Here is a 57,671-nt window from a genome sequence, read left to right as displayed (position 1 = left end):
TGAGCTTCGAGGAAATCGTCCGCGTCGCCCGTGTCGCCACCGGTGTGGGCGTGAGGAAATTGCGGCTCACCGGCGGCGAGCCGCTCCTGCGCCGCGGCATTGAGGATCTGGTCGCCATGCTGTCGACGCTCGATGGCATCGAGGAAATCGCCCTCACCACCAATGGCACTCTGCTCGCCCACCACGCCGAGGCGCTCGCCTTGGCTGGCTTGGCACGGGTCACGGTGAGCCTGGATGCGCTGGATCCTCTGGTCTTCGGGCACATGAACGGCGTGGGTGCCAGGGTCGAACGCGTGCTGGCCGGCATCGAAGCCGCGCGGACCTTCGGACTCGGCGTCAAGGTCAACAGCGTGATCCAGCGCGGCGTCAACGAGTCGGAAATCCTGCCCCTGGCCCGCTGGGCCCGTGAGCAGCAGCTGACCTTGCGCTTCATCGAGTTCATGGACGTGGGCGAAACCAACCACTGGAATTCCGCCCAGGTCATCGACGCCCAAGAAATCCTCTCCATCATCGGCCGCGAATTCCCACTGGATCCACTCCCGCCCACCCATGCGGGGGAAACCGCCCGCCGCTGGGGGTTTGCCGACCGCCGGGGCGAAATCGGAATCATCGCTTCGGTCAGCCAACCCTTCTGCCGCGGCTGCACGCGACTCCGCCTCTCGGCCGACGGCCAGCTTTTCACCTGCCTGTTCGCCAGCCACGGCCACGACCTGCGTCCACAACTCCGCGGGCGGGCGGACGACTCCGTGTTGCACTCAGCCCTGCTCGGCCTCTGGCAATCCCGCGACGACCGCTACTCCGAACAACGCGGCCAAGTCCACGCCCCGAAGGCTGAAATGAGCTATCTCGGCGGCTGACTCGGTGTTTCGGTGTTTCGGTGTTTCGGTGTTTCAGCTTTTCAGCATTTCAGCTTTTAAACCTCCTCCCCCAACGCCTCGCCCACCATCGCCGCGATGCCGGCGAAGGTCTCCTCGATGAGACTCATCGGCCGGTCTTTGTTCCAGAACACCGCCCACTCGCGCTCGATGGCCTCTTCGCCCACGACGATCGATTTCAAGCTTCCCTCCTCGATCTCCCGGCGCGCCACCCACGGAGCCACGATCCCGACGCCGATTCCGATCTTGGCCATTTCCTTGATCGCCTCGACGTCGCCCAGCGCTAGCGGCGTGCGCAGGCGGGCTCCCATCCTTTCGAAATGCTTTTCGACCAGGCCATAGGTCTTGGTCGCCTTGGCATAGATGATGAATTGCGTGTCTTCGATTTCCTCGATCGGCCGCTCGTCGGTATCGCTCCACGGATGCATCGGCGGCACCACGAAGATCATGCGATCGCTGAAAATCGCTCGCGAATCCACCTCGGGTTCGTCTTTTCCCCGCATCCCGATCACCACGTCGAGATCGTGCGCCAGCAGCAGCTCCTGCAGCGCCGCCGTGTCCCCGGCCTCGATCGAGGGCTCGCAACGCGGGAAGCAATCCCGGAACTCCCGAAGCACCGTGGGCAGCAGGAACTGGCAAAGCGAATGCGGCGCTCCGATGCGGATCCGGCTCTGGCCCCAGCGCTTCATGCCGTCGAGCTCCCGACCCGCCAGCTCCAGCTCGCCGAGAATCCGCCGGCAGCGGTTGAGGAACACCTCGCCTTCACCGGTTAGGCTCGTGCGCTTCCCCAGGCGCGTGAGAAGCTTGCAGCCCAGGCTGTCTTCCAAGGCCTTCATCGAGTGACTGATCGCCGACTGCGTAAGGTATAACTTCTTGGCAGCCAGCGTGAAGCTTCCTTCATCCGCGACGGCGACAAATGATCGAAGTTGGCGTAGATCGGGAAGCAGCTCGCTCATGAAGAGGACTCATGGAAATTTCTCCCGCTAAAAAGCATGGTGCATGCCAATGCCCGAAGAGTTGGCACCAATCAAGCTTTGTGAAATGACATGCCTTCCACCGAATCCCGAATGCCGATCCGCCTCGGCTTTGTGCCGCTGAATGACTGCGCTCCGGTCGCGGTCGCCAAGGAACTCGGGATTTTCGAAAAGTACGGCCTCAACGTCCGCCTTTCCCGCCAACCCGGCTGGGCGACCGTCCGCGACATGCTCCTTTACGGGGAACTCGATGCCGCCCAATCGATCGCCGGCCTCGCTTTCCACCTGGCCCTCGGCCTCAGCCGCCTGCGCCGTGATGTCGCCGTGCCGCTGATCCTCAGCGCCCATGGCAACGCCATCACGCTTTCGAACGACATCCCGCACGACATCGTCGGCCACGGCGAGGGCCTCGCCGGCTTCATCCAGCACCGCTGGAAAAAGAACCGCCCTCTCACCCTCGCCGCCGCCCACCGCTACTCCTCGCACCACATCCTCATGCAGTCGTGGCTCCACCGCCACGGTCTCAAGGCCGGCCGCGAGCTGGAGCTGGTGTTTCTCCCGCCGCCGCTGATGCCCGGCCACCTCGCCGCCGGCCACATCGACGGCTTCTGCGTCGGCGAGCCGTGGAACTCCGAGGCCATCCTCAATGGCCACGGCTGGAGCCCGGTGACTTCGGCCGACCTGGCCACGGGGCACCCGGAAAAGATCCTGCTCCTCGACGGCAACTTCGTCGGCGAGCGGCGCGACGACACCATCGCGCTCGGCGCCGCCCTGCTCCATTCCTGCCGACTGTGCCAGGATCCGGATTTCCTCGATGAAATGGTGAGCATCCTCGCCAAGCCCGCCTACACCGGGTGCTCGGAGAAGACGATCCGCAACAGTCTCGGCCCGAAGTTCAACTCCGGGCGCGGAACCATTGACGGCTCCAACCTTCACCTTTTCTTCGGCGGCGATCTCAACTGCCCCAGCGCCGACAAGGCCTCGTGGTTCCTCTCCGGCATGCGCAACACCGGCCTGCTGCCCGACAACATCACGGCCTCGTCCTTGACCCGCCTCTACCGTCAGGACCTTTTCCGCTCGGCGGAAAAGGCGCTGCTCCCGGCATGAACCGGGTGCATGGGTGACATGAGCATTCGGCTCACGGGATTCATCCAAACGGGCACCCGTGGCATGAGCCCCGCTTTCACGACGATGACCCCACCATCGTCATCATCATGCCTACCCGCACCATCATCCTCCTCACCGCCCTCGTCTCCGGCCCGCTCTGCGCGGAGCAGCTCGCCGTCGAAAAGGACGAGCTGAAACTCGGCTTCATCAAGCTGACCGACTGCGCCCCGATCGTCATCGCCAAGGAAAAAGGCTTCTTCGAAGACGAGGGACTCCAGGTCGAAGTCATCGCCCAGTCCAACTGGAAGGTCCTCCTCGACAACGTCATCACCGGCAACCTCGACGGCGCCCACATGCTCTCCGGCCAGCCGATCGCCGCCACCATCGGCATCGGCACCGAGGCCCACGTCGTGACCCCGTTCACCATGGACCTCAATGGCAACGGCATCACCGTTTCCAACTCGATCTGGGAGCAGATGCAGGAAAACGATCCGGAGCTCGACACCGACCAGCCCGAGCACCCGATCAGCGCCGATGCCCTGAAGCCGATCGCCGACGACCTCCTCGCCGAGGGCAAGAAGCTCCAGATGGGCATGGTTTTCCCGGTCTCCACCCACAACTACGAACTCCGCTACTGGCTCGCCGCCTCGGAAATCCACCCGGGCTATTATTCCAAGACCGACCTCGCCGGCCGCACTGATGCCGAGGTCGAACTCTCCGTCACCCCGCCGCCGCAGATGCCCGCCACCCTCGAGGCCGGCACCATTTCCGGCTACTGCGTCGGCGAGCCGTGGAACCAACAGTCCGTCGCCAAGGGCATCGGCGTCCCGGTCACCACCAACTACGACATCTGGAAAAACAACCCGGAGAAAGTCTTCGGCGTGACCAAGAAGTTCGCGGACGAAAACCCGAACACCCTCATCGCGCTGACCAAGGCCCTGATCCGCGCCGGCAAGTGGCTCGACGCCACCGAGGGCGACAAGCTCGTCAACCGCGAGGAAGCCTGCCGCATCCTCTCGCAGCCGAACTACGTCGGCGCCGACTTCGAGGTCATCAAGAACTCGATGACCGGCACCTTCATCTTCCAGAAGACCGATGTCCGCGACATGCCCGACTTCAATGTCTTCTTCAAACACGACTGCACCTACCCGTGGTATTCCGACGGCGTGTGGTTCCTCACCCAGATGCGCCGCTGGGGCCAGATCACCGAGCCCAAGCCCGCCTCCTGGTATGAGGAGATCGCGAAAAAAGTCTATCTCCCGGAAGTTTACATGAAAGCCGCCGAATCGCTCCTCGCCGAAGGAAATCTTGAGGAAAGCGAGATCACCAGGACCGAGGACGGCTACAAGCCCGCCACCACCGACTTCATCGACGGCAACGAGTTCGACGGCAAGAAGCCCATCGAATACCTCAACTCCTTCAAAATCGGCATCAAGGACGACCCGTCCCTCGCCACCAAGTGAATACGGAGAGCGAGTTTTCAACTCGCTCTTCCTCCCCCCACTTTTTCCTTTCTCCTTTTTCCTTTCGCCTCCGCGCACTCGGCACCCCATGAAATACAAGCTCCTCAAATTCATCGACACCGCCGGCCTGAGCTTCCTCTCACCGGTCGTCCGCCTCGTCACCGGCGAGGAACCGCAGAAGCAGGTCAAGGACATCGTCCGTTTCATCGTGGTGCCGGTGTTCGCCTTCCTCGCCTTCCTCTGGCTGTGGTCGATGATCGCCCCGAAGCACAAGACCAAGGCGGGAGAAGTCCCGACTCCGAGCGTCGTCTGGGACGCCGGAAAAGGCATCTGGCGCTTCCATGATCGCGAGACCGCCAAGGAAAACGGCTTCCTCCTCACCGGTCCCGCCCGCGAGGCGGAAATGAAGACCGCCACCGAACGCCTGGCCGAAGTCGAGAAGCTCGAAACCCTCGCCAAGGAACAGCTCACCTCCGCCCGCGAGTCATCGAAAGAGCGCTTCGATCTCTCCGTCGCCCCATCCAAGGACGCCTACGACGCCAAGCGCGCCGAATACCGCGACTTCCGCAAACAAAGCGCCGCCACGCTCAAAGCCGAAGCCGCCACGCTCGCCACCGCTCCCGCCGAGGCCCGGATGGCTTTCCTCGAAAAACTCCGCGCCAACGAAAAGGCCGAAGCCGCCCTCAAAGCCGAAGTCGATGCCCTCAAAACGAAATACACCGAGGCCCAGGAGCTCACCTTTCCCAAGGTGAAATCCGCCCTCCGCGCCGCCACCCTGCTCGGCGAGGAAAAGCAGTTCCTCACCAAATACATCGACATGCTCGGCGAAAATTCGCGCGAGGTGAAGCTCCACGCCGCCGAGGAAAAACTCGCCAAGACCCGCGACCAGTTCCTCACCGCCACTGAGGGCGACCTCTACAAGCTCGGCACCGGCATCCTCAAGAACGAGGAGTTCCTCGCCACCACCGCCACCTCGCAATACGCCAAGCCCTGGACCCTGCCCAAGCAGATCGTCCGCTCGTTGTTCTGCGTGTTCGCCGGTTTCCTCATCGCCTCCGCCATCGCCATCCCGATCGGCATCCTGTGCGGTCTGTCGCCGACCTTCATGGCCGCGATGACTCCCTTCATCGCCCTCTTCAAGCCGGTCTCGCCGCTCGTCTGGCTGCCCATCATCATGATCATCGTCGGCGGCTTCATGCCCGATCCCGAGAACCACTGGCTCGTCGCCGCCCTCGACAAGGTGCCGGTCATCCGGAACTACAGCATCGACCCGATGTTCATCTCCTCGGCCATCACCGTCGCCCTCTGCTCGCTTTGGGCCACCCTGGTCAACACCGCCCTCGGCGTCGGCTCGATCGACAAGGACCACATGAACGTCGCCCGCGTCCTGCGCCTCGGCTTCTGGTCGCGCCTCTTCAAGATCATCATCCCCACCGCCCTCCCCCTCATCTTCGCCGGCCTCCGCATCTCGCTCGGCGTCGGCTGGATGGTCCTCGTCGCCGCGGAAATCCTCTCCACCTCCGAGGGCATCGGGAAGTTCGTGAACGACATGTATACCAACGGCTCCTCGCAGTCCTTCGCCCAGATGTTCGTCGTGGTCTTCATCGTCGGCTTCATCGGCATGCTGCTCGACCGCATCATGGTCTTCCTCCAGCGCCTCGTCTCCTTCGACACCGCCCCCGCCCTCTAATCGGAGCGCTGGCTTCAGCCGGCGCGAAACTACCATGAATTCCGTACTTTTCCCCAAGCGCATGCCTTTCCTCGAACTCGACCATGTCTCCATCGGCTTCGGCCCGGCGAACACCCGCGTCGATGTCCTCAAGGACGTCAACCTGTCCGTCGCCGAAAACGAGTTCGTCGCCATCATCGGCTTCTCCGGCGCCGGTAAGTCGACGCTCGTTTCCCTCCTCGCCGGCCTCGAACTCCCGACCTCCGGTGAAGTCCGCATGGCCGGGGAAAAGATCACCCGCCCCGGACCGCGGCGCGGCGTGATGTTCCAGAGCTACTCCCTGCTCCCGTGGCTCACGGTTTACGGAAACATCCAGCTCGCCGTGAAGCAGGTGTTTCCCGAAAAATCAAAGTCCGAGATCAAGGAACACGTCGAGCGCTACATCGAGATGGTCCACCTCACCCCGGCCATCGACAAGCGCCCCCACGAGCTCTCCGGCGGCATGCGCCAGCGCGTTTCCCTCGCCCGCACGCTCTCCATGCAGCCCGAGGTCCTGCTCCTCGACGAACCGCTCTCCGCCCTCGACGCCCTCACCCGCTCCGTCCTCCAGGACGAGATCCTCGACATCTGGGGCAGGGAAAAGAAGACCGTCGTCCTGATCACCAACGACGTCGATGAAGCCATCCTCATGGCCGACTGCATCATCCCTCTCACCATGGGCCCCGAGGCCACCCTCGCCGAGGCTTTCCCCATCACCCTCGCCCGCCCCCGCGACCGCCGCACCCTCACCGACGACCCCGAATACCAGCGCCTCAAGGCCGACATCACCTCTTATCTCGTCGGCCTCAACAAGGAGGCCCGCCAGCTCCGCGGAAACAAGATCCTCACCATGCCCGACATCGCCCCCCGCGACTTCAAGGCCCCCAGCAAAATCCGCGGCCTCAAGTGGAAGAACACCGCCTGATCTTCCCCATCTTCAATCGACAATCTCCAATCTTCAATCGGATGCGCTCCGTCGAAATCTTCAATCTCGCCAAGTTCTACCCGAACCCCTACGGCGCACCATTCAAGGCCGTCGTCGATTTCAACCTGAACATCGAGCAGGGCGAGTTCGTCGGCCTCATCGGTCACTCGGGTTGCGGGAAATCCACCGTCCTCACCATGCTCGCCGGACTCAACGAGATCTCCGACGGCGGCATCGTCGTCAACGGCAAGGAAATCGACGGCGCCGGCCCCGACCGCGCCGTCGTCTTCCAGTCGCCCTGCCTCATGCCCTGGCTCACCGCCGCCGGCAACGTGATGCTCGGCGTGAAAAACGTCTATCCCCACGCCACCAAAAAGGAGCGCCAGCAGATCGTCGAATACGCGCTCTCGTCCGTCGGCCTCGCCGACTCGATGAACAAGTATCCCCGCGAAATGTCCGGCGGCATGCAGCAGCGCGTCGGCATTGCCCGCGCCATCGCCCTCAAGCCCAAGGTCCTGCTCCTCGACGAACCCTTCGGCCGCCTCGACTCGCTCACCCGCATGGAGCTCCAGGACGTGATGCTCGACATTCTGAACCGCGAAAAAATCACCACCGTCCTCGTGTCGCACGATGTCGATGAGGTGGTCTTCCTCTGCGACCGCGTCGTCATGATGACCAACGGCCCCGCCGCCACCATCGGCGAAGTTCTCAGCATCGACTTCGAGCGCCCCCGCGACCGAGCCACCATGCTCCACGACCCGCTCTACTTCCGCTGCCTCGACCACCTCGTCTCCTTCCTCACCGAGCGCGCCCACCTCCGCACCGAACCGCGGATCCACGACTCTAGCAGCCTCCTCACCTTCCTCGGCCGCAAACTCGAATCCGCCGAAGAGATCTCCCAGGCCGTCGCGTGAACCGTGGCGGCGGACTTCATCCGCCGTGCCCATCCCCTCACCATGAGCCGACCTCATGGCACCGGTGACGCACTTTCCCTCCCCCTCATCCTCCGGAGCCGCCCCATCGCATGCCACCTGCTTTTCCCAGCCCATGGTCAGCATCGACGAATCCGGTTTTTCCACCGAACAAACCACCTTCATCAAGGCCTTCGTCTCGGGCTTCTGCCAGGGCCGTGACAGCATACCCCACCTCGGTCAGGACAGCGACGGCCGCTTCACCCATGAAGTTGAAGAAACCGTCCACGGCACCCCCATCGACGACCTCTGCAAGGAAGAGCGGATCAAGCACACCAAGAACGGCCTCGACTGCTACGACGAGATCCTCGCCAACGCCCTCGACAACAAGTTTCCCGAAGCCGAGGACGTCTTCCGCTACAAGTTCCACGGCCTCTTTCACGTCGCGCCCGCGCAGGACAGCTTCATGCTCCGCTGCCGCATCGCCGGCGGCGCGCTGAGCACTTATCAGTTCCGCGGCCTCGCCGAAATTGCCCAGGACTGGGGCCCCGGCCGCGCCGACCTCACCACCCGCGCCAACGTTCAGATCCGCGAGATCGAGCCCAAGAACTGCCCCGCGGTTCTGATGAAGCTCGCCGACCTCGGCCTCACCTCGCAAGGCTCCGGCGCAGACAACGTCCGCAACGTCACCGCCACCCCGACCACCGGCTTCGACCCCACCGAGCTGATCGACGTGATGCCCTACGCCCGCGCGATGCATCACTACATCCTGAAGAACCGCGACCTCTACGGCCTGCCGCGGAAGTTCAACATTTCCTACGACTCCGGCGGCTGCGTCTCCGTCTGCGCCGACACCAACGACATCGGCTTCCAAGCCGTCCGCGTCACCCAGGACTCAATCGACAATCATCCATCGGAAATCAGCAATCTCCAGCCCGGCGTCTATTTCCGCATGCAACTCTGCGGCATCACCGGCCACCAGCAGTTCGCCACCGACTGCGGCGTGCTCCTCACCCCCGCCGAGACGATCCCCGTCGCCGCCGCCCTCATCCGCGTCTTCATCGAAAACGGCAACCGCACCAACCGCAACAAGGCCCGCCTCAAGTATCTCGTCGATGACTGGGGCTTCGAGAAGACACTCGAAGAGACCCAGAAAAAACTCACCTTCCCCCTCCGCCGCTTCCCTCTCGAACACTGCGAAGTCCCCAACCCCAAGGACAAGCAAGGCTACCTCGGCATCCACCCGCAGACCGACGGCAAGAACTACATCGGCATCTGCACGCCCGTCGGCCGCATGAGCGTCGCGCAAATGCACGCCCTCGCCGACATCGCCGATCAGTTCGGCCGCAGTGAGATCCGTCTAACCGTTTGGCAAAACCTCATCATCCCGGGCATCCCCGACGACAAGATTCAGGCCGCCATCACCGCCATCCAGGCCACCGGTCTCGATCATCGAAATCACAACCTCACCGGCGGCATCATCGCCTGCACCGGCAGCGCCGGCTGCAAGTACGCCGCCGCCGAGACCAAGGGCCAGGCTGTCGCGCTCGGCCAGCATCTGGCCAGCAAGATGATCCTCGACCTGCCCATCAACCTCCACCTCACCGGCTGCAAGCACTCCTGCGCCCAGCACTACATCGGCGACATCGGCATGGTGGGCAACCGCGTCAAGATCGACGACGGCTCCACCGTCGATGGCTACAACATCGTCCTCGGCGGCGGCTGCGACGACCAACAAGCCATCGCCCGCGAAGTCTGGAAGTCCGTCAAAGCGACCGACATCAACGCCCTGATCGAACAGCTCCTCTGCACCTACCTCGCCCAGCGCCAGGACGGCGAAACCTTCGCCCACTTCACCCGCCGCCTCACCATTGAGGAACTCCAGGGCCTCATCGACCAAACCAAGCTCGCCGCCGCCTGAAAAAAGGAGCACAGGCGTCCCGCCTGTGAACCCCAGCAGCCCGAAGTCTCCCACCGATCCCTGCCTTACCCCTTTGGTCACCACCCTCCAACCCTCCCCACCGGAAAAACCGCCGCTCCCCAAAGCGAGCGAACTCCGCACGCTCATCGACGACCTCATCTGAAAAAAGGAGCACAGGCGTCCCGCCTGTGAACCCCAGCAGCCCGAAAACTCCCACCAATCCCTGCCTTAACCCTTTGGTCACCACTCTCCAACCCTCCCCCCCGGAAAAACCGCCGCTCCCCAAAGCGAGCGAACTCCGCACGCTCATCGACGACCTCATCGCCGAGCAATCCACCCTGCAAACCCCCGTCGCCCGCTTCGCGGAAATCCACGACCGCCAGCCCGACCTCGCCGACCACTACCGCAACCTCATCCCTCTTTCGAAACCCGGCCCCGGCGAGCAGTACGCCTTCGAGGTCAGCCTCGACCGCTGCACCGGCTGCAAGGCCTGCGTTTCCGCCTGCCACAACCTCAACGGCCTCGACGACCACGAAGCCTGGCGCGACACCGGCACCCTCGTCGGGGGGAATGTCGCGCCAGGATGGCAGCAGACCGTCACCACCGCCTGCCACCACTGCGAGGACCCCGGCTGCCTCAACGGCTGCCCCGTCGGCGCCTACGAGAAAGACCGTAGCACCGGCATCGTCCGCCACCTCGACGACCAATGCATCGGCTGCTCCTACTGCATCCTCAAGTGCCCCTACGACGTCCCCAAGTATTCCAAGAAGCGCGGCATTGTTAGAAAGTGCGACATGTGCCACCAGCGCCTCGCCGAAGGCGAAGCTCCCGCCTGCGTCCAAGCCTGCCCCACCGAAGCCATCCGCATCGTGAAAGTAGCGAGTAGCAGGGAGCCGGTAGCAGGGGTTGCAAATGCAGATCTCCTCCATTTCTCACTCCACGCTCCCACCTCCGCGCTCCCCGCTCCCCACACCCTCCCCACCACCCGCTTCCTCGGCCGACAAGTCCCCGCCACCGCCCGCGCCGCCGACCGCGACCAGCTCGTCCCCCAGCACGCCCACTGGCCGCTCGTCTTCATGCTCGTCCTCACCCAAGCCGGCATCGGCCTCCTAGGGAGCACAGGCGTCCCGCCTGTGGACCCCGGCAGCGCTCTCCCCCTTGCATCCCACCTCCCCACCCTCCTCGGCGCCCTCCTCTTCAACCTCGGCATGGCCGCCGCGACCCTCCACCTCGGTCAGCCCCTCAAAGCCTGGCGTTTCTTCCTCGGGCTCCGCACCAGTTGGCTTTCCCGCGAAATCCTCGCCTTCTCCCTCTTCGCCCCCATCCCCCTCCTCCTCGCCGCCGCCCCCTACCTCCCCGACTTCCCCCTCAGCGCATCCTTTCTCCTTTCTCCTTTTTCCTTGGCCCTCCCCGCCGGGGCACTAGCCATTTTCACCAGCGTCATGATCTACCACGATACCCGTAGATCGCTCTGGCGCCTTCCCCTCACCGCCACCCGCTTCTACGGCACCACCGCCGCCTTCCTCTTCCTCGCCCTCTCCATCGATCACCCTTGGGCCAAGCCCGCCTTCGCCCTCACCCTCTTCGCCAAGGCCATCCCCGAACTCCTCCTTCTCCTCAAGTCCCCCCCCACCACCGACTGGACACCCGACCTCCACAGCGCCCGACTCATGCTCGGCCCGCTGAAAAAAATCACCCTCCTCCGCTTCGCCACCGCCCTCGCCGCCATCGCCTCCATCCTCATCTCCCCTTGGCTCGCCCTCCCCCTCCTACTCGCCTCCGAAATCCTCGAACGCCAGCTCTTCTTCCAAGCCGTCCAAGCCCCCAAGATGCCCGGCCATTTTGGCGGATTCTAGTCTCCGAAGGCCTTTTTCCCATTCCCCGTCTTTTCGAAGTCATCGCAGCGAGCCTCAAGGCTGACGCGAATCTACCTCGCTCGATCCGATTTGAGCCACTCGTCGAAGCTCACCGCTTCGGGCAGCGGTTCCCATCCCATCCACCGAGGCTGCTCCGTTTCGGCCACCTGGTTTTCCTCCCACCAGGGGAGCACCACGCTTTTCCAATACGAGGAAACCTCGGAGTCTTCCTCATGAGCCAACTGCAAATGTCGCTTCAATAGCTCATCCCGAGAGATCTTTGCCTTTAGGTAAAGCTCGGTGTCCGACCGTCGCTGCGCTCGATTTCCAAGTGTCGCCAACTGGTAGCGAAGATGGATCAGGCGGTCCGCAGTGCTCCAGACATCCATGTCGGACTTGGTCACCTCGATGAACTCCTTGTCTCGAAAGGTGAAATGAAACGGACTCGCCACTTGCCCCTGTCGGAGCGCGGGCGAGTTCCGCATGGTGGAGGTCATGGAAACCTTGAACTGAAACCTCCGGTTGAGCCGATCCCATTCCTCCAGCAGGAAGGCGACCGGCGGACTCTGCTTCGTCAATTCGACCGATCGACCGGAACCCTCGAGGGGCGGAAACCAGTTTTCCAAATGCACCCACAACAGCTCGCTCGACCATTCACCGCCCTTGACCTGCCGCTTGATCGCATCCGGCAGGGCATCGGCCGAACAAGAACTCCACAGACCAAGGAGAATCACGAAGGCGCTGGCGATTGAGGAAAGCTTCATAAGTCAAGAGGTCGGTTTCCTCCTATCGGGTTCTTCCGCCGAAACAATCCGATTCCGGCGGTCCGCATGCTGACGCGACTTCCCCCGCTTCCCGGGGTTCCTCGCGAAGCGATCCGATCCCTTACGTGAGTCTCCTTATCCTGCGCCACTTCCTCGCCCTCCATCCGCGCATTAGCGGAAGCGCCCTTGTTTCCCCACGGCGGAGGACTATATCCCGGCCGACCCGCCGGAAGATCACCGGCGCCGCCACGTATCCGCAGGCACACCCGCGCATGTTTCCAGCCATCAAGTCCATCCGCCTCCTCCCGCTCCTGCTTCTCGCCGGGTGCATGCCTTCCTTTCAGGTCCCGACCACCGGGCCGATCCCGGTCGCGTGGAAAAACGCCGGCCGTTTTCCCACCGCCCAGCCCACCCGCGACCTCGACCGCTGGTGGCGATCCTTCGACGATCCCACGCTCAGCCGCGTGATCCGCGCCGGCCTCGACGGCAGCTCGGACATCGCCTCCGCGCTCGCCCGCGTCAAGGAGGCCCGCGCCAACCGCAAGGCCACCGCCGCCGCCCTGCTGCCCACCCTTTCCGGCTCGGCCGGTGCCAGCTCGAGCTTCACCGACCGCGATGGAGCGGCGCGCACCACCGGCCAATCCTACTCGACCGGCCTCAGCGCCTCGTGGGAGGCCGACCTCTACGGCCGCACCCGCAGCAACATCGTCGCCGCCTCCGCCAACCTCGGCGCCGCCGAAGAAAACCTCAACTCGGTCCGCGCCTCGCTCGCCGCCGAGATCGCCGTCGCCTACGTCAGCCTGCGGGCCAACGAGTCCCGCCTCGAAGTTCTCCGCCGTAACATCGAACTCCAGACCGAGACCTACCAGTTCACCGACTGGCGACTCCAGGCCGGCGAGGCCGACCAGTTTGAAGCCGGCCAGGCCGAGACCAGCCTGGTTCAGTCAAAGGCCGCCATCCCGGCCCTCCAGCAGTCCATCGCGCAGGGAAAAAACCTGCTCGCCCGGCTGTGCGGACGCGCCCCCGGCGGGCTCGACACCCTGCTCGCCGGCTCGCCGGATATCCCGGACCCCGCCACCCGCCTCGCCGTCGGCATCCCGGCCGACACCCTCCGCCAGCGGCCCGACGTCCGCATCGCCGGCTACTCGTTGCTTGCCGCCGTCGCCAACACCCGCGCCGCCGAGGCCGAACGCTTCCCCTCGCTCTCGCTCTCCGGCTCGCTCGGACTCAGCTCGGTCAGCAGCGGCAAGATCTTCAACCCCGAAGCGGTCAGCGGCAGCATCCTCGCCGGCCTCGCCGGCCCGATCTTCGATGCCGGCCGCATTCGAGCCAGCATTGATGCCAGCAACGCACGAGTCGACCAATCGCTCGAAGCCTACCGCTCGACCGTCCTCCTCGCCCTGTCCGAGGTCGAGGACGCCCTGATCGCCTGCCGCCGCATCGCGGAAAGGCTGGCCCAGCTGGAAAAGGCCACCCGCCTCGCCCGCGAGACCGACAAGCTCGCCCGCCAGCGCTACGAGGCCGGCGAGATCGACTTCCTCTCGGTGCTCGATTCCCAACGCACCCTGCTCGGCCTCGAGGACACCCTCACTTCCACCCACGCCGATCGCACCGTCGCCTACATCCGCCTCTATCAGGCTCTCGGCGGCGGCTACTGAATCCCCTTCTTCCATTTTCCGTTCTCCTTTTTCCTCACCCACCATGTCCCAACCCTCTTCCGAAGAAGACCTCGCCGCCATCGTCCGCAGTGGTGCTTCCAGTCCCGTGAAAAAAGTCGTCATCACCGTGCTGCTTCTCGTCCTGATCGGCGGCGGTGTTTTCTACTACTTGCGCCGTAACAAAGCCGAGGCGCAGGGCACCACCTACGTCACCAGTCCTGCGGAAAAGACCGACATTTCGATCATCGTCACCGCTTCCGGCAACCTCGCGCCGACCAACCAGATCGTCATCGGCTCCGAGCTGTCCGGCACCGTCATGGAAGTCTTCGTGGACACCAATGATCCGGTCAAAAAAGGCCAGAAGCTGCTGCGCCTCGACACCTCGAAGCTCGAGCAGCAGACCGAGCGGAGCCGTGCCGCGCTGGAATCCTCCAAGGCCCGTCTCCGCCAGGCCGAGGCCACGCTTGCCGAGAACAAGGCCGCCCTTGCCCGCCAAGAGGAACTGCTCCGGCTCAGCAACGGCAAGACTCCGTCCAAGGCCGTCATGGAGACCTCACGGGCCGCGGTCGCCCGCGCCGATGCCGATGTCGCCGCCGCCGAAGCCAACATTTCAGCCTCCGAGGCGGAGATCGGCTCGTTCGAGAGCGATCTCGGAAAATCCATCATCCGCTCGCCCGTCGATGGCGTCGTCCTCGCCCGCTCGATCGAGACCGGCCAGACCGTCGCGGCGTCCTTCACCGCACCGACCTTGTTCACGATCGCCGAGGACCTGAAAACCATGGAGCTTGTCGTTTCCGTCTCGGAGGCCGACATCGGCCGCGTCGAGGCCGGTCAGACCGCCACCTTCAACGTCGATGCCTACCCCGGGCGCACCTACGAGGCCACGGTCAAGAAGGTCGCCTTCGCCTCCGCCAGCAGCACCGCCGGCGCCAATGCCGCCGCCGCGCAAACCAGCGGCGTGGTCACCTACGACACCGAGCTTTCGGTCGCCAACGATGACCTCTCCCTGCGCCCCGGCATGACCGCTACGGTCGATATCCAGGTGGTCGATCGCCAGGACGTGCTGGCCGTGCCGAACTCGGCGCTGCGTTTCGATCCCCAGGTTTATGAGGACCTCAACAAGGAAGACGACGAGGAGGAAACCCTGGTGGAAAGCCTCGGCCCGGGGCGCCGGCGCTGGCGTCGCGACGGTCCGAAAAGCCTCCAGGGTCCGCCCTCGGTGTGGATCCTGAAAAACAACGAGCCGGTGAAGATCGAGGTCGAGACCGGCGTCACCGATGGCAGCGTGACCGAGATCACCGGCGGCGACATCCAGCCCGGCGACGAACTCATCACCAGCATCGAGCCCGTCACCTCATGACCGCGGAGACGCTCATCGAGCTGACCGGCCTCACCAAGGTCTACGGCACCGGCCCCGCCGCCTTCAAAGCGCTGCGCGGGGTCGATCTCACCATCGCCCGCGGCGACTTCGTGGCGGTGATGGGCCCCAGCGGCTCGGGCAAATCGACGCTGATGAACCTCCTCGGCTGCCTCGACACCCCGACCTCGGGCTCTTACCGCTTCAAGGGCATCGAGGTCGAGGACCTCAACAAGGACCAGCGCTCGCTGATCCGCCGCCATGCGTTGGGCTTCATTTTCCAAGGCTTCAACCTCCTCGCGCGGACCTCCGCGCTGGAAAACGTGGAGCTGCCCCTGCTCTACCGCGGCTATCCGAGAAAAAAGCGCCACGAACTCGCCCGCGCAGCCCTCGCCAGCGTCGGGCTCTCCGATAAGGAAAAGAACACGCCCGCCGAGCTGTCCGGCGGCCAGCAGCAGCGCGTCGCCATCGCCCGTGCCATCGTCACCCATCCCGAGACGCTTTTCGCCGACGAGCCGACCGGCAACCTCGACTCGAAGACGACCATCGAAATCATGGGCCTGCTCCGGAAACTCAACGCCGACAAGGGCATCACGGTCATCATGGTCACCCACGAGGACGAAGTCGCCGCCTGCGCCCGACGCATCATTCACGTCCGTGATGGACTCATCTTCAGCGACGAGCGAAACCCCGAACCTGCCGCCGTCTAACCATGGTTTCGATGCTCCTCAACGCCCTGCTCATCGCCGTCCGCGAAATTCGCCGGAACCTGACGCGATCTTTCCTCACGGTCATCGGCATCGTCATCGGCGTCGCCGCCGTGGTCACCATGGTCACCCTCGGCCGCGGCGCGACCGAAACCATCAAGGGCGAGATTTCCAAAATGGGCAGCAACCTGCTCATCGTCCGCCCCGGCCAAGGCTGGTGGAATCGTGGCTCGGACAACTTTTCCATGGACGACATGGAGGTGATCCGCCGCCAGATCAACGGGGTGGCCGACCTCGCGCCGATGGTCCAGTCGAACGCCACCATCACTTATCAGGAGAACAACTCGAACTTCGACATCCAGGGTACCACCCCGAACTACTTCAAGATCGGCAACTGGGAGATCTCCCAAGGCCGCGCCTTCACCCGGGAGGAGGTGGACGACTCGGCCTCGGTCTGCGTGATCGGGGAAACCATCCGCCAGAAGATCTTTGGGCCCGTCGATCCGATCGGAAAACGCATTCGGGTCGGCAGCACCTCCGCCCTCGTCATCGGCGTCACCGCGCCCAAGGGCCAGGGCGGCTGGGGCGACGACCTCGATGACAACGTCATCGTCCCCTACACCTCGCTCGTCCGCCGCCAGACCGGCAGCCAGGGCGGCAAGTTCATCAGCCAGATCATGGTCTCCGGCAAAGACGGCTTTCCCAGCGCCCAGATCGTCGCGGAAATCACCCTCCTGATGCGTGAGCGGCGGAACATTTCCGGCAACGAGCAGGACGACTTCAACGTCTTCGACTCGCAGCAGCTCGCCGACGTCGTCACCTCCAGCACCAAGGTCATGACATCCTTGTTAGGCGCGGTCGCCGGCGTCAGCCTGCTCGTCGGCGGCATCGGCATCATGAACATCATGCTGGTCTCCGTCACCGAGCGGACGCGGGAAATCGGCATCCGCCTCGCCATCGGCGCCCGCGCCCGCGAGGTCCTGCTGCAGTTTCTGGTCGAGGCCGTCACGCTCTCGTGCATCGGAGGCTTGAGCGGCATCATCCTCGCGTATGGACTTTGTCTCGCGCTGGTGAAGGTGGTCGGCACGCCCTTCATCTTCGACCCGAAGATCAACCTCATCGCCTTCGTCTTCTCGGCCGCCATCGGCATCCTCTTCGGCTTTATGCCCGCCCGCCGCGCCGCCAAGCTCGATCCGATCGATGCCCTGAGGCACGAGTGACCGTGTCGTCGGATGCCCGACGCCCGCGGACCCGGTGGCATCAGGCCTTCTTCACATCGACCCACCGCCCGCTTCGCGCGGATTCGAGGACGGCATCGCAGACATGCTGCGTGCCCAGCGCATGGCGGAAATCGGGAAAGCGTTTCTCCAGCGACGGATCGTCGAGACAACGGAGAAACTCCGCCAACTCGTGAACGAACGAGTGCTCGTAGCCGAGACACAGACCGGGCACCCACCAGTTCCCCGCGTAGGGATGCTCGCCGTCGGAGCAATGAATGCTGCTCCATCCCCTCCGGTCTCCGGGCACCCCGTGGTCGAAGTACGAGAGTCGGTTGAGATCGTGCAGGTCCCAGAACAGTGACTTTTCCTCGCCGTTGATCTCGAAGGTGTAAAGCGCCTTGTGCCCCCGGGCGTAGCGGGTGCTTTCAAAGATCGCCAGCGAGCCGTTCTCGAAGCGGGCGAGGAAAGCGCAGGCATCGTCGATGGTGACGGCCTGCTTTTCGCCAGTGGCGGTGTGGACGCGCTCCTTGATGAAGGTCTCGGTCATCGCGCTCACCGACACGATGTCGCCATTGATCCAGCGGGCGGTGTCGATGCAGTGAGCCAACAGGTCGCCCGTCACCCCCGATCCCGCCGCCGCAGCGTCGAGGCGCCACAAGCCCGCGCCGCCCTGGGGCAACTCTTCGGAGATGGTCCAGTCCTGCAGGAAATTGGCCCGGTAGTGGAAGATCCTCCCGAGTTCCCCGGCCGCCACGATGTTCTTGGCGTGAGTGACCGCCGGCAGAAATCGGTAGTTGTACCACACGAGGTTCGGCAGGCCGGATTCCTCGACGGCCCTCACCATTGCCTCCCCCTGCTCCCCGTTCAGGGCGAGCGGCTTTTCGCAAAGGATCATCTTGCCGTGCTTCACACACTCCAGCGCGATCTCGGCATGGGAGTCGTTCGGAGTGCAGATATCAACCGCGTCGATGTCCTCCCGGGCGACGAGCTTCCGCCAGTCGGTCTCGTAGGACGCATAACTCCACTTTTCCGCGAATGCCTTCACATTTACCTCATCGCGACCGCAGACGGCCTGACGAACAACGGAGTGCTCGGAATCGAAGAAGTGGCCGACCTGAGAGTAGGCGTTCGAGTGGGTGCGGCCCATGAAACCGTAGCCGATGAGACCGATGCGGAGTTGTTTTTTTTCAGACATGGATTGAAGGGGTTAGAACGCTTCATCGACCTCAATCATGGTCGCGAGAATCGTGTTCCAGGTTTGCTGTCGCTCGAGGATATCGTTGGGAAACATGCATCCGTCCCAGCAGATATGTCGGATCCCACGCGCTGCGGCATCCTGCAGCCAGTAGGTGGAACAACGGGCGATCTCGAGTTTCCCGGCAGGATCGTCGGCAGGACAATGGCGACCGGTTTTGTCATGACTCCCGGTGCCATGGACGGAGCCGTCGTTCTGGGCCACGTGGAAATCGTTGGTCCAGGGGCGCAGCGCATCGGTGAGCGTCTTGTACGCGGACCAGAACTCTTCGTCCGAATATCCCTCCTGCAGCAAGGCCGCTTCCGGGGCGTTGTAGCCCATCAGGTAAAGATAAGTGTGGGCGATGTCGGCTTGGAAGCCAACGACCTCCGGCATCGCGGTGGCTTCCAACGTGTCGAGCACCGCCTTCCACGAATGCATGCCGCCCCAGCAGATCTCGCCCTCGGCGGCGAGCCGCTCGCCGTGCTGCTCGGCGATCTTCCCCGCTTCCCGCCAGGTCTCGGCGATCTTGCGGGTGTTGCCCGCCGGATCCTTGGCCCAGTCGGCAACGCTGCCGGCGGAGTCGATGCGGATCAGTCCGCAATCTCGCACCCCGTGATCGCGAAGGATGCCGCCGATGCGGCAGGACTTTTCGACGGCGAGCACGAAGTTTTTCCGATCATCTTGCGACCCGAAGGCGGAGCCGCCGACGGTTCCGGGCCAGACGGGTGCGACCATCGAGCCGACTTTCAGCCCCGCGCCGGCGATCTTGTCGGCCATGGCGCGGAGGTCGTCGTCCGAGGCATCGGGATCGATGTGCGGATGGAAAAGGAACAGGTCGATGCCATCGAACCGGCGACCGCCCACCTCGGCGGCGGCGGTCATTTCGAGCATGCGATCGAGGGAAATGGGCGGATGGTCGGTGCCTGGCTCCTTGCCGACCAGGCCGGGCCACATGGCGTTGTGGAGTTTCATGGATTCACTGGGTTTTATGGGCGCCCATGGCAGGAGCGTCCGGGTTCACTTCGGGACCGAAATAGCGGAGGCAGACGAGCGGCTCGGTTGCAGAGGTGTTCTCAAAGGCAACACCCTCTCTGGCGGCGGATTCGATGCAGAAGAACTCGTCCTCGGACAGCTCATTGAAACGGAGCAACTTGGGACAACTGAGGCGGAGTTTGTTGGCTCGACCCTCGCCCTGCACGACGATGAGCGAGTACGCACCCTTGTCCTTGATCGTGACGGACTGCCCCGGCTCGACGGTCAGCTCTTTCGCGGTGAAATACTGGAATCCATCGACTTTGCCGTAGACGATCCACTTGTCGTGATAGCCCTCCCCTTTTTCGGAGGTCACCGGCTCAAGATAATGGTGATCCTTGAAATGGGGGTCCGTGTTCTTTTCCCAATCGAGTTGATCGATGATGAAGTCGATGTCCTGCCACTTGTCTTGAGGCATGTCTTTCACCAGCAGCGACCTCGGCACCTCGCGTCCCTCGACGAGATTCTGATACATGCCGAACACATCGGATCCCCACTGGGGCTCGTAGGTGCAGAGCGATCCGGGGGCATGGAGGATGCAGGGATCGATCAGCCATCCGGTGCCGGGCTCCAGCTTGTAGGCCTTGGAAAGGGCCAGGATCTTGTTGTCACCCTTGTGCCAGTTTTCAATGCACTTGCGGACTTGGTCACGGGTCGTCCCCGGCTCGAAGCCCATGAAGGTGTAGGGGAAATTGTTACCGACGTTGTTATGCTGCGGCGGGAAATAATAGGACTCCGGCTTTCCCTCCTGACCGACCAGCGCCGCCTGTTCGGCATTCTGGTGCATGTGGTGCGGGATCGGCCCCATGTTGTCGAAGAACTTCGAGTAAACCGGCCACTTGCTGTATTTTCCCCAGATCGCCTCGCCCACGATGTCCGCGCCGCACTCGGCGATCGCCTCGCGCAGGGTGAATCTTTCACTCCCGACCACGACGTAGGACAGCCCCTCGTCAGCATCGCGACCTTCGTTCGCCGTCTCGGTGGTCGAGCCAAACCAGCGCTCGTCGATCCCGCCCCGGCTCAATCCGTAGGCGTAGGTATCGTCAGGGTGCAGCTTGATCCGGAGGCCCGGCTGCAGAAACGACCGGGGCACCCAGGTGGGCGATAAACGAAGCAGGCCGCCGGTTTCCTCGAGGTGGGCATCGACTGCCGTCCGGATGTCCGCGGTGCGCGTCGTGAGATCTTGGACTATTTTAGGATGGTTCATGGGTTTTGGGAAAAGCTTATCTTCAGAAGACATATCGCCAATCGACCGGCACCCGCAGAGTGAGTCCGGCATCATCGGAGATGATCACCCTTTGCGGTCCATCCGGGACGATGGAGGCGACCACGCCGAATTTCTCAGCTGTCGCGGCCACTCCCTGCACGATCCTCAGTTGGACCTCCTGATCGCGGTCGAACCATCGGGTCGTGGGGATCGATTCCTCTGCCAGGAGATCGCCGCGCGAAACATCGACTCCGTCCGAAAAATGCGAACACACCTCCTCGATGCCCATCCGGGCAAGATGGCGACCATTCCAAGGCGGGGCGTGGCGGCCGCCATTTGAGATCCAGAGCAGGGTCGCGGGAAAATCGGCGGGATTCTTCAGGGAAAACCACAGGTAGCCATCCATCACCGCCGCCGACCAGGCGAAGAGCTGCTTCTCGGCGTTGGGGCTTGAAACCATCATCACCAGATCGTCGAAACCCTCGCGCGCCGGATACCGGGTCAGATCGGTCGTGCCGCCCCCTGCAAGGGGCACCTCACGGAGATCGACGAAGCGGCCGCCCGGCATGAGCGCCCCGGCCTCCAGCCGAGACGGATCCGAGAACCGCCCCGGATACACCGAAGCCCAGCGGAAGGGTGACAGGCTGACCCGGCCCTCTCCGTCGCTCAGCTGGGAGAAGTCGAGAATCGGATGGTTACCGTAGCTGTAGCGACCCTCCACGCCCGTGATGCGGTGCTCGACGTAGACCGCGGTTTCGCCCTCCCGGAGGGATACGATCTTCTCCACCCGACCGCCGCTATCGGGGTCGTCCAGGGCGAGGTGGAGTCGATCTTTTCCACGGTCCACCAGCGACCAATTGTGGTTGGCCGAGGCTCCGTGGGGAGGCGCCTCGGCCTGCGGACCGAAAGGGAAGCAGAAGAAATCCCCTCTCAGCACCTTCAACAAATCAGGAAGCGAAGGGTCGGCCTCCGCCGCACTCCAAGGAGCCAGCGCGTAGGGCGAAACCGTCCGCAATCCCAGTTGAAATTCCACCGGCGCCAGGTGCCCGGCCCGACACGAAACCGCCAGCTTCACCCGATCATGGGCAAGCGTCCAACTGGCTTCTCCGTGGATGGATTCGAGCATGGGTCTTCGACGCCAGGTCGTTCCATTTCAGCCACCCCGGAGCAGGATGCGGAAACGACAGGGTTTTTGGCGTATCGTCGGTGACCCTGCCTCAGCGGGCTCCAAATGTCTGGTGAAAGCCCGCCAAAAGCTGTTGAAATCCCGCCATGCCCGTTGACCAGCTCCAGAGGGATTTCTTTGCCCGCATCCTGGATCCCCAGGCGGTCCGAACGGTGTTCGAACACGTCCCGGGCGTCTTTTTTTTCATGAAGGACTGCCAGGGAAGGTTCATCGCCGCCAACCAAGCCACCGCCCTGCGCTACGGGGTCAAAGCCGAGAGCGAACTAGTCGGTGCCACGGATATCGACTTCGTCCCGCCCGAGATCGCCAAGGCCTACCGTGAGGACGACCTGAAGGTGATCGAAAGCGGCCTTCCCCTGGTGAACCGGTTGGAGCTGTTCTACGACGAGCAACATGGCCTGGACTGGTTTCTCACCACCAAACTCCCGGTTTTTGACAAAAACCGACACGTGATCGGCGTGATGGGCGTCGTCCGCCGGGACGAAAAACGCATGCATCACCGCGATGTGGTGGAGGTCAGAACGGCGATCGATTTCGCCCGCCGTCACTGCCACCGGACGGCGACCACCGCGGAGCTCGCCGTGCATGTCGGCGTTTCGGAACGCCAGCTATGCCGGATCCTGGATTCGGCCCTGGGCGTCAGTCCCTACGAACTTCTCCTGCGCACGCGGATCCAATCGGCCGCCGAGGCGCTGGCGACGAGCTCGCAACCCATCGTGGAAATCGCCGTCCATCACGGCTTTTGCGACCAGAGCGCGTTCACCCTGCAGTTTCGGAAACGCATCGGGATGACACCGCGCGAATTCCGCCAGGGTCACATGGGTTGAGCAAGACATGAAGCCCGGTCATCCGGACCATGACTGAATCTTGGGATCGACTCCCCGGTTCGCGGCTCTAACCGCATGCGGCCTGCTCCCACGAGAGCGTGGCCCGCTTCATCTCCCTTCTTAAAAAATCCACCGGACCCCTGACCGCCGAGCTCATCCAGACTCCCGGCGATTTCGGCCTCGGCAAGGTCCCCGCGCGCCTCAAGCCCGCCTCCACGATCACCTCGATCTGCGGCTACTGCGCCACCGGCTGCCAGCTCAAGATCCACCTCGACGAGAACGGCCAGGCCATCAACCTCAGCCCTCAAGCTGGCTACCCGGTCAACCAAGGCATGGCCTGCCCGAAAGGCTGGCAGGCGCTCGACCCGCTCGACGCCCCCGACCGCGGCACCACGCCCTTGCTCCGCGGGGCCGATGGAAATCTCCACCCGATCGACTGGCCGACCGCCCTCGACACCTTCGTTTCCCGCTTCCGCGCCATCCAGGAAGCCCACGGCCACGAAGCCGCCGCCTTTCTTTCCACCGGCCAGACGCCGCTCGAGGAAATGGCCTTCCTCGGCTGCCTTTGGAAGTTCGGCATGGGCTTCCTCCACGGCGATGCCAACACGCGCCAGTGCATGGCCACCGCCGTCACCGCCTACAAGCAGTCCTTCGGCTTCGACGCCCCGCCCGCGACCTACGCCGACTTCGAGGAAAGCGACGTCATCGTGCTGGTCGGCTCGAATCTCTGCATCGCCCACCCCATCCTATGGCAGCGCATCATGCGGAACCGCCGCTCGCCGAAGATCATCGTCATCGACCCACGCTCGACCGAGACCTCTCAGGCCGCCACCCATCACGTCCAGCTCAAGCCGAAAGGCGACCTCGCCCTCTACTACGCGCTCGCCCACTGCATCCTCCGCGATGGCCGCATCGACCCCGCCTCGATCGCCCGCAGCGAGGGCTTCGACAAGTTCGCCGAGTTCGTGAAAGACCACACGCCCGAGTCCGCCGTCGGAAAAACCGGCCTCCCCGCGGAAATCATCGAGGCCCTCGCCCGCGACGTCTCCGAGCCCGGCAAGCGCGTTTCCTGGTGGTGGACCATGGGCATCAACCAGTCCCACGAAGGCGTCCGCGCCGCCCAGGCGATCATCAACCTCTGCCTCATCACCGGCAACATCGGCAAACCCGGCACCGGCCCGAACTCCGTCACCGGCCAGTGCAACGCCATGGGCTCCCGGCTTTTCTCCAATACGACGTCCCTCGTAGGGGGCCACGATTTCGCCAATGCCGACCACCGCCGCAAAGTTGCCGAAGGCCTCGGCCTCCCGCTCGACTGCATCCCGAAGGAGCGCTCGCTCGCCTACGACGAAATCCTCGCCGCCGCCGAGCGCGGCGAAATCAAGGGCCTGTGGGTCGTCGCCACCAATCCCTTCCACTCGTGGATCGACAGCGGCCGCCTCGAAGCCCTGCGCGACAAACTCGAGTTCCTGGTCGTCCAGGACATGTATCCCACCACCGAGACCGCCCGCGCCGCCGACCTTTTCCTCCCCGCCGCCGGTTGGGGCGAGAAAAGCGGCACCTTCATCAACTCCGAGCGCCGCATCGGCACCCTCAAGCCCGTCAAAAAAGCGCCCGGCCAGGCCCTCTCCGACTTCCGCATCTTCCGCCTCCTCGCCAACGCCTGGGGCTGCGGCCGGCTCTTCGAGCAGTGGACCGACCCCGAGTCTGCTTTCAAACTCCTCCGCGACCTCACCGCCGACCGCCCCTGCGACATCACGGGCATCGAAAGCTACGACCACCTCGACCAATCCGGCGGCATCCAATGGCCCTATCCGATTTCCGATTGTCGATTGAAGATTGCCGATTCCCCGCAAGAAACCCGCCCCGCCGACATCAATCGGCAATCTTCAATCTCCAATCGACCATCTCCCGAGCGCCGCCTCTTCGAAGACGGCATCTACTACACTCCCAGTGGCAAAGCCCGCATCCTCTTCTCCAACCCCGCCCCCCTCCCCGAGCCGCCCTGCGACGACTACCCCTTCCTCCTCCTCACCGGCCGCGGCTCCAGCTCCCAGTGGCACACCCAGTCGCGCACCGCCAAGTCCGACATCCTCCGCAAGCTCGCCCCCGCAGCCGCCTACATCGAGATTCACCCCCGCGACGCCCGCCGCCTCGGCATCGCCTCCGGACAACAGGTCCTCATCCGCTCCAGCCGCGGCGAAATGACCGCCACCGCCTACCTCGCCCCCACCGTCCAGCCGGGCAACGTCTTCGTCCCCATGCACTACCCCGAGGTCAACCGCCTCACCCACCCCTCCTTCGACCCCCATTCGCGCCAGCCCAACTACAAGGCCTGCGCCGTTTCCCTCACACCGCTCTGAAGATAAGCCATAACGTCGGCGGCCGAGTACGAGAGCCCTTCGGGCCCCAGCAACTTTCCGATCCCCGACAAATCCTTCCCGCAGGTCAACAGCGGCTGCTCGACCTCCCCGCCCCGCACCTGCCCCAGCCCGAGGTTCGCCATCAGACTGTTGCACAGGCACTTCCGCCCCGGCGTCTCTTCTTCCTTCCCGCCCTTTTTCACGAAATCCTCCGGCCGCTCCGCCGGACAACGCCAGCCCACCGATCCGTCTTCCTTCTCATACGCCTCGCGCAGGTAACCGAGATCGCACATCCTACGACGTTTACCGTAGATTTCGGGTTCCGACAGCGTCCCTACCGCCGTCAGCACCTGAAAAGGAAACCCGGTCGGCGACGCGGACGGGTCCCGGAACACCTCCGACTCCCCGCGTTTCGCCGTCTCGATCGCTTCCCGCTTCAAGTCGTCCCGCAGCCCCGATTCCTCGCAAAACGCGAACAAACTCCCCACCTGCACGCCATTCGCACCCGCCTCCAGCGCCTCCTGCAGCTTCTCCGGGCTGCCATTCGATCCCGCCAGCCAGAACGGCAGCCCCAGCGCCTGGATCGCCGCCGGATCGACCTCGTCGCGCGGTCCATAAACCGGCTCGCCCGCCTCATTCAACTTCAGCGCCCCGCGCGGCGGCGCGTTGTGACCGCCCGCCGTCGGATCCTCCACCACCAAGCCGTTCACCTCGCCCTTGCTCTTCTTCACCAGCATCGTCGCCAGCGTCACCGACGACACGATCGGGAAAAACATCGGCCGCACCAGCTCCGGCCGCTCGCCGGGAAACATCGACTTCGGATCGAAACGCATCGCATGCCCCTCGCTCGCGCCGGTCACGTGCAGGCTGAACTCCGCCGGCTCCCAGGCCGCGAGCCGGTCGAGAATCTCCGGGATTTCCAGCGGAATCCCCGCCCCGATCAGCACCACGCTCACGCCCGCCAGCATTGCGCCGAGCAGCGACGGCAGCATCGGCGTCTGGATCTTATGCAGGAAATTGATGCCCACCATGCCGTCGTGACCTTCCTTCGCCAGATAGACCTCCGCGAAGTTCGCCACCACCATCAGCTCCTCCAGCGCCGCGCTTTGCTTGTCGCCGACCATCGGCTTCGCCGCAAACGGAGCGTCCTCCGGTTTTCCTCCCTCGACGAAGTAGCGATCGATCACCCGCTTCGCCATCTGCCTGCCGGGAAAGGCCGCCAGCGCCCGCCGCATGTGCCCGCCCGGATCGCCCGCCTGCAGGCGTCGCGTCAGGATCAGGTCGATCGCCGTGCCCGACACCACGCCGAGCTGGCCCAGCGACGCGACCGCCTTCGCCAGCCGCCAGTTCGAGATACCGAGGCCCATGCCTCCTTGGATGATGCGTGGAAGTTCCATGTCAGAAATGCGTGCCTGCGCATCCTCCGGACCCTCCCGCCGCCCGAGAAGCCCATTCCCCCGCCTCCGCAAGCCCCGCGCCGACTTCCGCAACCCGTGCGCAGGGAGGAAACCGCAGATGGACGCCGATGAACGAAGATCGGAAATTCCGGGTGGAGCTGTCTCCAAAAACTCAAAACATCTGCGTCCATCCGCGTTCATCTGCGGTTCCGAGAATCCGACCCTACCCAACCCCCTCAAAATCTGCTTCCTTCACCCCGTGACCGCGACGATCCACCACCTCTACACCTCGCCGGGACACAACTACTTCGGCCATCACGAAAAGCCGCCCGGCGAGCACGCCATCGTCGAGCACGACTCGCTCGAACTCGTCGCCGGCCGCGGCATCCCCGGCGACCGCTTCTTCGATTTCAAGAACGACTACAAGGGCCAGGTCACCTTCATCGACCTCGCCGTGGTCGATGCCATCCGCGCCCACGCCGATAGGCCCGACCTCCCCGCCGCCGCCTTCCGGCGAAACGTCGTCATCTCCGGTGTCGACCTCAACTCCCTCGTCGGCCAGCGTTTCGAACTGAACGGCATTCTGTTAGAAGGCACGCAGGAGTGCAGCCCCTGCTACTGGATGGACCAGGCCTGCGGCAAACCCGGCACCGAAGCCCTCATGAGAGGCCGCGGCGGCCTGCGGTGCCGCATTCTCCGCTCGGGCACGCTGAAAGTCGGCCCCGCCACCATCGGGCATTTCGCCGACTCGCGTTGAATCGCGCACGAAAGCCAGCTTTCGTTTGCGCCACTCCATGACGTGCGCCAGCGGTGAGGATTCGTCTCGAATCTCCCGCCATGACTCCCGACTCCTCTTCATCCCGCGGCCTCGGCCGCCGTTCGTTCATGAAACGGACGATGCTCGGCTCCGCCGCTTCCGGCCTGGGCACGCTCCATGCGGCTGAAAAGCCGATGCCAACCCGAAGCCCGCGCGACCGACGACCGCTCGCCCTCACCGTCAATGGCGAGGCCTATCATCTCTCGCTTGAGCCACGCGTCACCCTGCTCGATGCCCTGCGTGAAGTCGTCGGCCTCACCGGCACCAAGAAAGGCTGCAACCACGGCCAATGCGGCGCATGCACCGTCCTCGTCGATGGCCAGCGCGTCCTCTCCTGCCTCACCCTCGCCGCCCGTTGCGTCGGGAAAAAGATCACCACCATCGAAGGGCTCGCCGACACCGTCGATGACGAGCTGCATCCGGTGCAGGAGGCCTTCATTGACCACGACGCCTTCCAGTGCGGCTTCTGCACCAGCGGCCAGATCATGTCGGCCGTCGGCTGCATCCACGAAGGCCACACCGGCAGCGCCGACGAGATCCGCGAGTCGATGTCCGGCAATCTCTGTCGCTGCGCCGCCTACCCGAACATCCTCGCCGCGGTCGAGGAGGCGAAATCGAAAGTCAAAACCGACTGAAGCCATGATCCCCTTCACGCTCGACTCCGCCGACAATGCCACCGCCGCGCTCGAATCCTTCGGCGGCGAAAACTCCGCCTACCTCGCCGGCGGCACCACGCTCCTCGACCTCGCCAAGCTTCACGTGCTCACGCCGACCCACGTGGTCGATGTCGCAGGACTATCCAACACCGCGATTTCCCAAAACGACGGCCGTGTCCGCCTCGGCGCGCAGGTCACCATGGCGCAGGCCGCCGCCGATTCGTTTCTGAAAAAGAACTATCCGCTGGTCACCGAGTCGCTGGCCCTCGCCGCTTCGGCCCAGATCCGCAACATGGCCACCCTCGGCGGCAACCTGCTCCAACGCGTTCGGTGCAGCTACTTCCGCGACAACCACTCGCCCTGCAATAAGCGCGAGCCCGGCTCCGGTTGCGCCGCCATTGATGGCGAAAACCGCGGCCACGCCATCCTCGGCACCAGCGATCACTGCATCGCCTTCCATCCGTCCGACTTCTGCGTCGCCATGATCGCGCTCGACGCCACCGTCCACACCCGCCAGCGATCCGGCGGGACGCGCGAAATCCCCTTCGCCGATTTCCACCTGCTGCCCGGCGACACGCCACACAAGGAATTTGCCCTCAAGCCCGGCGAACTCATCGAGGCCATCTCTTTCCCCGAACTCCCCTACGCCAGCGCCTCGACCTACGAAAAGGTCCGCGACCGAGCCTCCTACCAGTTCGCCCTCGCCAGCGCTGCCGTCGCGATCGAGTTCGAGGGCGACACCGTCAAGGACGCCCGCGTCGCCTTCGGCGGCGTCGCCACCAAGCCCTGGCGCGCCAGCGAGGTCGAAAAGGTGATCATCGGCAATCCCCTCAACACCGAAACCCTCCAGGCCGCGGGAAAAGCCGCCGTCGCCGGAGCGCGCACCTTCGAGCACAACGCCTACAAGGTCCCGCTGCTCCAGCGCACCTTGGAGAAAGCCCTCACCGTCGCCGCCACCCGAGCCTGATTCTCCCATGAGCCAACTTTCCATCACCGCCCGCAAAGGCGAAACCTCCCAAGGCCTCGGCAAGCCGGCCAAGCGCATCGACGGCCTCGCCAAGGTCACCGGCGGTGCCCGCTACGCCGCCGACCACGTGCTGCCTAACATGGTCTTCGGCAGCTACGTCACCGCTCCCATTTCCATGGGAACCATCACCTCGATCGACACCGCGCCCGTGCTCGAAATCCCGGGCGTCCTCCGCGTGTTCACCCACGAGAACGCGCCGGAAATGGCCGATCTCAAACCCTTCGCCGCCGGCGGCACCGCGCAGCAGTCGAAGATGATCCTGCAAAGCCCCGAGGTCCTCTACCACGGCATGCCCGTCGCCCTTGTCGTCGCCGAGACGCTTGAAGCTGCCGAGGAAGGCGCGCGACGTCTCGAGATCAAGTACGACGACCTCCGTAGCGGCGCTCTCACCCTCGGCGCGGACAACGCCGAGTCCATCCCCTACGGCGAGGCGAATCCCGACTACGAAGACATTCAGATCGGAGATGCCGATGCCGCGGAAAAGAACGCCGCGCACCTCGTCCAAGGCACCTACACCACGCCGACCCAGCACCATCATCCGATGGAGACCTACTCGACGACAGTCGCCTGGGACGGCCCGAGACTCACCGTTTATGAGCCGTCACAGTTCCTCGTCGGCATGCAGAACGGCATCGCCGAGGCCATGGGCATCGAGCCCATGAACGTCCATGTCATCTCCCCCTTCGTCGGCGGCGCCTTCGGCTGCAAGGCGACCGTCACGCCGCACCTCGCGATGAACTGCGCCGTCTCCCGCCAGCTCGGCCGACCCCTCAAGGTCGCGCTCGGCCGCGAGCAGCATCCGACCATGGGCAGCTTCCGCTCGCCCGCGAAGTTCGACTTCACCCTCGGCTGCGATGCCGAGGGCAAGCTCACCGTCCTGCGCATCACCGACGAGCAGCTCACCTCGCGCTTCGACCCGGTCCACATGAACAGCGCCGAGCCGGTCACCCGCATCTACGCCTGCCCGAACATTCTCGGAAAAGTCCGCCTCACCCGAGCCGACTGCCCGAGCCCGGGCTTCATGCGCGCCCCTGCCGAGACGCCCGGCATGTTTCCGCTCGAAGTCGCCATGGACGAGCTCGCGGAAAAGGCCGGCATCGACCCCGTCGAGTTCCGCATCATGAACGAGCCGGACAAGGACCCGGTGAAAAACCTGCCCTACTCCAGTCGCATGCTCGTCCAGTGCCTCGAACGCGGCCGCGACAAGTTCGGCTGGTCCGATCGACCGAAGCAACCCAAGTCCGTCGAGAAAGACGGTGCCTGGGTCGGCTACGGCGTCGCCACCGCGCTCTATCCGACGAACATCTCCGTGTCCTTCATCGAGCTCGAATACGACTACGAAGGCCACGTGAAGATCTCCACCGCCGCCCACGATCTCGGCACCGGCCAGTGGACCGTCGTCGGCCAGGTCGCTTCCGAATGCCTCGGCGTCCCGCTCTCGAAGATCACCGTTTCCATCGGCGATTCCGACCTGCCCGCCGGCGCGTTGGCCGGTGGCTCGGCGACCACGCCGTCCATCTCCCGCTCCATCTACCAGGCTTCCCGTAGCATGGCCGAACGCCTCGGCGAGCTGTCCGCCAAGATGGAGACGCCGCCGTTTTCCGAGGAGGAAAGGAAAGACCTCAAGGTCGAGGGAGCGAAGCTCGTCACCAAGTCCGGCACCTCGGTCGAAATCGCCAAGATCCTCGAAGCCGCCGGCGAGACCACCGTTCTCGTTCGCGCCAACAACCCCGCGCCCGGCATGGGCACCAAGGGCTTGATGGGTTTCATGAAGGGCAAGCCGGTGCTCAATGGCTTCCATTTCGACGACCACACCGTCGCCTCCTGGGGCGCGCACTTCGTCGAGGTCCGCGTCGACAAGCTCACCCGCACCATCCGCGTCCCGCGCATGCTCGGCGTCTATGCGGCCGGCACCATCGTCAATCCGCTCACCGCCCGCTCGCAGATGATCGGTGGCATGATCTGGGGCCTCGGTGCGGGATTGCTGGAGGAAACGATGGCCGACACCAAGCGCGGAACCTGGGTGAACAAGGACATCGCCGAATACCTCATCGCCTGCCACGCCGATGCGATGGAGATCGAGTCGGAGTTCCTCGACGAAAAGGACACCGTCGCCAATCCGCTCGGCACCAAGGGCATCGGCGAACTCGGCATCGTTGGCATCAATGCCGCCATCGCCAACGCCGTTTACAATGCCACCGGCATCCGCGTCCGCGATCTGCCCCTCAGGCTTGAAAAGCTGCTCGACGAGGCTTGAATCAAGATATGGCGAGCCACACGTCCTCCATCTTGCGCCAGGCCGCGGAGTTGTCCGGCGAAACCGACCGCTGGGCCCTCGCCACGCTGGTGCAGGTCACCGGCAGCGCCTTGCGTCGGCCCGGCGCGCGCATGCTCATCTCCGACGACGGTCGCCTGCGCGGTTGTCTCAGCGGCGGATGCCTTGAGCCGGAAATCGCCCGCCGCGCGAGCGAGGTCATCGCCACCGGCCGAGCCGCGCTGCTCGAGTTCGACACCCGCCGCCACTACGGCTGCGATGGCACCATCGTCATCCTCATCGAGCCCTTCCCCGCCGCGCTCATCGAAGCCGGCCGGCTCGCCGCCGCGCGGAAATCTTTCCAGCTCGCCACGCCGCTCCAGGCTTCCTCCTCACTTCCAACACGCATCCTGTGCGAGGGCGAAAGCGGCGCCGATTGCTTCGTGGAGAGCGTCGATCCGCCCATCCGACTCCTCGTCGCCGGTGCCGGCACCGATGCCCTCCCGCTCGCCCGGCTCGCCACCGCGCTCGGATGGGATTTCACCTATCTTCTCGCTCACGATGACGTCCCGCCCGACCCGCAGGCCGACCTCCTCCGCGGCGAACCCGGCCAGTCCGAGATCGAGATCGACGCCCGCACCGCGGTCATCGTCATGACCCACAAGTTCGGTCGCGACGTCGCCTGGCTCACCCAATTCCTCGCCGCCGCGCCGCCCTACCTCGGCCTGCTCGGCAGCCGTCGCCGGGGCTCGTCCATCCTCAACGAGCTCGTTTCGCAGTCGCCCGATCTCATCGACGTCCTCGACGCCGTCCGCACCCCGATCGGCCTCGACCTCGGCGGCGAAAACCCCGAGGACATCGCGCTTTCCATCTGCTCCGAAGTCCAGGCCGCCCTCGCCGGTCGCGAGGCCCGACCGCTCTCCGAAGGCAGCGCGCCCATCCACGGCCGCACCGAGGTTCCCGCATGAAAACCGCCGCCATCGTCCTCGCCGCCGGCGGATCCTCGCGCCTCGGGCGACCCAAGCAACTCGTCGTCCACGAAGGCGAAGCGCTCCTCGCCTCGACCGTCCGCAAGATCGACGAGGCCGGCTTTTCACCCATCCTCGTCGTCCTCGGCGCCAGCGCCGATGCCTGCCGCAAGGTCCTCGAAGACGCCCCCGTCGAAATCGTCCACCACCTGAGCTGGCGCGAGGGCATGGGCAGCTCGCTCGCCGCCGGATCACAGGCCCTCGTCGCCGACCACCCCGAGGCCGAGGCCACACTCGTCGCCCTCTGCGACCAACCCCGCCTCACCACCGACCACTACCGCAAGCTCCGCGAAGCCACCCCGCCGGTCGCCACGATCTACGACGACCACCGTAGTTGTCCCGCCGTCTTCCCGCGCGAGTCCTTTTCCCAGCTCACCGCCCTGCAAGGTGATGCCGGCGCCCGCCACCTGCTGCGCGGCGCGGAGTCCATCCACGAAATCCCGGCCCCGGAAGGTGCCCTCGACCTCGACACCGAGGACGACCTCAAGCGTCTGGAAGGAGCTTGAGCGAACGCCTCCCGCGCCGACACACTCCGCCCGTGGATCGCCTCATCTCCACCGCCGAAGCCGACGCCCTCATCACCGCCGCCGTCCCCGCGGTCACGGCCGAGCGCGTGCCCTTGGCCGAGGCCCTCGGCCGCACCCTCGCCGCCCCCATCCTCGCCGATCGCGACCTCCCGCCCTACCCGCGTTCGATGATGGACGGGATCGCCTTCCACTCCTCCAGCGCCCAGCCGCTCGCCATCCAAGGCCTCCACGCCGCCGGCGATCCTCCCCCAGCTCCCCTTCAGCCCAACCACGCCTGGGAAATCATGACCGGCGCCAGCGTCCCCGCCGACTGCGACACCGTCATCCCCTACGAGGACCTTGAGTGGCTGCGGCGGCCCGCCGCAGGCCGTGGTAGCGGCGGCCCGCCGCAAACCCAGATCCAAGCCGCCTACCATCCCGGCCAATTCATCCACCCCACCGGCAGCGACGCCAAAGCCGGCGACATCCTCATCCCCGCTGGCCGCCTCATCGGCCCCGCCGAAATCGCCATCGCCGCCTCAGTCGGCGCGACCCACCCCGAAGTCGCCGCCCGCCCCCGCATCGCCCTCATCACCAGCGGCGACGAAGTCGTCCCTCCCGACGCCGCTCCCGAACCCTGGCAAATCCGCGCCTCCAACGGCCCGATGCTCGAAGCCGCGCTCCGCCAGCTCGGCCACGCCGCCGTTTCCCACCACATCCCCGACGAACCCGAAGCCGCCCGCGCCACTCTCCACCGAGCCCTCGACACCGCCGACCTCCTCATCCTCTGCGGCGGCATCTCGAAGGGCAAAAAGGACCTCATCCGCCCGCTGTTAGAGGAAAGACTCGGCCCGCCCGCCTTCCACGGCGTCCGCCAGCGCCCCGGCAAGCCCCTCGCCTTCTGGCCCGGCCCGCCCACCGTCTTCGCCCTCCCCGGCAACCCGGTCTCCGTCCTCGCCACCTTCACCCGCCACGTCATCCCCTTCCTCATCCGCCGCGAAGGCCGCGAGCCGCACCACCCGAAGCGCTTCCTCCCCAAAAACACCGAGCCCCTCCCCAAGTTCGCCTGGTTCCTCGCCCTCGACGCCGCGGGAAATCCCTTGCCGCCCCGCAATTCCGGCGACTTCGTCTCCATCTCCGGCCTCACCGGTTTCCTCGAAATCCCTCCCTCCTCCGACTTCACCCAACAGCCACTCTCCTTCTTCCCCCTTTATCCTTTTTCCTAGTCCCTTTCACCTCCCATGTCCCTCTCCCACATCAACGACTCCAACCAGCCCGGCATGGTCGACGTCTCGGCGAAAAACATCACCCCCCGCGCCGCCACCGCCGAGGCTTTGGTCCACGTCAACGAAGCCGTCGCCGCGCAGTTCGACGGCACCGATCTCGTCTCGAAAAAAGGCCCCGTCTTCCAGACCGCCATCCTTGCCGGCATCATGGGCGCCAAGCAAACCAGCAACCTCATCCCGCTCTGCCATCCGCTGCCGCTCGACAGCGTCAAGATCGACATCACCTTCACCGACCACACCGCCACCATCCGCTGCACCGCCAGGACCACCGGCAAAACCGGCGTCGAAATGGAAGCGCTCACCGGCGCCAGCATCGCCGCGCTGACCCTGCACGACATGTGCAAGGCCCTCGATCCCGCCATTACCATCACCCAGGTCCGCCTCGTGGAAAAAACCGGCGGCAAGTCCGACTTCGGGGGAAAAGCTGAAACGCTGAAAAGCTGAGATGCTGAAATCAAGAACCAGCTCACTTTCGCGTCTCCAGCTCTTCTCCTTTCAGCTTTTCAGCGTTTCAGCATTTCAGCGTTTATGAAATCCCTCATCCTCGCAGGCGGCCGCAGTCGTCGCATGGGCCGCGACAAGGCCGGCATCGAGCGTCCCGACGGCATCCGCCAGCTCGATCACCTCATCGCCCTCGCCCGTTCCGTTACGGAAGACGTCGTACTTTCGACCAACGATCCGCAGCTCGCGCCCGACGGCATCCCGACCCTGCCCGACCTCCACCCCGGCAGCGGCCCGCTCGCCGCGCTCGAGGCCTTCCACGCCGCGCACCCGACCGAGCCCGTCCTGCTGCTCGGCTGCGATCTATTCCTCCTCGACGCGGAAACCGTCCGCCATCTCATCGCCGGACGCGATCCTTCGGCGACCGCCACCTGTTTCACCAACCGCATCGACGGCCGACCCGAGCCCTTGTGCGCCATCTTCGAGCCCGGATCGCTGGAACACGTCGCCGACGTCGTCGCCCGCCAGAAGCTCTGCGCCCGCCATTTCCTCGAAGCCCTCGATCCGGCGGTCCTCGAACTCCCCAACCCCGTCGCCCTCGACAACGCCAACACCCCCGCCGACCTCGATGAAGCCTTCGCCAAGCTCCGGCACGGTGCCTCATCGAAGCCGGTGAAGATCCTCTACTTCGCCAAGCTCCGCGAAGCCCGCGGACTCGATGAGGAAAGCGTCGAAACCCTCGCCTGCACCGCCGGCGGACTCTACGAAGAGCTCCGTTTCCGCCACCGCCTCCCGCTCGAACTCGACGCCCTACGCTGCGCGAAAAACGGCGACTTCTGCGACTGGTCCACCCTCATCGAACCCGACGACGAAATCGTCTTCATCCCCCCCGTCGCCGGCGGATAAAAAAATGGAGCACAGGCGTCCCGCCTGTGAACCCCAGCAGCCCTGATGCCCTTCACCCTCCAATCCACCCCCCTCGACCCGCAAGCCCTCCGCGACGCCGTCCTCGACCCCGCGGCCGGCGGCTTCTGCTCCTTCGAAGGCTGGGTCCGCAATCACCACGAGGGCCGCTCGGTCGACCGCCTCGAATACGAGGCCTACGCCCCGCTCGCCGAGAAAGAGGGACAGCGCATCCTCGACGAAGCCCGCGAGCGCTTCGGCATCCTCCACGCCGTCTGCGCCCACCGCACCGGCCCCATCGAAATCGGCGGCCTGGCCGTGGTCGTCTGCGTTTCCTCCCACCACCGCGACGTCGCCTTTGAGGCCTGCCGCTACATCATCGACGAAGTGAAATCCCGCGTGCCGATTTGGAAAAAGGAACACTTCACCGATGGCACCAGCGGCTGGGTTCGTTGCGATCATTGTGCGGATTCCGGCCATGCCCCCTGAAGACTGCGCCTTTTTTATTAAAGATTTATTGATTATTTAGCAAAATTTTACTAACAGCCCGGGTGCCCCGCTAATGCACCCCACCGAACTCCCCCGTTCGGTTCTCCTGCCCCTCCGTCTCCTCCTCATGGGCTCCTGCGCATCCCCGTGCGCAGGAGTCACCGTGTGGATTGCTGGCTCGCAAGGAGGATCGATCGACTCTTCCGCGCACTGGTCGTCCGGCCTTCCCGGGTCGAACCAGACCGGCATGCTGTCGGGTGAGGACCAAGCCACGATCCAGCAGCATGACGATCTGGATGGCTTTTCGATCGAGTTTGTAGGTCGGTCGCACGTGAAATCCAACAGCCACGTCCGCGCTTCCTCCGCCACCGTCACGCTTTCCGAGGCAGCGGAGGTGGACATCAAGGGCGACCTGAGCCTGGGGGATGATTGGAACACGGGCACTTCGCACGTTCGGGTGGAGGACGCCGCCTCGCTCCGGATCGGGCAGGACTTAGTCGTGGGCGATCTGGCACGCGGGGCGATGATCATCGAGGGTGGCCTTGTGGATGTGGACCGGGATATGGAAATCGCCGGCGGCTGGGGAGGGATCGGCTCCGAAGTTCAGGCCGATGGAGGAATGCTCCGGGTGGGTGGCGATCTTTTCGTCGGCGAGACCATCACCGGCAGCCTGACGGTGGATGGAGGCATCGTGGTGGCCTCCAACGATCTCGTGATCGGCAAGGGCTCATCCACTGCCGGAAGCTATGTGGTTCTTGATGCCGGGTCGATTCAGGCCTCCTCGATCACCGTGGGAAACCAGTCGACCGCTACTTACAGCCAGACGGGAGGAGTGTGTACCACGGGTGGCACCATCAAGGTCGGTGCTTCCTCCTCGGCGGGAAACTCAAGCCTGACCCTTACGGGCGGAACCTTGGAGGGCGGTGCCTTGGAAGTCGGCCACGGGAATGCCGCCCACTTTTCGCAAAGCGGCGGCTCCAGTCATTTCCATGGTTCGGTCACCTTCGGAGTCCAGAATGGATACCATTCCACCTTCCATCTCTCCGGAGGGAGCTTTTCGACGGACGGAAATCTCGGCCTCAACACCTCCACCGTGTCCATCCTCAGCGGAGGACAGGCCCGGATCGGCGGCAATGTGGTGGTCGATTCATGGGGGACCTCGCTCCAGCTCTCCGGTGCCGATTTAAACGTCGCCGGAAATCTCGTCACGAGCCAAGGAGCCGGCGTGGTTCAGACCCAGGGTGCGGCCCGCATCACGGGAGACGTGAGGATGGGTTCCGGCTACTCGACTTACCAGCTTCTGGGCGGCTCGCTTGCCGTCGGCGGCACGCTGACCAACCAGGGAGATGCCTCCCGCTTCGAGTGGCGAAGTGGCGGCACGCTGGCCGCCTTCGAGTCCGGCGGCACGATTCACGCTTCCGGCGCTTTTGTCGGCGGCCCCGGGGCGGTTCTCGACCTCAACCAGGAACTCGAGGTCTTGTCGATTTCCGGCACGCTGATCCTGGACGGATTGGTGATCGACGGCTACGACCTCCAACTTGGCTCGCGGGTGACCCAGGCCATCGAAACCGGAACGATCACCCTGATCGCCGCCAACGCGATCGCCGGCACCTCGGTCTCGCTCCTCGGATTCAGCAGCGACATCGGACGTCAAATCCAAGCTGGCGAGGTCTTCGACGCCGCCAGCGAGGCGGTCTGGTGGTTCGATGTATCCAGCGACAGCGTCGATCTTTTCTGGAGTGTTCCGTCCGGAGTTGTTCCTGAGCCCGGCCCCCCGATGCTGCTCGCATTTGCGGCTCCATTTCTGCTTCGCCGCCGGCGGTGAAATTGAGGGCTGCCCGAGATCCAGCTAACACGAAAAAGCGCCCGCGGGCTGACCCACGGGCGCTGGAATTTCTGAGCGAGCGTCGGAGCGATTACTCCTTGTCCTCGGCGGCCTCCGCTTCCTCCTGGGCGGGAGCGTCCTCCGCCGGCTCGTCGGCCTTTTTCTTGGCCTTCGGCTTCTTGGCTGGCGCTTCCTCGGCCTCGACTTCGACCGGAGCCTCATCCTCGGCCTTCTTGGCCTTGGACTTCTTGGCCGGCGCTTCGGCAACCTTGGCTTCCACCGGGGCGACGTCTTCCGCAGGAGCTTCCGCGGATTGGTCGACCCACTCGATCACGGCCATCGGCGCGGCGTCGGTCATGCGGGCGCCGAGCTTGGTGATGCGGCAGTAGCCCCCTTCGCGCTTGGCGGCGAGCGGAGCGACTTCTTCGAACAGCTTCTTCGCGACGTCCTTGTGGCGCAGGAAGGCGACGGCCTGGCGGCGCGCGTGCAGGTCACCCCGCTTGCCGAGCGTCACCAGCTTTTCCGCCACCGGGCGGAGAGCCTTGGCTTTCGCAAGGGTCGTGCGGATGCGACCGTGCTCGATCAGGCTGCAGGCCAGATTGGCGAGGAGCGCCCGACGGTGGTCGGCGGTGCGCTTCAGTTTGACGGTTTTGCTACGGTGTCTCATCGGGTGTTTCCCTTCCTAAATTATCAGTCGTCGAGGTTCTGGGCGATCAGGTCGGCGAGCCCGACCGGAGCCTCGTCTTCGACACCCAGGCGCGGCGCCGGCGCGGCACCCACCGGACCGGTGAGCAGCGACGGATCGAGCGACATTCCCAGGCCGAGGCCGAGTTCGGACAGCTTGTCCTTGATTTCGTTGAGCGACTTCTTGCCGAAGTTGCGGTACTTGAGCATTTCCGCCTCGGTCTTCATCGCGAGCTGACCCACGGTCGTGATGTTCGCGTTGTTGAGGCAGTTGGCGGCGCGGACCGAGAGTTCGATCTCGTTCACCGACATGTTGAGAAGTTTCTTGAGCGCGGCGTTTTCCTCGCTCGCCTCGGCCGGTGCTTCCTCGAAGGAAACGGCGTTCTCATCATAGTTGACGAACACGTCGAGGTGGTGGCGGAGGATTGCCGAGGCTTGCAAGAGCGCGTCCTGCGGGGTGATGCGGCCGTCGGTCCAAATGTCGAGGACCAGCTTGTCGAAGTCGGTCATCTGACCCACGCGGGTCGCATCGACGCCGTATTTCACGCGGGTCACGGGCGAGAAGATCGAGTCGATGGCGATGACGCCGATCGGCTGGTCCTTGCGCTTGTTTTCATCGCCGGTGGAGAAACCACGGCCGACGCGGACCTCGAATTCGCAGTCGAACTTCACCTTCTTGTCGAGGTGGCAGATGACCTGATCCTTGTTGACGACCTCGTAGTGGTTGTCCTCCTGGATGTCACCGGCGGTCACCACGCCTTCCTTTTCGACCTTGAGATTCAGGATGCGGGCTTCCTTGTCGTGGTGTTTGAACTTCACCTTCTTGAGGTTGAGGATGATGTCGGTGACATCCTCAACCACGCCGGGGAGGCTCGAAAATTCGTGCTGCACGCCCGCGATGCGGACGGAGGTGATGGCGGCGCCTTCGAGGGATCCGAGGAGCACGCGGCGGAGCGAGTTGCCGAGCGTGTGGCCGTAGCCGCGTTCGAAGGGTTCCGCCACAAACTGGGCGTAGACGTCGGAGGCGGTTTCCTCGTTGCGAACGAGGCGGTTCGGGATCTCGAAGCGAGACAGTGTGGTCGTTGACATGGTGGATTCGATGTGCCGGGTTTCCCTTCGGTGCGCAGTGGAGGAAATGACTGGGATCACCCCCCTCCGGAGGACCAACGGCGGTTCGGTTGGATCGCGCGGGCGGGGACTAAAGGGGACGTCTTCGGGATTGGCAAAGCAAATTTTCCGCGCTACGCGTGATTTTTCCCGCCTCCAACAATGCCCCTGCCCGCGGCTCCAACAGAATTTCAAAATCCAGTCGCGTTCTGGATCCCGGGTGTTACGTTAAGGCGTGAAAGCCGCGTCCTCTACCCAATCACCCGCGATGAAATCCAAGCGGAACCTGACCCGGTTCACCTACGAGAACACCGCCTTCCAAGGCTGGCGCCTGTGCATCAGTCGTGGTGGTGCGACCTTCACCAAGTATTATTCCGACAAGCAATACGGCAGCGGAAAGAAAGCACTGGATGCTGCCGAAGGAGCCTTGGAGGAGGTGAAGGACGTCATTTCCCGTTCCCGCAGGGTGCAAGGAAAACTCAGCGACTCGACAGTCCGGAAGATCGAGAAGATCCTCTCGAAGTCCTGACCGTCCATGCCGAGTTCCCCTCCCCCCTCCATCCACTGGTTCCGCCGCGACCTCCGCATCTCCGACAATCCCGCCCTGCTGCAGGCCTCCCGGTCCGCGGACGCGGTCGTGCCCGTTTATATTCCGAGCACCTGGCAGGAGCATCACTCGTGGACCGGTCCCAACCGGCAATCCTTCCTTTGCCAGTCGCTCGCAAGTCTGGCCAAGAATCTCGAAACCCTGAGAGGCCGCTTGATCTGCCGCTCCGGTGACCCGATCCGGGTTCTCGAAAAACTGGTCCGCGATACCGGGGCAACGGCCATTCATTTCAACCGCGATCCGGATCCCCACGGTCAGGGGGTGGAGAAGAAGCTCCAGGCGGCGTGCGTGGAATGGGGAATCGAGTGCCACGGCTTCCACGAGCATACGCTTCACGGACCCACCGAGGTGCTGACAAAATCCGGCGATCCCTATCGGGTCTATACCCCTTACTCGAACAACTGGCTTTCCCTGCCCAAGGCAGAACCCGCGGGAAAGCCGGGCATGCTCAACACGCCGGCGGACATCGACTCCGAGGAGGTTCCCGACCTCGGTCACTGGGGTTTGCCCAAACCGGCCGAGGGCATTCTCGAAGGGGGCGAGCGGGCGGCGATCGAGCGACTGAACACCGCGGTGGCCGAGCGGATTTCGGACTACGGGGAAAAGCGCGACATTCCCGGCACGGCCGGCACCTCGCGCCTCTCGCAGGACCTCCGCTTCGGGCTCCTTTCCATCCGCAAGGTCTTCACGGAGGTGAGCAAGGCCCTCGGCCGCGCTCGCTCCGCCTCCAGCAGGAAAAGCATCGAGACCTACATCAAGGAGCTCGCCTGGCGGGAATTCTACATGGCAATCCTCCACCACTATCCGCACGTGCTGGAGGAGGAGTTCAATCCGGACTGGCGTGGACTCCCGTGGGATGAGCCCGGCGATCTTTTCGAGGCCTGGAAAAACGGGCTCACCGGTTTCCCGCTCGTGGATGCCGGCATGCGCCAGCTCCGCGAGACCGGCTTCATGCACAACCGTCTGCGCATGGTCGTCGCCATGTTCCTGACCAAGGACCTCCACCTCGATTGGAGACTGGGCGAAAGCTACTTCATGCAGCACCTGGTCGATGGCGAGATCGCATCCAACAACGGCGGCTGGCAGTGGTCGGCCGGGACCGGCGCCGACGCCGCTCCCTACTTCCGCATCCAGAATCCGTGGTCACAGTCCGCCCGCCACGATCCCGGGGGCGACTACATCCGGAAATGGGTGCCCGAACTCAAGGACGTGCCTGCCAAACGGCTCCACGAGCCCCCCGCCGACCATCGGCCGCTGGCCAAGGATTATCCGCTGCCCATCGTCGACCACAAGAAAGAGCGCGAGCGAACCTTGGCCATTTTCAAGAAGCACAAGGCCGCAAAGGGTTGACCGGGTCACGATTTTCTAACGCATGTCCGCCGCCCACGACCGCCTTTCCGGGATCATCCGCCTCTACGGGCGGGATGCCTTCGAGAAATTCCTTTCCTCAACCGTGTTGGTAGCCGGGATCGGCGGAGTCGGATCCTGGGTGGCGGAGAGCCTCGCCCGCAGCGGGATCGGCCACCTGATCCTCGTGGATCCCGATGACCTCTGCGTCACCAACACCAACCGCCAGATTCACGCCCTCGACGGAAATTTCGGCCGGGCCAAAGTCGATGCCATGGCCGACCGGCTGCGGGCCATCCATCCGGAGATCCGGATCACCCCCGTTGCCTCCTTTTATTCCGAACGCACCTCCGACGAGATCCTCGGCCTCGGACCGGATGCAGTGGTGGATGCCATCGATTCGCTTCGCGCCAAGTGCCACCTGCTCGCCGCCTGCCGGCAGCGCCAACTCCCCACCATCACCTCCGGAGCGGCCGGCGGCCGGACCGATCCGACCCGGCTGCGTGTCGATGACCTTTCCCGAAGCGGCCGCGATGCCCTGCTCGCCTCGGTCCGCCGCAAGCTGCGCGACGAGCACGGTTTTCCGCCCGCCGCGAGCAAGGGCGACCCCGAACCCTTCGGCATCCAGGCCGTCTTCTCCGACGAGCGCCCGGTTTATCCGACCTGCGAGGGTGGCACCAGCCACGAGCGACCCGCGAATCTCCCCGGGGCCATCGGTTGCGATGCCGGCTACGGCTCCTGCACCCAGGTCACCGCCGCGTTCGGGCTGGTCTGCGCGTCCAGGATCCTCGACCTCCTCCGTTAGATCGTTTCATCCGCTCCCGCGGGAAAAAATCCGTGCCCGCTGGCGCGCAACCTTCTAGTCGTTCTTCCAATGGCTCTGCTCGACGTCCGGCATCTCACCACCCGGTTCCATACCCGCAACGGCGTCGTCCACGCCGTCGAAGATGTTTCCTTTTCCGTCGAGCCCGGGAAAACCCTCGGCATCGTCGGCGAATCCGGCTCCGGCAAGTCGGTCTCCTGCTACTCCCTGCTCGGGCTGATTCCCCAGCCGCCGGGCCGCATCCACTCGGGGACGGCGGTTTTCGATGGGGTCGATCTTCTCTCCTGCGGGGAAAAGGCGCTCCGCGGCATCCGCGGCAAGCGGATCTCGATGATCTTCCAGGATCCGATGACCTCGCTGAATCCCTACATGCGAATCCAGGAACAGCTTACCGAACCATTGGAGATCCACGAACGCATGCGCGGAAAGGCCGCCTATCATCGGGCGGTTGAAGCGCTGGCCGAGGTCGGCATCCCTGATCCGGAAAAGCGGATCACCGCCTACCCGCACGAGTTTTCCGGGGGCATGCGCCAGCGGGTGATGATCGCCATGGCCCTGATCACCCGGCCCGAGCTGCTGATCTGCGACGAACCGACCACTGCCCTCGATGTCACGGTGCAGAAACAGGTGCTCGACCTGATCCGCGAGCGCCAGCGCAAGCTCGGCACGGCCGTGATTTTCATCACCCACGACCTCGAGGTGGTGTCGCAGGTTTGCGACAACGTGAACGTGATGTATGCCGGCCGCATCGTGGAAAGCGCTCCGAAGCAGGAGCTGTTCAAGCGTCCCCTCCACGCCTACACCCGCTCTCTTTTGCAGAGCATCCCGGCCCGTCATCGCAAGGGCGAGCCGCTTTACACCATCCCCGGCCTGCCGCCGGACATGTCCGACCCGCCTCCCGGCTGCGCCTTTCATCCGCGCAATCGCATTGGAAAACCCGAACTCTGCATCACCGACCGGCCGCCGGAGCTGGCGGAGATCAAGCCCGGGCACTACGCCCAGAAGTGCCCCGGCTGCCTCGCCTAGCCCAGCGAAGCCGCGGAGTTCGGAAAACGAAAAAGGCGAGGGTGACACCCCCGCCTTTTCCAGATCGGACCTGGGAACAACTCAGCTCGTCACCCGCATGGGCATGATGACGTAGAGGAAATTGCCGTCGATGCGGACCACGCCGGGGCTCATCTCGTCGATGAGGTCCAGATAGACCGTCTCCTCCTCGAGGTTCTGCAGCGGCGCCTTCAGGAACTCGGGGTTGAAAGCGATCTGGAGGTCGTTCGAATCGTAAGGGACTTCCATCGTTTCGCGGGCCTCGCCGACATCCGGCGAGTTGGCGGTGACCTCGACCTGGTTCGGCGTGAAGACCAGCTTCACCGAGTTCGACTTGTCCGAGGACAGCAGCGAGACACGGCGGACGGTCTCCAGCGTCGCTTCGCGGGGAAGCTCGACACGAATGCTGGAATCCCCCGGGATGACCTGGCGATAGTTCGGGTAGTTGCCCTCGATCAGCTTGCTGACCAGCAGGTGGTCGCCGATGGAAAAGGAAATCTGGTTGTCGCTCAAGCGGACCAGCACCTCGCCCTCGGTGCCAAGAAGCCGCTGGAGTTCCTGAACGGCCTTGGTCGGCACGATCACGTCGGCTTCCTGGCTGGCGGGGAATTCGAGGTCGCTCTCCACCATCGCCAGGCGCCGGCCGTCGGTCGCCACAAGCGTCAGCTTGCCCTCGCGGAACGAGGTGTAGATGCCGTTGAGCACATAGCGGGTCTCATCGGTGGAAATCGAATAGGCGGTTTTCTTCAGGCCATCACGCAGGAGCGACTGGGGAATGCGGTATTCCTTGGCATTTTCGAAATCGGGGAGCGGCGGAAAGTCGTCCTGCCCGAGGCCGATGATCTTGAAGAACGACGGACCGCACTGGATGGAGGCCACGTTTTTCGCATCCACCGAAATCTCCACCTCGCTGGCGGGGAGCTCGCGGATGATGTTGACCAGCCGCTTGGCGGGAAGCGTGGTCGCTCCCTCCTTGCTGACCGAGGCCTCCACGGAGCCGGTGATGCCCACGTCGAGATCGGTCGTGGTCAGCCTCAGGCGACCCTCTTCCGCAACCAGGAGAACGTTGGAAAGAATGGGGAGCGTGGTTCGGGTACTGACGACGTGTTGGACCTTCTGCAGCCCCTCCAATAGGGCTTCTTTGGAAACAGTGAACTTCATGGCTCGGGTACCGCCCCGATTTGTAGGACGGCGGGGCCATGCTCTCCGCATTTCCAAAGGCTTGGCAAGCCTTCGTTTGGAGAGAAAGCCCGCTTCCGGGGATCAGCGGGCCTCGCTGAATTTCAAAAACTTTCGGAAGTCCCTCAGCGTCTGAGTTCCGACTGGATGCGATCGATCCGGTCGCGCAATTCGGAATCGCTGTCGATCAGCGAGGTGACCTTCCGCACGGCGTGGATCACGGTTCCATGGTCCCGCCCGCCGAAGGCCTCGCCGATCTCGATCAGCGAACTCTTGGTCAGCGTGCGGCTGAGGTACATGGCCACTTGCCGGGGCCCCGCGATGCTCGCCGGCCGCCGGCGGCTGGTCATGTCGGCGAGGCGGATGTCGTAATGCTCGGCCACCATGCGCTGGATCGAATCGATCGTGACCTGCCTGACGTTTTCCTCACGGAAAAGATCGCGCAGCAGGTGTTCCACCTTTTCCACCGTCACCTGCTCGCCGGCCAGGGAGGCGTAGGTACCCACGCGCATCAGGCCGCCTTCCAGCCGGCGGACATTGGATTTCAGGCGCTCCGCGAGCAGGCGCAGGATCCCGTCATCGACCCGCACGCCCCACTCCTCGACCTTCTTGTGAAGGATGGCCAGGCGGGTCTCGAAGGCCGGCTGCTGGAGCTCCACGGTGAGGCCGCATTCGAAGCGGGAAACCAGCCGCGGCTCGAGTTGCTTGATTTCCGAGGCCGGGCGGTCGCTGGTCAGGATGACCTGGCAGTGACCGTCCATCAGCGTGTTGAAGGTGTGGAAGAACTCCTCCTGGGAACGATCCTTGCCGCCGAGAAACTGGACGTCATCGATCAGCATCAGCTCCGCGGTCCGGTACTTGTGGCGGAAACGGGAGAGATCGCCCTTGCGGACCGCCTCGATGAACTCGTTGATGAATTTTTCGCAGGTGAGATAGACGACCTTGGCTCCTTCCACCCGTTTGAGCCACTCCTGGCCGACGGCCTGCATGAGGTGGGTTTTACCCAGCCCCGGTCCGCCATGGATGAACAAGGGATTGAAGGCTCCGCCCCGGCCCTCGGCCACCGCTTCACAGGCGGCGTGGGCGAACTGGCTGTTGGCTCCCACCACGAAGGCATCGAATGCAAAGGAGGGATTCAATCCGGCCCGCTTCAGGCGCTTGTCGAAGACCAGCGGCACATCCGACGCCCGGGTTTCCGGGAACCAGTCCGAGGGCTTCGCGGCTTCCGCCGGGTCTGCCGCGGCGTCGGTCGGGACATCTTCGGTCGGTTCCACGACCTCGATCCGAACCTGCACCAGATGATCGCATACCTCACCTAACACCGACTTCAGTTCGTCCAGGTAGTTGGTTTCAATCCAGACCTGATGGATCTCGTTGGGAACCTCCACCGTGGCCACCCCGTCGGCCACCGGGCCGAGCTTCGCCGCCTTGAACCATCGTTCGAATGCATCGCCTCCCACCATCGGGCTCAAAAGTCCGCACGCCGAGGTCCAAACCTCCCTGCCGTCCTCCTTCGCTCCTACCTCCGCTTCGCTGCACACTCCCGCCGGTTCCATTGCTTTCTCCAAGTCTTTCGATCGTTCAATTCCTCTGGGTTTCACTCGCGGGTGGGGATTCGGGGTTCCGTCGCGAGACGACATGCCCCGGTTTACTCCCGCCGGGCGGTCGTCGGGAAACCGTTTTCTCGCCACTCTAACAGAACAAGGAAGGACGGTCGTTTCCACAAGGGTTCCACGCCGAATTTTTTTTAGAACTTGACCCGAAATTTGGTTCGTTCTCCCAAACTTTCAAGCTCATCTAAAATCCTTGGAAAAGCACTTAACCTGTTGATTTCCAGATGATTTTGAGCAAATAAGCCCCCTCGTTTTCACGTGACGCCCCCGTCACACGAGCTGGGGAGGCCGACGCTTCCCTCCCAAGATTCCTGAACCTCAGCTAGTTCCTTGCAAAACCCGTCCTACATCATTTTCGTACTCACCTTGGCGCGGCCGACCGTATGGCGCGGAGCGAGGAGAAAACCGAAGAGGAAGGTCACGACCGAAGTGACGGGCCAGGCCCAGGCATAGCACCAGAGCGGGACCGGTTTTCCCTCGGCGAGGGCGACGGGATCGAAGGTGTGCAGGGGGGCCAGCCAAGCGAGGGGCAGCCCGGCCTTTCCCCACAGGACCCAGAAGTCCGCCCGGATCAAGGCGACCAGAAGGAACGACACCGCCGCGCCGAGAGCAAGGCCCCGGATGCTGCCCCGGCCGAGCATGGCGCAGGCCATGATGCCGAGCAGCGGACCGACCGTGTAGCTGGTCATGCCGAAGGCCAGCGGCAGGATGGGGATGCCCTCTTTGGCCACGTTGAGCAGCAGCGTGAAGCCGGTCAGCGCCACGCCCCAGAAGATGACCAGCAGGCGCGACTTCCAGACGAGGTTGAGCCCTTCCAGCTCCTCGTCGGTGCGGTCCTCCGGATGATACATCATCGAGAGGGTGGTCTGGCTGAGCGCGGCAAGGATCGAATCGAGGCTGGAAATGGAGGCCGCAAACACGCCGGCGAGCAGCAGGCCGCTGATCCCGGTCGGCAGCACGGTGACGATCCACATCGGGAACACGTAGTCGTGCTCGCCGGGGAGAAGGACCTTGCTGCCGGCGATCGTTTCCCCTCCGGCCTTCACCAGCGCGGCCTCGTCCGCATTGAAGGGATGGACGTGGTAGTGGACGAAAAGCGCGGCACCGACCAGCAGCATCAGCAGCGTCAGAATCTGCCCGAAACAGCTGAAGACGAGCGCTTTCGAGGCATCCCTGGCGTTGCGACAGCAGAACATCCGCTGGGCGTTGAGTTGATCGACCCCGAAGGAGGTGAGATTCTGGAACGGCACGGCGATGATCGCCACCCAAAAGGTGAACTGCAGCTCGGCGCGGAAGCCGGGGGTGAAATCCAGCAGCTTCGTGCGACCGAATCCGCGCGCCGTTTCCCAGAACTCGCCCCACCCGCCCTGCAGGCTGCCGACGATCCAGACCAGCGCGATGACCCCGCCCAGGGCGAAGATCGCGAACTGCAGGACGTCGGTCCAGATGACCGTGCGCATGCCGCCCATCAGCGTCCAGCCGATCGCGAACACGCCGATGATCAGGATGCTGGTCTCGATCGGCATGCCGGTGACGACCTTGAGCGGGATGGCCGCCACCAGCACGCGGACGCTCTGGCCGAGGATGCTGCCGGCGGTGAAAAGCACGGTGGCCACCGATTTGGCCCCGCGCCCCAGGCGTCTCCCCATGTAGTCGTACGGGCTGTAGATTTCCTGCTCGTAATAGAGCGGCACCAGGTACTTCGCGACCACGAAGCGGGCGAGGATCGAGCCGATCGCCCACTGCAGGTAGGTGAAATTGCCCTCCATGGCGAACAACATGCCGGGCACGCCGATGAAGGTGACGCCGCTGATCTCGGTGGCGATGATCGAGCCGCTGACCGCCGGCCAGGGCAGTGAGCGCCCGCCGAGAAAGAAATCGCGGATGGTCGCCTGGGTGCCGCTCATGCGGTGGCCGATCCAGGTGCACAGCCCGAGGTAGCCGAAGAGCACCAACCAATCGATCCACGTGAAATGAACGGAAATCCCTGCAAGCGGCATGGCGGACCCTAGGAACCCCTGACCCGGTCCGTCCACGACGGATTTGCGCCCCGCCGGCCGGGCGTTCATGCTGTCCGCGTGCAACATCCCGAACTCGCCGCCCTGCTCCGCCGCCGGCTGGAGATCATCGCCGACCGCGACTGGTATGCCCGCGATCCCGCCGGGCACCTCGAGGCCCTGAAAGAGGTATCCGGGGAAATCACCGCCTGGCACGCGGCCCACCGCGGCACCCTCCCGGCCAGGCTCGAGCATTTCCTCACTGGCTGCTCCTACGACAAGGCGCTGAAATACATCGAGTCCGACAGCGGCTGACGGTCTTTTTCGAAATCAATCCCATACCGCTCTTGCCCCGCCGCGAGGGCGAAAGGTAGTCTCCGCCAGCTTGTCGGACTCACGCGGAACACACATCGTCGGCATCCTCCCAGCCCGCTGGGGGTCGTCCCGCTTCCCCGGAAAGCCCCTTCACCTCATCGCCGGCAAGCCGCTGATCCAGCATGTGTGGGAACGGTGCCGCCAATGCACCAAGCTCGACGCGCTGGCGATCGCCACCGACGACGCGCGCATCCAATCGGCCGCCGAAGCCTTCGACGCGCGGGTCATCATGACCTCGCCCGACCATCCGACCGGCACCGACCGCATCGCGGAGGCGCTCGGCTCGCTGCCGCAGGCCAGCCACATCGTCAACATCCAGGGCGATGAACCCCTGATCGAGCCGGCCTTGATCGACGAACTCGCCGCCGTGATGGCCGCCGACCCCGCCCTCGACATGGCCACCGCCGCCAACCCGCTCGATCCCGCCGATCCGGCCGTCCACGACCCGAACGTCGTCAAGGTCGTCACCGCGCTCGACGGCCGGGCGCTGTATTTTTCCCGTTCCCCGCTACCCTTTTTCCGCAATGCGGTGGACGGCCTTCCGGTCTACCGCCACAAGGGCATCTACGCCTACCGCCGTAGCTTTCTGGAAACCTTCGTCACCTGGCCGCCCTCGCCGCTGGAGCGGGCCGAGTCACTCGAGCAGCTCCGTGCGCTTGAAAACGGCGCCTCGATCCAGGTCATCCCCACCACCGACACCTCACCCGGCGTTGACACGCCCGAGCAGGCCCTCGAAATCGAAAGACTTCTCGCTGAATCCTGAAATCTAGCACCCTCGCAAACTTCCCGTGAAATTCATCTTCGTCACCGGCGGCGTCGTCTCCTCCCTCGGCAAAGGCCTGGCGGCCGCCTCGATCGGCACCCTGCTCGAACACCGCGGCCTCAAGGTGCTGATGCAGAAGTTCGACCCCTATCTCAATGTCGACCCCGGCACCATGTCGCCGTACCAGCACGGCGAGGTCTACGTGCTCGACGACGGCGCCGAGACCGACCTCGACCTCGGCCACTACGAGCGCTTCACCTCCGGCGTGCTCTCGCGGATGAACAACCTGACCTCGGGCCAGGTTTTCGACGCCGTGATCCGCAAGGAGCGCAAGGGCGAATACCTCGGCAAGACCGTCCAGTTCATCCCACACGTGACCGATGAGATCAAGGCACGCCTGCACAAGGTGAAGGACGACAACCCGGACGTCGACGTGCTCATCACCGAAATCGGCGGCACGGTCGGCGACATGGAGGGCCTGCTTTTCCTCGAAGCCCTGCGCCAGTTCGCGCTGGAGGTCGGGAAGGAAAACGTCTGCTTCATCCACGTCACCCTGCTGCCCTACATCAAGGCCGCGGGTGAGGCGAAAACTAAGCCCACCCAGCAGTCCGTGGCCAAGCTGCGCGAGATCGGCATCCAGCCGGACATCCTGATTTGCCGCACCGAGACCGACCTCGACGAGGACAGCCGGCGCAAGATCGCCATGTTCTGCAACGTCGAGCGCAAGAACGTGGTCGCCTTCCGCGATGTCGCCCACACCATCTACGAGTGCCCGCTCGACCTGCGGCGGGACAAGATCGACCGCCTGGTCGTCGACAAGATCGGCCTCGGCCACACGCCCTCACCGGCGCTGGAGGACTGGGAGACCTTCGTCCAGAAGATCATCAAGCCCCGCAACCGCACGGTCATCGCCGTGGTCGGGAAATACATCGAGCTGCAGGACGCCTACAAATCGATCTACGAGTCGCTGATCCACGCCGGCGCCCGCCACGACACCAAGGTGGAGATCGTCCGCGTCGAGGCCGAGGCCATCGAGCTGCGCGGCGCGGCCGATGCGATCGGCTCGGTCCACGGCATCCTCGTTCCCGGCGGCTTCGGCGACCGCGGCATCGAGGGCAAGATCCTCGCCGCTCAGTACGCCCGGGAAAACAAGATTCCCTATTTCGGCATCTGCCTCGGCATGCAGATCGCCACCATCGAGTTCGCCCGCGACGTGTGCGGCCTGGAAGGCGCGAACTCGACCGAGTTCGACAAAAACACGCCGCACCCGGTCATCTGCCTTCAAGAAGAGCAGAAGGGCGTCCAGGACATGGGGGCCACCATGCGGCTCGGCTCCTGCGAGAGCATTCTTTTCGCCGGCACCAAGGCCGCGGATCTCTACGGAGGCGTGGAACGGATCCACGAGCGGCACCGCCACCGCTACGAGTTCAACTCCGACTATCAGGACCGCCTGCAGAAGGCCGGATTGGTGATTTCCTCGGTCTCGGCGGAAGAAGGACTGGTGGAAATCGTGGAAGTCCCCGACCACCCCTACTACGTCGCCTGCCAGTTCCACCCCGAGTTCCAGTCGAAGCCCAACCAGCCCCACCCGTTGTTTTCGGGCTTCGTCCAGGCCGCGCTGGAGCACGCTCACCGCGAGCTGCACGCCTGATTTCGCTTCTCCCTTGCCAATCCCGAAAGCGGGCCTTAACACTCCCGCCCGCCCGCGGAACCCCGCGGCTCCGGCTCTTTCAGGACCCGTATTTCAACGGATAGAATGGCGCCCTCCGAAGGCGCAGATGCAGGTTCGATTCCTGCCGGGTCCGCCAGCCTCCGCCCATTTGGGGGAAGCTTCTTTTTGCGACCCGCATCCACGGGCCGCGGACATGAAAAAGCCCGACCTCATCGGTCGGGCGTTTCTTTTTCAGCTTCCCGCGAGCCGGTCCTTCAGCGAGGTCAGCTCCTTGCGCCACTCCTCGAACTCGCCCTCATCCTCCCACTGATCGCGCAGCTCGGAGGGCTCGTTGAAAATGCGGTCGACCACCTTGCGGGCGCGCTTGGCGCGGCTGGTGTCGGACTCGAACTCCTGCTCGTCGATCCACTGCTCCAGCGCATCGGTGTCCTCGGCGGTCGAGCCCGGCTGGCCGTTGATCCATGCCACCACCTCGGCGGCCGCAATCCCCTCCTCGCCCTGCTGTGCTTCGATGAAATCGTCGCCGGCGGCGAGGATGGACGAAAAGGCCTCGTCGATCATCTCCCAGCCGTTGGATTCCACCAGCTCGGCCAGCCAGTCGGCGGCGGTGTCATTTGCGAAAGCAGTCGTGTCCCATGAACCCATGGCCGTGTTTCAGCCTAGCGTTCCGGGCCTGTCAATCGTTGATGCGGATCTCTTCCGGGTCCCATGACACAGTGGGATATTCAAGATCCAGATCCTGCAGGGTGTCGGCGAAAAGCCGCCCCACCGCGAGGTTGCGGAACCACTTCCGATCGGCCGGAATCACATACCACGGAGCATGCCGGGTGCTGGTCTTTGAAATCAGGTCCTCGTAGGCGTGCTGGAACTCAGCCCACCGTTCCCGGTCGGCCAGGTCATCGGGCAGGAATTTCCAGTGCTTGTTGGGATTCCTGAGCCGCGCCTCCAGCCGGCGCTTCTGCTCGGCCTTGGAGATGTGGAGGAAGAGCTTGAGGATCGTCGTGCCCTCCTCGGCGAGCATCTGCTCGAAATCGGTCACGTGGCGGTAGCGACGTTTCCATACCTCGTCCTCGTAGAGCTTCTTCACCCGCACGGCGATGATGTCCTCGTAGTGGCTGCGATTGAAGACGGTGATGCCGCCGCTGCGCGGCACGTGGGGGTGGATGCGCCACAGGAAATCATGAGCCAGCTCCTCCTCGGTCGGCTTCTTGAACGACTTCACGGTGATGCCCTGGGGATCGACCGAGGCGAACACGCTCTTCACGCAGCCGTCCTTTCCGCCGGTGTCCATGGCCTGGATGATCACCAGCACGCGGTGCTTGCCCTGGGCGTAGAGGACCTTCTGCTGGGCCTTGATTTGAAGGGCGATCTCCGCGAACAGCGCCTCGCCGTCCGACTTGCTGCCGTCCGGAAAAATCGAAAGGTCATCCGCCCCCTTTTCCGTGAGCTTCACCTTGCCGCCTTCAGGGACGAGGAATGCTTTCCGCGGGTCACCCAATTTCATGCCCGGCCATGCTTGCGGGCGTGCTGCTGGCTTGGAAAGAACCAATTGCCCGAATGGCACCCTGTCACATTTTCGGCGTTGCATGAAGGGGGCTCCGCGGCACTCTCAGCCTCTGATGTCCGCTCCGGCTCCGCCCGAATCCCACCCCGCTCCCCCGCCCTCCGTGGTCATCCACATCGGCGCCAGCTCGGTCTCGATGCTGATCGCGGAGATGCTCGACGACGGCACCCGCGAGCCCGTCGATTTCCTCGAACAGCCCGCTCCCCTGGCCCGCGACATTTTCCGCCATGGCGAGATCACCGGAGAAACCATCGAACGGATCGTCACCATCCTCGAAGGCTTCGCCGCCACCGCGCGGGAGAACGGCATCCAGCTCGATCATTCGGTGCGCGCCGTGGCCACCAACATCCTCGTCGAGGCCTCCAACCACGAGCGTTTCCTCAACCGCATCCGCATCGCCTGCGGCCTGTCCGTGGTGCCGATCGATGACGGGGAAATGACCCGCCTGATCTATCTGAAGACCCGCCGCCGGCTCAACGACATGCCGCCCATGCAGCGGCCCAAGGCCCTGGTCATCCACGTCGGCCCCGGCAACACCCGCGCGCTGCTGTTTGAAGATGGCGCCATTTCCCGCTACACCTCCTACCGCATGGGCGCCCACCGCACCCGCGAGGCGATCGAGGGCTCCCACAATGGCGGCCCGGCGATGCTGCGGGTGATCCGTGAAAGCGGCTCCGCCAACCTCACCCAGCTCCGTTTCGACTACGTCGATGTCAAGGTCGATGCCTTGGTGCTGATCGGCTACGAGATCCAACAGATCGCCGGCTTCCTGACCGATGGCAAGGGCGCCTCCTCGCAGAAGCAGCTCCGCCGGGTGGCCCGCCAGGCGGCGGAAATGAGCGATCTCGAGCAGGTCCAGCACTTCCAGATCGACTACCAGACCGCCGAGGCCCTCGTGTCCTCGCTGGAAACCAACCTCGCCATCGCCGAGGCGCTCGACACCGAGCAGATCTACATCCCCTCGAGCGAGTATGAAAAGGGCCTGCTGCTCGACCTCCTCGTCTCGGCCAACCTGACCGACTCGCTCGACCGCGAGGTGCTCCGCTCGGCCCGCATCCTGTCGTCGCGCTACCAGTCGGACCCCAGCCACGGCGAGCACGTCGGCCGCATCTCCCTCCACCTTTTCGACCAGCTCCAGCAGCTCCACGGGATGGGCCCGCACGATGCCTTGCTGCTCAAGGTTTCGGCGATCCTCCACGAGGTCGGCACCTACGTCAGCCCGCGCGCCCACCACAAGCACTCGGAGTACATCATCCTCAACAGCGAGATCTTCGGCCTCGACCGCCGCGACGTCACCATCATCGCCCTCGTTTCCCGCTACCACCGCCACTCCGGGCCGAAGCTCGACCACCCGAACTACGCCGCGCTCGATCCCGCCGACCGCATCCTGGTCTCGAAACTCGCCGCCATCCTGCGCGTCGCCGACGCCCTCGAGCGCACCCACGCCCAGCGCGTGCGGGACATCATCGTCTCCCACGACAAGCACCGCCTCAGCCTGCGCCTGCCGGGCGTCAGCGATGTTGCCGTCGAGCGCCTCGCCATGCAGGGCAAGGGCGACCTTTTCGCCGAGGTCTTCGGCCTCGACGTCATCATCGAAGATCCAGCCTGACCCCTTCCCATGCTTCCCTACCTCAACCGCGAACTGTCCTGGCTGGAGTTCAACCAGCGGGTCCTCAACGAAGCCCTGCGGCCGGACCTGCCACTGCTCGAGCGCCTCAAGTTCCTCGCCATCACCGCCTCGAATCTCGACGAGTTCTTCCAGGTCCGCGTCGGCGGCCTGATGCTGATCCGCCGCAGCGGACGCCAGCGCAAGGACCTCTCGGGCATGACGCCGAACCAGCAGATCCAGGCCATTCGCAAGCGCGTCCTCACTTTCCTCGACGACCAGTATGCGCTGCTCTCCGGCACCCTGCTGCCGGAGCTGGAAAAGCAGGGCCTGCTGCTGTTGCCCATCGACTCCCTCGACTCGGTCCAGAGCGAGCAGGTGTCCGCGCATTTCCACTCCCATGTCGGCCCGCTGCTCACACCGCTGGCGATCGATCCCGACGGTCCGCCGCCGCAGATCCCGGCCCTCCAGATCACCCTCGCCTGCCGCCTGGTCGATGACGAGACCGGCGAGGTCCGCCATGCGCTGGTGCCGATTCCGGAAAACATGAACCGCCGGGTGCCCGTCGAGTCGGATGCCGAATCGCAGGCCTTCGTGCTGATCGAGGAGGTCGTCGCCCGCCATGCGGGATCGCTCTTTCCCGGGGAAACGCTGGCCGCCACCGCGGTGTACCGGGTCACCCGGAATGGCGACATCGCGGTGCAGGAAGAGGACGCCATCGACCTCGCCGGCGAAATGGAGGACGTGTTGGCCGCGCGCAAGATCGCCGACACCGTGCGGCTGGAGCTCGGCACGCCGATGCCGCGCGACCTTTCGAAAGTCATCCAGGACCTGTGCCACGCCACCGCCGCGGAAACCTACCGCTGTCCCGGACCGCTCGGACTTTCCGGGTTCATGGACCTGGCCTTCGCGCCCGGCTTCGATCACCTGCGCGATCCCGACTGGCCCGCCCAACCCTCGCCGGACATTCCACCGACCGAGCCCGTTTTCGAGGCCATCAGCCGCGGCGACATCCTCCTCCACCACCCTTACGAAAGCTTCGAGCCCGTGGTCCGCTTCCTGGCCGAGGCCGCGACCGATCCCGACGTGCTGGCGATCAAGCAGGTCCTCTACCGCACCGCCAAGAACTCGCGCATCATCGATGCCCTCATCCGCGCCGCGGAAAACGGCAAGCAAGTCACCGTGTTGGTCGAGCTGAAGGCGCGCTTCGATGAAGCCCGCAACCTGGTCCGCGCCGAGGAACTCCAGCGCGCCGGTGCCCAGATCGTCTACGGCGTGAAGGGCCTTAAAACCCACGCCAAGATCTGCATGGTGGTCCGCCGCGAGGCCGGCCGGCTGCGGCGCTACGTCCACCTCGGCACCGGCAACTACAACGAGTCCACGTCCCGCCTTTACACCGACATCTCGCTGCTCACCTGCCGGCCGGAATACGGCGCGGACGCCTCGCTGTTCTTCAATGCCGTCACCGGCCGCTCCAAGCTCCTGCGTTTCCAGCGCCTGGTCCCCGCGCCGACCGCCATGAAGCCGCGGCTGCTGTCCCTCATCGCCTCCGAGGCCGAGCGCGCGCGCCAGGGCGAGCCGGCGAGGATCATCGCGAAAATCAACTCGCTGCAGGACCCCGAGATCATCGCCGCGCTCTACGACGCCTCCGCCGCCGGCGTGAGCATCCAGCTCAACGTCCGCGGCATCTGCTGCCTCAAGCCCGGCAACTCCAAGCGGCAGAAGAACATCCAGGTGGTCTCGATCATCGACCGCTTCCTCGAGCACGCCCGCATCCTGTATTTCCATAACGGCGACGACCCCGAGGTCTTCATCGCCTCCGCCGACTGGATGGGTCGCAACCTCGACCGCCGCGTGGAGCTGATGGTTCCGGTCGAAGACAACCGCGCCCGCCGCCGGCTGATCAAGACCCTGGAAACCTACTTCCGCGACAACACCCAGGCCTCCCGCATCCTGCCGGACGGCAGCTCGGAGAAAATCAAACCCGCCCAAGGCGAAAAGCCCTTCCGGGCCCAGGAGCACTTCTATCGCGAGGCCCGCCGCTCGGCCAAGGCCCGCGAGCACGAGCGCGCCATGCGCTTCGATCCCCACCTCCCCCCGGAGTAAAAAAACGGAGCGCCCGCCATCGAGCGCCGGCCATGGAGCGCCGATTATGAAATCGGCACGCCTCACCCCAAGACCCACCCACCCCCTCGATAGACAGCCCCCAACCGCTATCTCCCATCTCCCATCTCCCATCTCCCATCTCCCATCTCCCATCTCCCATCTCCCATCTCCCATCTTCACCCATGACCATCGAACCCGCAGGAAATCTCCACTCGCAATGGGGCGAAGGCCCGCTCTGGCATCAGGACGCCCTCTACTACGTCGATATCGAAGGCCACCAAGTCCACCGTTTCACCCCGTCCACGGGTGAGGAAAAGTCCTGGAACGTCGGCGAGCGCGTCGGCACCGTCGTGGTCCGCGATTCCGGCGGTCTCGTCATCGCCGGCGACAGCGGCTTCCATTTCCTCGATCCCGAAAGCGGCGAACTCACCGACATCGCCGATCCCGAGCCGGACAAGCCCGACAACCGTTTCAACGACGGCAAGTGCTCGCCCGACGGCCGCTTTTTCGCCGGCACCATTTCGCTCGTCAAAAAAACCGGCGACGCCCGCCTCTACCGGCTCGACCACGACCTCTCGGTCCACGAGGTGTTCGGCCCCGTCACCAATTCCAATGGCATCGTCTGGAGCGCCGACGGTCGCACCTGCTACTACATCGACACCCCGCGCAGGGAGGTCCTCGCCTTCGACTACGCCGACGGCCACCTCAGCAACCTGCGTGGCGTCATCGACACCTCCGCCATCGACGCCTCGCCCGATGGCATGACGATCGATGCCGACGGCAACCTGTGGATCGCCTTCTGCCACGGTGCCTGCGTCGCCTGCTACTCACCGGACACCGGCGAGCAGCTCCGGCGCGTCGACCTGCCGTGTTTGGAAACCACCGCCTGTGCCTTCGGCGGGCCGGACCTGTCCGACCTCTACATCACCACCGGCGTCCACAAAACCGAGGTCGAGGCGCTGGCCGGCCGTCTCCTCATCATCAAGGGCCTCGGCGTGAAAGGCCTGCCCGCGCACAGCTTTGGGGGGTGAGATCGGAGATGGTAGATCGTAGATGGTAGATCGTAGATGGCAGATGGTAGATCGTAGATGGTAGATGGTAGATGGTAGATGGTAGATGGTAGATGGTAAATGGTAGATGGTAGATGGTAGATGGTAGATGGTAGATGGTAGATGGTAGATGGTAGATGGTAGATGGTAGATGGTAGATGGTAGATGGTAGATGGTAGATGGTAGATGGTAGATGGTAGATGGTAGA

49 protein-coding genes and 1 tRNA gene (1 of these 50 running past the window's edge) are annotated in these 57,671 nt (G+C 64.3%); 36 read left to right on the top strand and 14 right to left on the bottom strand.

Annotated features, from left to right (window positions below):
- On the top strand, window positions 1–857 hold the 3' portion of the coding sequence (gene moaA / locus ABXH26_RS16390) for a GTP 3',8-cyclase MoaA (protein WP_353568176.1). It extends 142 nt beyond the left edge of the window; only the last 857 of its 999 coding nucleotides appear in the window; its start codon lies beyond the left edge, outside the window; the stop codon is at window positions 855–857.
- A gap of 56 nt (window positions 858–913) precedes the next feature.
- Here the strand turns inward: moaA and ABXH26_RS16385 are convergent, their stop codons facing one another.
- A complete protein-coding gene (locus tag ABXH26_RS16385) occupies window positions 914–1,831 on the bottom strand; it encodes a LysR family transcriptional regulator (protein ID WP_353568175.1) in 918 nt (305 codons plus the stop codon).
- Window positions 1,832–1,921: 90 nt separating this feature from the next.
- Here ABXH26_RS16385 and ABXH26_RS16380 point away from each other — a divergent pair, with 90 nt between their 5' ends.
- The 7 genes from ABXH26_RS16380 to ABXH26_RS16350 all read left to right on the top strand — a co-directional run bounded on the left by ABXH26_RS16380 (window position 1,922) and on the right by ABXH26_RS16350 (window position 11,740).
- Window positions 1,922–2,956, top strand: a complete 1,035-nt coding sequence (locus ABXH26_RS16380) for a CmpA/NrtA family ABC transporter substrate-binding protein (protein WP_353568174.1) — start codon at window positions 1,922–1,924, stop codon at window positions 2,954–2,956.
- A gap of 107 nt (window positions 2,957–3,063) precedes the next feature.
- Window positions 3,064–4,419, top strand: coding sequence for a CmpA/NrtA family ABC transporter substrate-binding protein (locus ABXH26_RS16375; protein WP_353568173.1), 1,356 nt, complete (start codon window positions 3,064–3,066; stop codon window positions 4,417–4,419).
- 88 nt (window positions 4,420–4,507) lie between these two features.
- Window positions 4,508–6,109 carry an ABC transporter permease gene (locus tag ABXH26_RS16370; RefSeq protein WP_353568172.1) on the top strand — a complete coding sequence of 534 codons (1,602 nt, stop codon included), beginning with the start codon at window positions 4,508–4,510 and terminating at the stop codon, window positions 6,107–6,109.
- A gap of 34 nt (window positions 6,110–6,143) precedes the next feature.
- Entirely contained in the window at window positions 6,144–7,052 is a 909-nt protein-coding gene (locus ABXH26_RS16365) for an ABC transporter ATP-binding protein (protein ID WP_353568171.1), read from the top strand.
- Between the two features lie 41 nt (window positions 7,053–7,093).
- The gene (locus tag ABXH26_RS16360; protein WP_353568170.1) at window positions 7,094–7,966 is read left to right on the top strand and encodes an ABC transporter ATP-binding protein; all 873 of its coding nucleotides are present in this window, start codon (window positions 7,094–7,096) and stop codon (window positions 7,964–7,966) included.
- A gap of 133 nt (window positions 7,967–8,099) precedes the next feature.
- Entirely contained in the window at window positions 8,100–9,884 is a 1,785-nt protein-coding gene (locus tag ABXH26_RS16355; RefSeq protein ID WP_353568169.1) for a NirA family protein, read from the top strand.
- A 236-nt stretch (window positions 9,885–10,120) separates the two neighbouring features.
- Window positions 10,121–11,740 (top strand): DmsC/YnfH family molybdoenzyme membrane anchor subunit, encoded by a 1,620-nt coding sequence (locus tag ABXH26_RS16350; RefSeq protein WP_353568168.1) that lies wholly within the window; start codon window positions 10,121–10,123, stop codon window positions 11,738–11,740.
- A 71-nt stretch (window positions 11,741–11,811) separates the two neighbouring features.
- On the opposite strand, the gene ABXH26_RS16345 is transcribed toward ABXH26_RS16350, so the two are convergent.
- Window positions 11,812–12,504 (bottom strand): hypothetical protein, encoded by a 693-nt coding sequence (locus ABXH26_RS16345; RefSeq protein ID WP_353568167.1) that lies wholly within the window; start codon window positions 12,502–12,504, stop codon window positions 11,812–11,814.
- A 272-nt stretch (window positions 12,505–12,776) separates the two neighbouring features.
- Between ABXH26_RS16345 and ABXH26_RS16340 the strand changes: the two genes are divergently transcribed.
- From ABXH26_RS16340 to ABXH26_RS16325, 4 genes are read left to right on the top strand one after another with little or no spacing between them, the layout of a single operon-like run.
- A complete protein-coding gene (locus ABXH26_RS16340; RefSeq protein ID WP_353568166.1) occupies window positions 12,777–14,162 on the top strand; it encodes an efflux transporter outer membrane subunit in 1,386 nt (461 codons plus the stop codon).
- Between the two features lie 43 nt (window positions 14,163–14,205).
- Window positions 14,206–15,522 (top strand): efflux RND transporter periplasmic adaptor subunit, encoded by a 1,317-nt coding sequence (locus ABXH26_RS16335; RefSeq protein WP_353568165.1) that lies wholly within the window; start codon window positions 14,206–14,208, stop codon window positions 15,520–15,522.
- Window positions 15,519–16,229, top strand: coding sequence for an ABC transporter ATP-binding protein (locus tag ABXH26_RS16330; RefSeq protein ID WP_353568164.1), 711 nt, complete (start codon window positions 15,519–15,521; stop codon window positions 16,227–16,229). The genes ABXH26_RS16335 and ABXH26_RS16330 overlap by 4 nt, the downstream gene beginning before the upstream one ends.
- Before the next feature lie 11 nt (window positions 16,230–16,240).
- Window positions 16,241–17,446, top strand: coding sequence for an ABC transporter permease (locus ABXH26_RS16325; RefSeq protein WP_353568222.1), 1,206 nt, complete (start codon window positions 16,241–16,243; stop codon window positions 17,444–17,446).
- 40 nt (window positions 17,447–17,486) lie between these two features.
- On the opposite strand, the gene ABXH26_RS16320 is transcribed toward ABXH26_RS16325, so the two are convergent.
- From ABXH26_RS16320 to ABXH26_RS16305, 4 genes are read right to left on the bottom strand one after another with little or no spacing between them, the layout of a single operon-like run.
- Window positions 17,487–18,641, bottom strand: a complete 1,155-nt coding sequence (locus ABXH26_RS16320) for a Gfo/Idh/MocA family protein (protein WP_353568163.1) — start codon at window positions 18,639–18,641, stop codon at window positions 17,487–17,489.
- 12 nt (window positions 18,642–18,653) lie between these two features.
- Window positions 18,654–19,655 carry a sugar phosphate isomerase/epimerase family protein gene (locus tag ABXH26_RS16315; protein WP_353568162.1) on the bottom strand — a complete coding sequence of 334 codons (1,002 nt, stop codon included), beginning with the start codon at window positions 19,653–19,655 and terminating at the stop codon, window positions 18,654–18,656.
- A 4-nt stretch (window positions 19,656–19,659) separates the two neighbouring features.
- Window positions 19,660–20,922, bottom strand: coding sequence for a hypothetical protein (locus ABXH26_RS16310; protein WP_353568161.1), 1,263 nt, complete (start codon window positions 20,920–20,922; stop codon window positions 19,660–19,662).
- Between the two features lie 22 nt (window positions 20,923–20,944).
- Window positions 20,945–22,048 (bottom strand): hypothetical protein, encoded by a 1,104-nt coding sequence (locus ABXH26_RS16305; protein WP_353568160.1) that lies wholly within the window; start codon window positions 22,046–22,048, stop codon window positions 20,945–20,947.
- Window positions 22,049–22,194: 146 nt separating this feature from the next.
- Between ABXH26_RS16305 and ABXH26_RS16300 the strand changes: the two genes are divergently transcribed.
- A complete protein-coding gene (locus ABXH26_RS16300; protein WP_353568159.1) occupies window positions 22,195–22,935 on the top strand; it encodes a helix-turn-helix transcriptional regulator in 741 nt (246 codons plus the stop codon).
- 98 nt (window positions 22,936–23,033) lie between these two features.
- On the top strand, window positions 23,034–25,298 hold the full coding sequence (locus ABXH26_RS16295) for a molybdopterin oxidoreductase family protein (RefSeq protein ID WP_353568158.1): 2,265 nt from the start codon (window positions 23,034–23,036) through the stop codon (window positions 25,296–25,298).
- On the opposite strand, the gene ABXH26_RS16290 is transcribed toward ABXH26_RS16295, so the two are convergent.
- Complete coding sequence (locus ABXH26_RS16290) at window positions 25,262–26,695, bottom strand: nitronate monooxygenase (protein WP_353568157.1); 1,434 nt, start codon at window positions 26,693–26,695, stop codon at window positions 25,262–25,264. The two genes, ABXH26_RS16295 and ABXH26_RS16290, sit on opposite strands and share 37 nt — an antisense overlap.
- 259 nt (window positions 26,696–26,954) lie before the next feature.
- Between ABXH26_RS16290 and ABXH26_RS16285 the strand changes: the two genes are divergently transcribed.
- The 11 genes from ABXH26_RS16285 (at window position 26,955) to ABXH26_RS16235 (ending at window position 37,927) form a co-directional block, all read left to right on the top strand.
- Window positions 26,955–27,452 (top strand): MOSC domain-containing protein, encoded by a 498-nt coding sequence (locus tag ABXH26_RS16285; protein ID WP_353568156.1) that lies wholly within the window; start codon window positions 26,955–26,957, stop codon window positions 27,450–27,452.
- An 80-nt stretch (window positions 27,453–27,532) separates the two neighbouring features.
- Window positions 27,533–28,147: a (2Fe-2S)-binding protein gene (locus ABXH26_RS16280; protein ID WP_353568155.1), complete on the top strand. Its 615-nt coding sequence runs from the start codon at window positions 27,533–27,535 to the stop codon at window positions 28,145–28,147.
- A 4-nt stretch (window positions 28,148–28,151) separates the two neighbouring features.
- Window positions 28,152–29,135 (top strand): FAD binding domain-containing protein, encoded by a 984-nt coding sequence (locus ABXH26_RS16275; protein WP_353568154.1) that lies wholly within the window; start codon window positions 28,152–28,154, stop codon window positions 29,133–29,135.
- Window positions 29,136–29,142: 7 nt separating this feature from the next.
- Window positions 29,143–31,452, top strand: a complete 2,310-nt coding sequence (locus tag ABXH26_RS16270; protein ID WP_353568153.1) for a xanthine dehydrogenase family protein molybdopterin-binding subunit — start codon at window positions 29,143–29,145, stop codon at window positions 31,450–31,452.
- A gap of 8 nt (window positions 31,453–31,460) precedes the next feature.
- Window positions 31,461–32,417, top strand: a complete 957-nt coding sequence (locus ABXH26_RS16265; protein WP_353568152.1) for an XdhC family protein — start codon at window positions 31,461–31,463, stop codon at window positions 32,415–32,417.
- Window positions 32,414–32,983, top strand: coding sequence for a nucleotidyltransferase family protein (locus tag ABXH26_RS16260; protein WP_353568151.1), 570 nt, complete (start codon window positions 32,414–32,416; stop codon window positions 32,981–32,983). Before ABXH26_RS16265 ends, ABXH26_RS16260 begins: the two co-directional genes overlap by 4 nt.
- A gap of 32 nt (window positions 32,984–33,015) precedes the next feature.
- On the top strand, window positions 33,016–34,209 hold the full coding sequence (locus tag ABXH26_RS16255) for a molybdopterin molybdotransferase MoeA (RefSeq protein ID WP_353568150.1): 1,194 nt from the start codon (window positions 33,016–33,018) through the stop codon (window positions 34,207–34,209).
- Window positions 34,210–34,224: 15 nt separating this feature from the next.
- Window positions 34,225–34,713 (top strand): cyclic pyranopterin monophosphate synthase MoaC, encoded by a 489-nt coding sequence (moaC, locus tag ABXH26_RS16250; RefSeq protein WP_353568149.1) that lies wholly within the window; start codon window positions 34,225–34,227, stop codon window positions 34,711–34,713.
- Window positions 34,714–34,797: 84 nt separating this feature from the next.
- Complete coding sequence (locus tag ABXH26_RS16245; protein ID WP_353568148.1) at window positions 34,798–35,616, top strand: NTP transferase domain-containing protein; 819 nt, start codon at window positions 34,798–34,800, stop codon at window positions 35,614–35,616.
- Between the two features lie 45 nt (window positions 35,617–35,661).
- On the top strand, window positions 35,662–36,102 hold the full coding sequence (locus ABXH26_RS16240; RefSeq protein ID WP_353568147.1) for a molybdenum cofactor biosynthesis protein MoaE: 441 nt from the start codon (window positions 35,662–35,664) through the stop codon (window positions 36,100–36,102).
- Window positions 36,103–36,349: 247 nt separating this feature from the next.
- Window positions 36,350–37,927, top strand: a complete 1,578-nt coding sequence (locus tag ABXH26_RS16235) for an autotransporter outer membrane beta-barrel domain-containing protein (RefSeq protein WP_353568146.1) — start codon at window positions 36,350–36,352, stop codon at window positions 37,925–37,927.
- Between the two features lie 91 nt (window positions 37,928–38,018).
- Here ABXH26_RS16235 and rplQ read toward each other — a convergent pair whose 3' ends face one another.
- Together rplQ and ABXH26_RS16225 are read right to left on the bottom strand one after the other, a co-directional pair.
- On the bottom strand, window positions 38,019–38,594 hold the full coding sequence (gene rplQ, locus ABXH26_RS16230; protein ID WP_353568145.1) for a 50S ribosomal protein L17: 576 nt from the start codon (window positions 38,592–38,594) through the stop codon (window positions 38,019–38,021).
- A gap of 23 nt (window positions 38,595–38,617) precedes the next feature.
- Window positions 38,618–39,700 carry a DNA-directed RNA polymerase subunit alpha gene (locus ABXH26_RS16225; RefSeq protein ID WP_353568144.1) on the bottom strand — a complete coding sequence of 361 codons (1,083 nt, stop codon included), beginning with the start codon at window positions 39,698–39,700 and terminating at the stop codon, window positions 38,618–38,620.
- A gap of 286 nt (window positions 39,701–39,986) precedes the next feature.
- On the opposite strand from ABXH26_RS16225, the gene ABXH26_RS16220 reads away from it, so the two are divergent.
- From ABXH26_RS16220 to ABXH26_RS16205, 4 genes are all read left to right on the top strand, one after another.
- The gene (locus ABXH26_RS16220) at window positions 39,987–40,247 is read left to right on the top strand and encodes a hypothetical protein (protein WP_353568143.1); all 261 of its coding nucleotides are present in this window, start codon (window positions 39,987–39,989) and stop codon (window positions 40,245–40,247) included.
- Between the two features lie 6 nt (window positions 40,248–40,253).
- Entirely contained in the window at window positions 40,254–41,675 is a 1,422-nt protein-coding gene (locus ABXH26_RS16215; RefSeq protein WP_353568142.1) for a cryptochrome/photolyase family protein, read from the top strand.
- A gap of 22 nt (window positions 41,676–41,697) precedes the next feature.
- Entirely contained in the window at window positions 41,698–42,477 is a 780-nt protein-coding gene (locus ABXH26_RS16210) for a tRNA threonylcarbamoyladenosine dehydratase (RefSeq protein WP_353568141.1), read from the top strand.
- Between the two features lie 69 nt (window positions 42,478–42,546).
- Window positions 42,547–43,521: an ABC transporter ATP-binding protein gene (locus ABXH26_RS16205; RefSeq protein ID WP_353568140.1), complete on the top strand. Its 975-nt coding sequence runs from the start codon at window positions 42,547–42,549 to the stop codon at window positions 43,519–43,521.
- An 81-nt stretch (window positions 43,522–43,602) separates the two neighbouring features.
- Here ABXH26_RS16205 and dnaN read toward each other — a convergent pair whose 3' ends face one another.
- The 3 genes from dnaN to ABXH26_RS16190 all read right to left on the bottom strand — a co-directional run bounded on the left by dnaN (window position 43,603) and on the right by ABXH26_RS16190 (window position 48,331).
- Window positions 43,603–44,700, bottom strand: a complete 1,098-nt coding sequence (gene dnaN, locus ABXH26_RS16200; RefSeq protein ID WP_353568139.1) for a DNA polymerase III subunit beta — start codon at window positions 44,698–44,700, stop codon at window positions 43,603–43,605.
- 143 nt (window positions 44,701–44,843) lie between these two features.
- Window positions 44,844–46,274 (bottom strand): chromosomal replication initiator protein DnaA, encoded by a 1,431-nt coding sequence (gene dnaA, locus ABXH26_RS16195; protein WP_353568221.1) that lies wholly within the window; start codon window positions 46,272–46,274, stop codon window positions 44,844–44,846.
- 401 nt (window positions 46,275–46,675) lie between these two features.
- Window positions 46,676–48,331, bottom strand: a complete 1,656-nt coding sequence (locus ABXH26_RS16190) for a sodium:solute symporter family transporter (protein WP_353568138.1) — start codon at window positions 48,329–48,331, stop codon at window positions 46,676–46,678.
- Between the two features lie 78 nt (window positions 48,332–48,409).
- Between ABXH26_RS16190 and ABXH26_RS16185 the strand changes: the two genes are divergently transcribed.
- From ABXH26_RS16185 to ABXH26_RS16170, 4 genes are all read left to right on the top strand, one after another.
- Window positions 48,410–48,643 carry a hypothetical protein gene (locus tag ABXH26_RS16185; protein ID WP_353568137.1) on the top strand — a complete coding sequence of 78 codons (234 nt, stop codon included), beginning with the start codon at window positions 48,410–48,412 and terminating at the stop codon, window positions 48,641–48,643.
- A 70-nt stretch (window positions 48,644–48,713) separates the two neighbouring features.
- Window positions 48,714–49,466 carry a 3-deoxy-manno-octulosonate cytidylyltransferase gene (gene kdsB / locus ABXH26_RS16180; protein ID WP_353568136.1) on the top strand — a complete coding sequence of 251 codons (753 nt, stop codon included), beginning with the start codon at window positions 48,714–48,716 and terminating at the stop codon, window positions 49,464–49,466.
- Between the two features lie 25 nt (window positions 49,467–49,491).
- Window positions 49,492–51,117, top strand: a complete 1,626-nt coding sequence (pyrG, locus tag ABXH26_RS16175; protein ID WP_353568135.1) for a CTP synthase — start codon at window positions 49,492–49,494, stop codon at window positions 51,115–51,117.
- A gap of 82 nt (window positions 51,118–51,199) precedes the next feature.
- Window positions 51,200–51,274 (top strand) — tRNA-Arg (locus ABXH26_RS16170).
- Window positions 51,275–51,369: 95 nt separating this feature from the next.
- Here the strand turns inward: ABXH26_RS16170 and ABXH26_RS16165 are convergent.
- Together ABXH26_RS16165 and ABXH26_RS16160 are read right to left on the bottom strand one after the other, a co-directional pair.
- A complete protein-coding gene (locus tag ABXH26_RS16165; RefSeq protein WP_353568134.1) occupies window positions 51,370–51,783 on the bottom strand; it encodes a DUF4259 domain-containing protein in 414 nt (137 codons plus the stop codon).
- 31 nt (window positions 51,784–51,814) lie between these two features.
- Complete coding sequence (locus tag ABXH26_RS16160; protein WP_353568133.1) at window positions 51,815–52,642, bottom strand: PPK2 family polyphosphate kinase; 828 nt, start codon at window positions 52,640–52,642, stop codon at window positions 51,815–51,817.
- A gap of 115 nt (window positions 52,643–52,757) precedes the next feature.
- On the opposite strand from ABXH26_RS16160, the gene ABXH26_RS16155 reads away from it, so the two are divergent.
- The 3 genes from ABXH26_RS16155 to ABXH26_RS16145 all read left to right on the top strand — a co-directional run bounded on the left by ABXH26_RS16155 (window position 52,758) and on the right by ABXH26_RS16145 (window position 57,445).
- The gene (locus ABXH26_RS16155) at window positions 52,758–54,311 is read left to right on the top strand and encodes a Ppx/GppA phosphatase family protein (protein WP_353568132.1); all 1,554 of its coding nucleotides are present in this window, start codon (window positions 52,758–52,760) and stop codon (window positions 54,309–54,311) included.
- A 9-nt stretch (window positions 54,312–54,320) separates the two neighbouring features.
- Entirely contained in the window at window positions 54,321–56,414 is a 2,094-nt protein-coding gene (gene ppk1, locus ABXH26_RS16150; protein WP_353568131.1) for a polyphosphate kinase 1, read from the top strand.
- 182 nt (window positions 56,415–56,596) lie between these two features.
- Entirely contained in the window at window positions 56,597–57,445 is an 849-nt protein-coding gene (locus ABXH26_RS16145) for an SMP-30/gluconolactonase/LRE family protein (RefSeq protein ID WP_353568130.1), read from the top strand.
- Window positions 57,446–57,671 lie beyond the last annotated feature (226 nt).

This window comes from Haloferula sargassicola (assembly GCF_040362925.1).
GTDB lineage: Bacteria > Verrucomicrobiota > Verrucomicrobiia > Verrucomicrobiales > Akkermansiaceae > Haloferula > Haloferula sargassicola.
The sequence above is the reverse complement of the archived record's forward strand: the minus strand, read 5'-3'. Positions and strand labels throughout refer to the sequence as shown.

Bases quoted from the DNA above. Each gene is read 5' to 3' on its own strand.
- ABXH26_RS16265 (WP_353568152.1), top strand. From the start codon at position 31,461: ATGGCGAGCCACACGTCCTCCATCTTGCGCCAGGCCGCGGAGTTGTCC.
- ABXH26_RS16365 (WP_353568171.1), top strand. From the start codon at position 6,144: ATGAATTCCGTACTTTTCCCCAAGCGCATGCCTTTCCTCGAACTCGAC.
- ABXH26_RS16205 (WP_353568140.1), top strand. From the start codon at position 42,547: ATGGCTCTGCTCGACGTCCGGCATCTCACCACCCGGTTCCATACCCGC.
- ABXH26_RS16165 (WP_353568134.1), bottom strand. From the start codon at position 51,783: ATGGGTTCATGGGACACGACTGCTTTCGCAAATGACACCGCCGCCGAC.
- rplQ (WP_353568145.1), bottom strand. From the start codon at position 38,594: ATGAGACACCGTAGCAAAACCGTCAAACTGAAGCGCACCGCCGACCAC.
- ABXH26_RS16305 (WP_353568160.1), bottom strand. From the start codon at position 22,048: ATGCTCGAATCCATCCACGGAGAAGCCAGTTGGACGCTTGCCCATGAT.
- ABXH26_RS16345 (WP_353568167.1), bottom strand. From the start codon at position 12,504: ATGAAGCTTTCCTCAATCGCCAGCGCCTTCGTGATTCTCCTTGGTCTG.
- ABXH26_RS16335 (WP_353568165.1), top strand. From the start codon at position 14,206: ATGTCCCAACCCTCTTCCGAAGAAGACCTCGCCGCCATCGTCCGCAGT.
- ABXH26_RS16370 (WP_353568172.1), top strand. From the start codon at position 4,508: ATGAAATACAAGCTCCTCAAATTCATCGACACCGCCGGCCTGAGCTTC.
- ABXH26_RS16385 (WP_353568175.1), bottom strand. From the start codon at position 1,831: ATGAGCGAGCTGCTTCCCGATCTACGCCAACTTCGATCATTTGTCGCC.
- ABXH26_RS16190 (WP_353568138.1), bottom strand. From the start codon at position 48,331: ATGCCGCTTGCAGGGATTTCCGTTCATTTCACGTGGATCGATTGGTTG.
- ABXH26_RS16340 (WP_353568166.1), top strand. From the start codon at position 12,777: ATGTTTCCAGCCATCAAGTCCATCCGCCTCCTCCCGCTCCTGCTTCTC.
- ppk1 (WP_353568131.1), top strand. From the start codon at position 54,321: ATGCTTCCCTACCTCAACCGCGAACTGTCCTGGCTGGAGTTCAACCAG.
- moaC (WP_353568149.1), top strand. From the start codon at position 34,225: ATGTCCCTCTCCCACATCAACGACTCCAACCAGCCCGGCATGGTCGAC.
- dnaA (WP_353568221.1), bottom strand. From the start codon at position 46,274: ATGGAACCGGCGGGAGTGTGCAGCGAAGCGGAGGTAGGAGCGAAGGAG.
- ABXH26_RS16325 (WP_353568222.1), top strand. From the start codon at position 16,241: ATGCTCCTCAACGCCCTGCTCATCGCCGTCCGCGAAATTCGCCGGAAC.
- ABXH26_RS16315 (WP_353568162.1), bottom strand. From the start codon at position 19,655: ATGAAACTCCACAACGCCATGTGGCCCGGCCTGGTCGGCAAGGAGCCA.
- ABXH26_RS16160 (WP_353568133.1), bottom strand. From the start codon at position 52,642: ATGAAATTGGGTGACCCGCGGAAAGCATTCCTCGTCCCTGAAGGCGGC.
- ABXH26_RS16275 (WP_353568154.1), top strand. From the start codon at position 28,152: ATGATCCCCTTCACGCTCGACTCCGCCGACAATGCCACCGCCGCGCTC.
- ABXH26_RS16155 (WP_353568132.1), top strand. From the start codon at position 52,758: ATGTCCGCTCCGGCTCCGCCCGAATCCCACCCCGCTCCCCCGCCCTCC.
- ABXH26_RS16260 (WP_353568151.1), top strand. From the start codon at position 32,414: ATGAAAACCGCCGCCATCGTCCTCGCCGCCGGCGGATCCTCGCGCCTC.
- ABXH26_RS16375 (WP_353568173.1), top strand. From the start codon at position 3,064: ATGCCTACCCGCACCATCATCCTCCTCACCGCCCTCGTCTCCGGCCCG.
- ABXH26_RS16145 (WP_353568130.1), top strand. From the start codon at position 56,597: ATGACCATCGAACCCGCAGGAAATCTCCACTCGCAATGGGGCGAAGGC.
- ABXH26_RS16245 (WP_353568148.1), top strand. From the start codon at position 34,798: ATGAAATCCCTCATCCTCGCAGGCGGCCGCAGTCGTCGCATGGGCCGC.
- ABXH26_RS16225 (WP_353568144.1), bottom strand. From the start codon at position 39,700: ATGTCAACGACCACACTGTCTCGCTTCGAGATCCCGAACCGCCTCGTT.
- ABXH26_RS16270 (WP_353568153.1), top strand. From the start codon at position 29,143: ATGAGCCAACTTTCCATCACCGCCCGCAAAGGCGAAACCTCCCAAGGC.
- ABXH26_RS16235 (WP_353568146.1), top strand. From the start codon at position 36,350: ATGCTGTCGGGTGAGGACCAAGCCACGATCCAGCAGCATGACGATCTG.
- ABXH26_RS16220 (WP_353568143.1), top strand. From the start codon at position 39,987: ATGAAATCCAAGCGGAACCTGACCCGGTTCACCTACGAGAACACCGCC.
- ABXH26_RS16210 (WP_353568141.1), top strand. From the start codon at position 41,698: ATGTCCGCCGCCCACGACCGCCTTTCCGGGATCATCCGCCTCTACGGG.
- ABXH26_RS16240 (WP_353568147.1), top strand. From the start codon at position 35,662: ATGCCCTTCACCCTCCAATCCACCCCCCTCGACCCGCAAGCCCTCCGC.
- ABXH26_RS16360 (WP_353568170.1), top strand. From the start codon at position 7,094: ATGCGCTCCGTCGAAATCTTCAATCTCGCCAAGTTCTACCCGAACCCC.
- ABXH26_RS16215 (WP_353568142.1), top strand. From the start codon at position 40,254: ATGCCGAGTTCCCCTCCCCCCTCCATCCACTGGTTCCGCCGCGACCTC.
- ABXH26_RS16290 (WP_353568157.1), bottom strand. From the start codon at position 26,695: ATGGAACTTCCACGCATCATCCAAGGAGGCATGGGCCTCGGTATCTCG.
- ABXH26_RS16330 (WP_353568164.1), top strand. From the start codon at position 15,519: ATGACCGCGGAGACGCTCATCGAGCTGACCGGCCTCACCAAGGTCTAC.
- ABXH26_RS16300 (WP_353568159.1), top strand. From the start codon at position 22,195: ATGCCCGTTGACCAGCTCCAGAGGGATTTCTTTGCCCGCATCCTGGAT.
- ABXH26_RS16320 (WP_353568163.1), bottom strand. From the start codon at position 18,641: ATGTCTGAAAAAAAACAACTCCGCATCGGTCTCATCGGCTACGGTTTC.
- dnaN (WP_353568139.1), bottom strand. From the start codon at position 44,700: ATGAAGTTCACTGTTTCCAAAGAAGCCCTATTGGAGGGGCTGCAGAAG.
- ABXH26_RS16355 (WP_353568169.1), top strand. From the start codon at position 8,100: ATGGTCAGCATCGACGAATCCGGTTTTTCCACCGAACAAACCACCTTC.
- ABXH26_RS16280 (WP_353568155.1), top strand. From the start codon at position 27,533: ATGACTCCCGACTCCTCTTCATCCCGCGGCCTCGGCCGCCGTTCGTTC.
- ABXH26_RS16310 (WP_353568161.1), bottom strand. From the start codon at position 20,922: ATGAACCATCCTAAAATAGTCCAAGATCTCACGACGCGCACCGCGGAC.
- ABXH26_RS16380 (WP_353568174.1), top strand. From the start codon at position 1,922: ATGCCTTCCACCGAATCCCGAATGCCGATCCGCCTCGGCTTTGTGCCG.